This window comes from Acrocarpospora macrocephala, from assembly GCF_009687865.1.
GTDB lineage: Bacteria > Actinomycetota > Actinomycetes > Streptosporangiales > Streptosporangiaceae > Acrocarpospora > Acrocarpospora macrocephala.
Genome location: NZ_BLAE01000012.1, coordinates 117,845 through 175,515, shown reverse-complemented (window position 1 = coordinate 175,515; position 57,671 = coordinate 117,845). Strand labels below are relative to the sequence as shown.

At 67.1% G+C, this 57,671-nt stretch carries 53 protein-coding genes (2 of these 53 running past the window's edge); 26 read left to right on the top strand and 27 right to left on the bottom strand.

Annotated elements, in window-relative coordinates:
- Nucleotides 1-14: the end of a glycosyltransferase gene (locus Amac_RS12305; RefSeq protein ID WP_155354476.1), read on the top strand. The gene continues 1,060 nt to the left of window position 1, outside the view; only the last 14 of its 1,074 coding nucleotides appear in the window; the start codon falls outside the window, past its left edge; it ends in the stop codon at nt 12-14.
- Between the two features lie 200 nt (nt 15-214).
- Here the strand turns inward: Amac_RS12305 and Amac_RS53600 are convergent, their stop codons facing one another.
- Both Amac_RS53600 and Amac_RS12300 read right to left on the bottom strand, forming a co-directional pair.
- Nucleotides 215-376 carry a hypothetical protein gene (locus Amac_RS53600; protein ID WP_170321787.1) on the bottom strand — a complete coding sequence of 54 codons (162 nt, stop codon included), beginning with the start codon at nt 374-376 and terminating at the stop codon, nt 215-217.
- Nucleotides 377-595: 219 nt separating this feature from the next.
- Nucleotides 596-1,969 (bottom strand): hypothetical protein, encoded by a 1,374-nt coding sequence (locus Amac_RS12300; RefSeq protein ID WP_174900161.1) that lies wholly within the window; start codon nt 1,967-1,969, stop codon nt 596-598.
- Nucleotides 1,970-2,138: 169 nt separating this feature from the next.
- Between Amac_RS12300 and Amac_RS12295 the strand changes: the two genes are divergently transcribed.
- The gene (locus tag Amac_RS12295; protein WP_170322452.1) at nt 2,139-3,302 is read left to right on the top strand and encodes a mannosyltransferase family protein; all 1,164 of its coding nucleotides are present in this window, start codon (nt 2,139-2,141) and stop codon (nt 3,300-3,302) included.
- Here Amac_RS12295 and Amac_RS12290 read toward each other — a convergent pair.
- Nucleotides 3,277-3,810 carry a gamma carbonic anhydrase family protein gene (locus tag Amac_RS12290; protein ID WP_246268268.1) on the bottom strand — a complete coding sequence of 178 codons (534 nt, stop codon included), beginning with the start codon at nt 3,808-3,810 and terminating at the stop codon, nt 3,277-3,279. The two genes, Amac_RS12295 and Amac_RS12290, sit on opposite strands and share 26 nt — an antisense overlap.
- A gap of 155 nt (nt 3,811-3,965) precedes the next feature.
- Here Amac_RS12290 and Amac_RS12285 point away from each other — a divergent pair, with 155 nt between their 5' ends.
- Nucleotides 3,966-5,018 carry a hypothetical protein gene (locus Amac_RS12285; RefSeq protein WP_155354473.1) on the top strand — a complete coding sequence of 351 codons (1,053 nt, stop codon included), beginning with the start codon at nt 3,966-3,968 and terminating at the stop codon, nt 5,016-5,018.
- Nucleotides 5,019-5,214: 196 nt separating this feature from the next.
- Here Amac_RS12285 and Amac_RS12280 read toward each other — a convergent pair whose 3' ends face one another.
- From Amac_RS12280 to Amac_RS12270, 3 genes are all read right to left on the bottom strand, one after another.
- Nucleotides 5,215-5,433 (bottom strand): hypothetical protein, encoded by a 219-nt coding sequence (locus Amac_RS12280; RefSeq protein ID WP_155348809.1) that lies wholly within the window; start codon nt 5,431-5,433, stop codon nt 5,215-5,217.
- Between the two features lie 167 nt (nt 5,434-5,600).
- Entirely contained in the window at nt 5,601-6,353 is a 753-nt protein-coding gene (locus Amac_RS12275) for a GntR family transcriptional regulator (RefSeq protein WP_155348808.1), read from the bottom strand.
- A 151-nt stretch (nt 6,354-6,504) separates the two neighbouring features.
- Nucleotides 6,505-7,056: a VanZ family protein gene (locus tag Amac_RS12270; RefSeq protein ID WP_155354472.1), complete on the bottom strand. Its 552-nt coding sequence runs from the start codon at nt 7,054-7,056 to the stop codon at nt 6,505-6,507.
- A 361-nt stretch (nt 7,057-7,417) separates the two neighbouring features.
- On the opposite strand from Amac_RS12270, the gene kynU reads away from it, so the two are divergent.
- Nucleotides 7,418-8,635 (top strand): kynureninase, encoded by a 1,218-nt coding sequence (gene kynU / locus Amac_RS12265; protein WP_155354471.1) that lies wholly within the window; start codon nt 7,418-7,420, stop codon nt 8,633-8,635.
- On the opposite strand, the gene Amac_RS12260 is transcribed toward kynU, so the two are convergent.
- Nucleotides 8,636-8,995, bottom strand: coding sequence for a ClpX C4-type zinc finger protein (locus tag Amac_RS12260; RefSeq protein ID WP_155354470.1), 360 nt, complete (start codon nt 8,993-8,995; stop codon nt 8,636-8,638).
- Between the two features lie 419 nt (nt 8,996-9,414).
- Here Amac_RS12260 and Amac_RS12255 point away from each other — a divergent pair, with 419 nt between their 5' ends.
- Nucleotides 9,415-9,699 carry a YiaA/YiaB family inner membrane protein gene (locus tag Amac_RS12255; protein WP_155348804.1) on the top strand — a complete coding sequence of 95 codons (285 nt, stop codon included), beginning with the start codon at nt 9,415-9,417 and terminating at the stop codon, nt 9,697-9,699.
- Between the two features lie 56 nt (nt 9,700-9,755).
- On the opposite strand, the gene Amac_RS12250 is transcribed toward Amac_RS12255, so the two are convergent.
- The 7 genes from Amac_RS12250 to Amac_RS12220 all read right to left on the bottom strand — a co-directional run bounded on the left by Amac_RS12250 (nt 9,756) and on the right by Amac_RS12220 (nt 17,726).
- Nucleotides 9,756-10,787 (bottom strand): polysaccharide deacetylase family protein, encoded by a 1,032-nt coding sequence (locus tag Amac_RS12250; protein WP_155354469.1) that lies wholly within the window; start codon nt 10,785-10,787, stop codon nt 9,756-9,758.
- Nucleotides 10,788-11,289: 502 nt separating this feature from the next.
- Complete coding sequence (locus Amac_RS12245) at nt 11,290-12,108, bottom strand: class I SAM-dependent methyltransferase (protein ID WP_155354468.1); 819 nt, start codon at nt 12,106-12,108, stop codon at nt 11,290-11,292.
- A 250-nt stretch (nt 12,109-12,358) separates the two neighbouring features.
- The gene (locus Amac_RS12240) at nt 12,359-12,604 is read right to left on the bottom strand and encodes a hypothetical protein (protein ID WP_155354467.1); all 246 of its coding nucleotides are present in this window, start codon (nt 12,602-12,604) and stop codon (nt 12,359-12,361) included.
- 62 nt (nt 12,605-12,666) lie between these two features.
- On the bottom strand, nt 12,667-13,182 hold the full coding sequence (locus Amac_RS12235) for a hypothetical protein (RefSeq protein ID WP_155354466.1): 516 nt from the start codon (nt 13,180-13,182) through the stop codon (nt 12,667-12,669).
- 86 nt (nt 13,183-13,268) lie between these two features.
- The gene (locus Amac_RS12230; protein WP_155354465.1) at nt 13,269-15,269 is read right to left on the bottom strand and encodes a DUF6571 family protein; all 2,001 of its coding nucleotides are present in this window, start codon (nt 15,267-15,269) and stop codon (nt 13,269-13,271) included.
- Between the two features lie 276 nt (nt 15,270-15,545).
- Complete coding sequence (locus tag Amac_RS12225) at nt 15,546-16,703, bottom strand: NAD-dependent formate dehydrogenase (protein WP_155354464.1); 1,158 nt, start codon at nt 16,701-16,703, stop codon at nt 15,546-15,548.
- 99 nt (nt 16,704-16,802) lie between these two features.
- A complete protein-coding gene (locus Amac_RS12220) occupies nt 16,803-17,726 on the bottom strand; it encodes a LysR family transcriptional regulator (RefSeq protein ID WP_155348796.1) in 924 nt (307 codons plus the stop codon).
- A 134-nt stretch (nt 17,727-17,860) separates the two neighbouring features.
- Between Amac_RS12220 and Amac_RS12215 the strand changes: the two genes are divergently transcribed.
- From Amac_RS12215 to Amac_RS12200, 4 genes are read left to right on the top strand one after another with little or no spacing between them, the layout of a single operon-like run.
- Nucleotides 17,861-18,259, top strand: coding sequence for a TOBE domain-containing protein (locus tag Amac_RS12215; protein WP_155354463.1), 399 nt, complete (start codon nt 17,861-17,863; stop codon nt 18,257-18,259).
- A gap of 16 nt (nt 18,260-18,275) precedes the next feature.
- On the top strand, nt 18,276-19,067 hold the full coding sequence (gene modA / locus Amac_RS12210; RefSeq protein WP_218041033.1) for a molybdate ABC transporter substrate-binding protein: 792 nt from the start codon (nt 18,276-18,278) through the stop codon (nt 19,065-19,067).
- 22 nt (nt 19,068-19,089) lie between these two features.
- A complete protein-coding gene (locus tag Amac_RS12205; protein WP_155354462.1) occupies nt 19,090-19,896 on the top strand; it encodes an ABC transporter permease in 807 nt (268 codons plus the stop codon).
- Nucleotides 19,878-20,924 (top strand): ABC transporter ATP-binding protein, encoded by a 1,047-nt coding sequence (locus tag Amac_RS12200; RefSeq protein ID WP_155354461.1) that lies wholly within the window; start codon nt 19,878-19,880, stop codon nt 20,922-20,924. Before Amac_RS12205 ends, Amac_RS12200 begins: the two co-directional genes overlap by 19 nt.
- Nucleotides 20,925-20,986: 62 nt before the next feature.
- Here Amac_RS12200 and Amac_RS12195 read toward each other — a convergent pair whose 3' ends face one another.
- Nucleotides 20,987-24,244, bottom strand: a complete 3,258-nt coding sequence (locus Amac_RS12195; RefSeq protein ID WP_170322451.1) for a galactose-binding domain-containing protein — start codon at nt 24,242-24,244, stop codon at nt 20,987-20,989.
- Between the two features lie 31 nt (nt 24,245-24,275).
- The gene (locus tag Amac_RS12190; RefSeq protein WP_218041032.1) at nt 24,276-26,303 is read right to left on the bottom strand and encodes a ThuA domain-containing protein; all 2,028 of its coding nucleotides are present in this window, start codon (nt 26,301-26,303) and stop codon (nt 24,276-24,278) included.
- A 329-nt stretch (nt 26,304-26,632) separates the two neighbouring features.
- Here Amac_RS12190 and Amac_RS12185 point away from each other — a divergent pair, with 329 nt between their 5' ends.
- The gene (locus Amac_RS12185; RefSeq protein ID WP_155354459.1) at nt 26,633-27,820 is read left to right on the top strand and encodes a multidrug effflux MFS transporter; all 1,188 of its coding nucleotides are present in this window, start codon (nt 26,633-26,635) and stop codon (nt 27,818-27,820) included.
- On the opposite strand, the gene Amac_RS12180 is transcribed toward Amac_RS12185, so the two are convergent.
- Nucleotides 27,812-28,831, bottom strand: coding sequence for a LacI family DNA-binding transcriptional regulator (locus Amac_RS12180; protein ID WP_155354458.1), 1,020 nt, complete (start codon nt 28,829-28,831; stop codon nt 27,812-27,814). The genes Amac_RS12185 and Amac_RS12180 overlap by 9 nt on opposite strands.
- Nucleotides 28,832-28,875: 44 nt before the next feature.
- Entirely contained in the window at nt 28,876-31,146 is a 2,271-nt protein-coding gene (locus Amac_RS12175; RefSeq protein ID WP_155354457.1) for an alpha-amylase family glycosyl hydrolase, read from the bottom strand.
- 213 nt (nt 31,147-31,359) lie between these two features.
- Here Amac_RS12175 and Amac_RS12170 point away from each other — a divergent pair, with 213 nt between their 5' ends.
- The 6 genes from Amac_RS12170 to Amac_RS12145 all read left to right on the top strand — a co-directional run bounded on the left by Amac_RS12170 (nt 31,360) and on the right by Amac_RS12145 (nt 39,350).
- Nucleotides 31,360-32,658, top strand: a complete 1,299-nt coding sequence (locus Amac_RS12170) for a sugar ABC transporter substrate-binding protein (RefSeq protein ID WP_155354456.1) — start codon at nt 31,360-31,362, stop codon at nt 32,656-32,658.
- Nucleotides 32,659-32,662: 4 nt separating this feature from the next.
- Complete coding sequence (locus Amac_RS12165; RefSeq protein ID WP_155354455.1) at nt 32,663-34,246, top strand: ABC transporter permease subunit; 1,584 nt, start codon at nt 32,663-32,665, stop codon at nt 34,244-34,246.
- Nucleotides 34,243-35,094, top strand: coding sequence for a sugar ABC transporter permease (locus tag Amac_RS12160; RefSeq protein WP_155354454.1), 852 nt, complete (start codon nt 34,243-34,245; stop codon nt 35,092-35,094). Before Amac_RS12165 ends, Amac_RS12160 begins: the two co-directional genes overlap by 4 nt.
- Nucleotides 35,091-36,881, top strand: coding sequence for a glycoside hydrolase family 13 protein (locus tag Amac_RS12155; RefSeq protein WP_155354453.1), 1,791 nt, complete (start codon nt 35,091-35,093; stop codon nt 36,879-36,881). The genes Amac_RS12160 and Amac_RS12155 overlap by 4 nt, the downstream gene beginning before the upstream one ends.
- A gap of 199 nt (nt 36,882-37,080) precedes the next feature.
- Nucleotides 37,081-38,307 carry an oxygenase MpaB family protein gene (locus tag Amac_RS57275; RefSeq protein WP_155354452.1) on the top strand — a complete coding sequence of 409 codons (1,227 nt, stop codon included), beginning with the start codon at nt 37,081-37,083 and terminating at the stop codon, nt 38,305-38,307.
- Between the two features lie 149 nt (nt 38,308-38,456).
- Nucleotides 38,457-39,350, top strand: coding sequence for a helix-turn-helix domain-containing protein (locus Amac_RS12145; protein ID WP_155354451.1), 894 nt, complete (start codon nt 38,457-38,459; stop codon nt 39,348-39,350).
- Nucleotides 39,351-39,421: 71 nt separating this feature from the next.
- On the opposite strand, the gene Amac_RS12140 is transcribed toward Amac_RS12145, so the two are convergent.
- Nucleotides 39,422-39,625, bottom strand: coding sequence for a DUF397 domain-containing protein (locus Amac_RS12140; RefSeq protein WP_155354450.1), 204 nt, complete (start codon nt 39,623-39,625; stop codon nt 39,422-39,424).
- 103 nt (nt 39,626-39,728) lie between these two features.
- Here Amac_RS12140 and Amac_RS12135 point away from each other — a divergent pair, with 103 nt between their 5' ends.
- Genes Amac_RS12135 through Amac_RS12120 form a run of 4 tightly spaced genes read left to right on the top strand, consistent with a single transcriptional unit; the run spans nt 39,729 to nt 44,508 of the window.
- Nucleotides 39,729-40,760 (top strand): AfsR/SARP family transcriptional regulator, encoded by a 1,032-nt coding sequence (locus Amac_RS12135; RefSeq protein WP_155354449.1) that lies wholly within the window; start codon nt 39,729-39,731, stop codon nt 40,758-40,760.
- A complete protein-coding gene (locus tag Amac_RS12130; RefSeq protein ID WP_155354448.1) occupies nt 40,757-42,949 on the top strand; it encodes a hypothetical protein in 2,193 nt (730 codons plus the stop codon). Before Amac_RS12135 ends, Amac_RS12130 begins: the two co-directional genes overlap by 4 nt.
- A gap of 5 nt (nt 42,950-42,954) precedes the next feature.
- Nucleotides 42,955-43,761 (top strand): hypothetical protein, encoded by an 807-nt coding sequence (locus tag Amac_RS12125; protein ID WP_155354447.1) that lies wholly within the window; start codon nt 42,955-42,957, stop codon nt 43,759-43,761.
- Nucleotides 43,762-43,770: 9 nt separating this feature from the next.
- Nucleotides 43,771-44,508, top strand: coding sequence for a hypothetical protein (locus Amac_RS12120; protein ID WP_155354446.1), 738 nt, complete (start codon nt 43,771-43,773; stop codon nt 44,506-44,508).
- Nucleotides 44,509-44,511: 3 nt separating this feature from the next.
- Here Amac_RS12120 and Amac_RS12115 read toward each other — a convergent pair whose 3' ends face one another.
- From Amac_RS12115 to Amac_RS12105, 3 genes are all read right to left on the bottom strand, one after another.
- Complete coding sequence (locus Amac_RS12115; protein WP_155354445.1) at nt 44,512-45,693, bottom strand: zinc-dependent alcohol dehydrogenase; 1,182 nt, start codon at nt 45,691-45,693, stop codon at nt 44,512-44,514.
- Nucleotides 45,694-45,721: 28 nt separating this feature from the next.
- A complete protein-coding gene (locus Amac_RS12110) occupies nt 45,722-46,279 on the bottom strand; it encodes a hemerythrin domain-containing protein (RefSeq protein ID WP_155354444.1) in 558 nt (185 codons plus the stop codon).
- 174 nt (nt 46,280-46,453) lie between these two features.
- A complete protein-coding gene (locus Amac_RS12105) occupies nt 46,454-47,332 on the bottom strand; it encodes a metallophosphoesterase family protein (protein WP_155354443.1) in 879 nt (292 codons plus the stop codon).
- Nucleotides 47,333-47,625: 293 nt separating this feature from the next.
- On the opposite strand from Amac_RS12105, the gene Amac_RS12100 reads away from it, so the two are divergent.
- The 3 genes from Amac_RS12100 to Amac_RS12090 all read left to right on the top strand — a co-directional run bounded on the left by Amac_RS12100 (nt 47,626) and on the right by Amac_RS12090 (nt 51,095).
- Nucleotides 47,626-49,791: a serine/threonine-protein kinase gene (locus Amac_RS12100; protein ID WP_155354442.1), complete on the top strand. Its 2,166-nt coding sequence runs from the start codon at nt 47,626-47,628 to the stop codon at nt 49,789-49,791.
- Nucleotides 49,792-50,080: 289 nt separating this feature from the next.
- On the top strand, nt 50,081-50,716 hold the full coding sequence (locus tag Amac_RS12095) for a hypothetical protein (RefSeq protein ID WP_155354441.1): 636 nt from the start codon (nt 50,081-50,083) through the stop codon (nt 50,714-50,716).
- Between the two features lie 19 nt (nt 50,717-50,735).
- Nucleotides 50,736-51,095: a hypothetical protein gene (locus Amac_RS12090; protein WP_155354440.1), complete on the top strand. Its 360-nt coding sequence runs from the start codon at nt 50,736-50,738 to the stop codon at nt 51,093-51,095.
- A 91-nt stretch (nt 51,096-51,186) separates the two neighbouring features.
- Here Amac_RS12090 and Amac_RS12085 read toward each other — a convergent pair whose 3' ends face one another.
- The 5 genes from Amac_RS12085 to Amac_RS12065 all read right to left on the bottom strand — a co-directional run bounded on the left by Amac_RS12085 (nt 51,187) and on the right by Amac_RS12065 (nt 55,590).
- Nucleotides 51,187-51,735, bottom strand: coding sequence for a hypothetical protein (locus Amac_RS12085; RefSeq protein ID WP_155354439.1), 549 nt, complete (start codon nt 51,733-51,735; stop codon nt 51,187-51,189).
- Nucleotides 51,732-53,411: a PHP domain-containing protein gene (locus Amac_RS12080; protein ID WP_155354438.1), complete on the bottom strand. Its 1,680-nt coding sequence runs from the start codon at nt 53,409-53,411 to the stop codon at nt 51,732-51,734. The genes Amac_RS12085 and Amac_RS12080 overlap by 4 nt, the downstream gene beginning before the upstream one ends.
- 194 nt (nt 53,412-53,605) lie before the next feature.
- Nucleotides 53,606-53,932, bottom strand: a complete 327-nt coding sequence (locus Amac_RS12075; protein ID WP_155354437.1) for a hypothetical protein — start codon at nt 53,930-53,932, stop codon at nt 53,606-53,608.
- 125 nt (nt 53,933-54,057) lie between these two features.
- Nucleotides 54,058-54,963: a small ribosomal subunit Rsm22 family protein gene (locus tag Amac_RS12070; RefSeq protein WP_281356275.1), complete on the bottom strand. Its 906-nt coding sequence runs from the start codon at nt 54,961-54,963 to the stop codon at nt 54,058-54,060.
- A 255-nt stretch (nt 54,964-55,218) separates the two neighbouring features.
- A complete protein-coding gene (locus tag Amac_RS12065) occupies nt 55,219-55,590 on the bottom strand; it encodes a nuclear transport factor 2 family protein (RefSeq protein WP_218041030.1) in 372 nt (123 codons plus the stop codon).
- 44 nt (nt 55,591-55,634) lie between these two features.
- Here Amac_RS12065 and Amac_RS12060 point away from each other — a divergent pair, with 44 nt between their 5' ends.
- From Amac_RS12060 to Amac_RS12050, 3 genes are all read left to right on the top strand, one after another.
- Nucleotides 55,635-56,027 (top strand): VOC family protein, encoded by a 393-nt coding sequence (locus tag Amac_RS12060; protein ID WP_174900162.1) that lies wholly within the window; start codon nt 55,635-55,637, stop codon nt 56,025-56,027.
- Between the two features lie 109 nt (nt 56,028-56,136).
- Nucleotides 56,137-57,342: an ROK family transcriptional regulator gene (locus tag Amac_RS12055; protein ID WP_155354436.1), complete on the top strand. Its 1,206-nt coding sequence runs from the start codon at nt 56,137-56,139 to the stop codon at nt 57,340-57,342.
- A 142-nt stretch (nt 57,343-57,484) separates the two neighbouring features.
- Nucleotides 57,485-57,671, top strand: partial view of a hemopexin repeat-containing protein gene (locus Amac_RS12050; RefSeq protein WP_155354435.1) — the start only. 12,812 nt of this gene lie beyond the right edge of the window; the window shows 187 of its 12,999 coding nt (coding positions 1-187); the start codon lies at nt 57,485-57,487; the stop codon falls past the right edge of the window.

Sequence of the window (57,671 nt, the reverse complement as noted above, 5' to 3'; positions counted from 1 at the left end):
GTTCCCGCGTGTGATACAAGCACGGACTAGTTCCCTGGCTTGGCCGCGCCTGTGTCTGGACTGAGGAACGCAGGTCGCGGAGCGGCCGGAGTGACGAGGGAAGACGCAGGCTGAAGGCGGCCAAGCCCGCCGATCCGGAGGATCGGCCATAAACACAGCCCAAAAAACTATCCCGGACCCCAAGTGGAGTCCGGGATCAGTTCCGTCAGTGACTTCAGCGGCTCGCCGAAGTCCGCAACCCGAGCGCGTTGTCGAGCTCCTCCAAGGTCAGTCGGTCATCCGTGTAGTTCACGGCCGCCAGCACCTCGGCGTAGAGCGCGATCTCGTCCAACGCGACACGGTCATGGACCCGAGAGTCCAGGTCGTCGTGCCCCACCGCGCTGTCCTTCCTTCCGCAGCCCACACCCACTTCGAGGTTACGTCCGTGTGTCTTGGCGCGACATGGCCCATCGGGACCATTCCTGACGCCGGGCGTCCCTCCACTGACCATTTCCCGGATTCTGAGATCACAATTCGGTGAATTCTCCGAGGTCACGGGGATGGTATTGCTAAAGGATGAAATATCCCTATTTGTGGGGTAAGAGTGACCTATCTGTTAGGTGGAGTAGAGCCAGTCGGAAGTGGTCTCAGTGACCCGTTTGCGCGGCGTGGTGGTGGGCTCCAGCGGCAAGTCGTCGCGGTTGTGGACGAGGCACTGGCCGACCGCGGCGGAGACCGGGAATCCGGTCGGCGGCGGGGTCGCTCCGGCCAGCTCACACCAGGCCAGACCGGTCGCGTAGGCCGCGCCGAGGAACGCCGCGGCGGTGGACCGGTCCGGGGGTGTCAGGCCTTCAGGGAGGCGCCCGTCGACCGGCCAGCACCCCCGCAGTGGATGCCCGGGCTCGGCCAGCGTGACGTACATCGCCTGCCTGATCCCGTCATCCATCCATGGATACAAATATGTCACCGCATCGGTAGTCACCGACGCCACGTCAGCGGCCAGCAAACTGGCCGCCACCGCCCGGGGATCGGCCCCCGAGTCCGCGGTGTACGCCAGCGCCTCCACCAGGTCGTAGAAGACATGCCGGAAATGATCGCCCGGCGACACCTCCGACAGCGCGGCCGGCGCCAGATTGGGCGGGCAGCGCAGCAGCCAGCTGTGCGCCACGGCCCCCGACTGCAGCGCGGTGTGGTCCAGCCAGGGCTGGTTCAGCACCTGCTCGATCATGGCGATCAGCGCGCTCGCCCGGGGCCGGAACCGGGCGTCGGCGCGCAGCGCCTTGGCCGTCCGCGCCATCAGGGCGGCCAGGCGCAACCCCGCGTCGGGGAACCCGGACCGGCAGCGCTCGGCGTACAGCTCGACCAGGTCGGCCAGACCGACCGGGGGCAGCCAGCGCACGAACTCGTCCCCGGGCAGCGGGCGCGCCAGGAACTCCCCGAACATCGACAGCATGACCTCGTTGCCGTCGAACGCGGGGGCGTACGCGCACCACATGACCGTGCCCCACACCGCCGCCACCGTGCTGGCCACCTCGTCGGCGAACACCTGCCGGAACGGGCCGCCGGTGAGCGGGAAGTCCTCCCGGCGCAGACCGCGATGGGTGATGATCAGGTCCCGGACGCGCTCGGTCACCTCGTTCGGCACGTCGGGCCCGACGAAGCCCTGGGTGGAGCCACGATCGACGGAGAAGTCAGGACCGGTGGGAACCACCCAGTAGGGGATGGGCACGGTGACCGGCCGGGTGGACGCGCGCACGGGCAGGCTGGCCGGGGGAGCCGACAGGTGCCACTGGCCGTCCGGATCCAGGCGATACCACCGGGCGTACGCGCCGAACAGCCAGCAGACGCCGTCCTGGGTCGCCAGGGCGCGGCGGGAGATGGCGTCGGCCCGGGTCCGCGTGGGCGTCAGCGGCCACCGTGGGTCGGCCACCATGGCACGCACATCGCGCTCCATGGCGGCGAAGCCGTCCCACTGCACCCCGTAATCCACGGTGCCATGGTAGAACTTCCGCCCCGCTTTTCCTGTTCCAATATCTGGACGAACCCTGGCCCAAGGCGTGAATCTTTCACCTCGCTGACCTGCGGGAACGCCGGGGACCTGGGATTCGTCGGCGTTACGGTCTTGGCATGGTCCGCCGCCATCTACTTCCATGTCCTTCGTGACCGAGACCCGGCAGGACATGGCCGTATCAGAATCTGAGACGGCGCCGCCGCGCCCGCTGCGCAGGTGGCTGGGTTCGGCCTCCGATCGGGCCGCGCTGCTGGTCTGGTTCTTCTGGCACGTCGGGACGTACATCTACATGGTCCTGGCCGCGCCCGGGCGGACCGAGGCGCCGATGCTGGACCGCCTCACGCCCTGGGACGCGGACAACTTCATCATCATCGCCGAGTGGGGTTACGACGGCTCGCCCGGGATGACCGACGCGCCCAAGCTGGCCGCGTTCTTCCCCGGGCTGCCCTTCGTGCTGCGGATCCTGCACTGGGTGATCGAGGACTGGAGCCTGGCCATCGTGCTGGTCTCGCTGGTGGCCAGCGCGGTGGTGGCCGTGGCGCTGTCGCGGCTCAGTGACAGCTACCGGGAGGGCACCGGCACCTGGACGGTCATCGCGTTCTTCCTGAGCCCGTTCGCGGTGTTCCTGCTCGCCGGCTACTCCGAGGCGCCCTTCCTGGCGCTGGCCATTCCCGCCTGGCTGCTGGCGCGGCGCGGGAAGTGGGAGCAGGCGATGGTGGTCGCGGCCCTGGCCTCCACTATCCGGATTTCTGGGCTTTTCCTGGCCCTGGGCCTCGCCGTGATGTTCCTGACCGCCGAGAACGGCTTGCGGGCCCGGGGCTGGCGCACGCTGCCGTGGCTGGTCGTGCCGGGGCTGCCGGTGGTGGCGTACATGGTGTTCCAGTGGTCGCGTACGGGCGACTGGATGGAATGGAAGAACGTCGAGGCCGAGTACTGGGGGAGGTACGCGGAATGGCCGTGGGACACCTTCGTCAACACCTGGAACCGGTCGCTGGAGGAGGGCGCGCTGCAGACCTCCTACCGGGAGGAGATCCTCGCCGCGGCCGTCCTGGTGGCGCTGATCGTCTGGCAGTTGGTGCGGCGGCGATGGGCGGAGTCCGCCTACCTCGTCCCGCAGGCGGTGGCGCTGCTGGCGATGTCCTCGTTCTACATGTCGGTGGGCAGGGCTTCCCTGCTGTGGTGGCCGCTGTACATCGCCGTCGGGCTGACCGGTGCGCGCCGACCGTGGGTCTTCATGCTGTACGTCGGCATAGCCGCACCGGTCATGGCCATCAATGTCGGAAATTTCACCACCGGGGCATGGGTCGGCTAGCGCGGTGCCTTTCTGCCTTCGCCATGTAGCGTGACGGGGTTTCGGCGAAGGACGCCCGGTCGGCCTCGGTGAGCTCCCGGATCACCCGGCCGGGCACGCCCGCCACCAGCACGCCCTCGGGGATCTTGGCGCCGGGCGGGACCAGCGCTCCGGCGGCCACCAGCGTTCCCGCGCCGACCCGCGCGCCGCCCAGCACGATCGCGCCGATGCCGATCAGCGCGCCCGACTCCACGTGCGCGCCGTGCACGGTCGCCTTGTGGCCCAGGCTCACCCGCTCCTCCAGGATCGCCGGTTCGCCCGGGTCGGCATGCAGGCAGCACAGGTCCTGGATGTTGCACTCGGCGCCCACCTCGATGCGCTCGTCGTCGCCGCGGAGCACCGAGCCGTACCAGATATTCGCGGACCTGCCGATCCGCACCTGGCCGACCACCACCACGCCGGGGGCGAGCCAGGCCGTTGGATCGATTGAAGGGGTGTCGTCATGGTCAAGAGCTGCGATAAAGGGCATGCCGTCCATGATTCCACGCGCCGTTACACGGCCGACACGGCCCGTGTCGGATATTTCCGCAAGCAGCTGGGGCGTTCAGGTTGCGATGCGGGTCGGATAGCAGGAAAGTCGTGTCCTGACGTGTCGTTCCGCCTTTCGACTCCCCAGGGCCCTCCATGACGAACCAGACCGATAATTTCCCCGACCTCATGAGCGACGACTCCTTCGAAGTCGTCATGCGTGGCTACAGCCGTCGCCAGGTCCACGACTACATGATCCGCAGCCGCAACCAGATCCGCGACCTCGAAGAACGCCTGGCCCGGACGATCGACCAGGCCGAGCAGAGCCGGCTGGAGCTGGCCGACGCGCGGCGCAAGCTCACGGAGTCCCCGCAGAACCCGGACGAGCTGGGCGAGCGGCTCAGCCAGATCCTCAAGCTGGCGCACGAGGAGGCCGCCGCCAACAAGGAGGCCTCCCAGAACGACGCCTCCAAGGTCAGGGACCAGGCCGCCGCCGAGGCCGAGCGGCTGGTGAGCGCCGCGCGCGAGCAGGCGGAGTCGATCAGGACCGCCGCCCAGGAGGAGGCCGAGCGCCGCATCCACGACGCGACCGCCTCAGCCGAGCGGCTGCTCTCCCAGGCCGGGGCCGAGGCGGAGGAGAAGGTGGCCACCGCCAGCGCCGAGGCCGAGGAGACCCTGCGGGACGCCCGCTCCGAGGCCGACCGCCGGGTGACCGCGGCCAAGCTGGAGTCCGAGCGCCTGGTGTCGGACGCGCAGTCGGTGTCCACCGCCACGCTCACCTCCGCGCAGCGCCGGGCCACCACGCTGGACGAGCACACCGGCCGCCGGGTGGTCTACCTCACCGACACCCACACCGAGGTGGTGCGCCGCCTCAACGAGATCGGCGTGGTCCTCGGGGACCTGCTGCAGCGCGAGTCCAGCGCGGGCCCGCTGATCGACGAGGCCTCGGTGCTGCCGCCCGCTCCTTCGGTGGAGGAGGGCTTCGAGGAGGACTTCTCGGGAGAGGGCTTCAACGACGAGGGCTTCAACGAGCCGGAGGAGGAGGCCGCGGCCAACGCCGTGCGGCCGGTGGGACCCGCGCCGGAGCAGGCCCCCGAGGCGGTCCGCCCGGAGCCGGCCCAGCCCGCCCGCGGGCTCGACGACATGCCCCAGGAGCCGGTCCGGGTGCGCCCGGCGGGCCACGACGAGACGCCGCCGTTCCGCGCCTAGCCCCGTGGTGGGAGGGAGACGCACGTCAACGAGCGCCCGCCGCTTCACGGTAAGCGGCGGGCGCTCTGGTTGGTGCCCGTGGAGGCGCCTTTTGGTTGGCACCAGCGGCAGCGCCTCCACGGGGGTATCGGGAACCCTTGAAAGCGGAAGCCCCCGCCCCCGATCGGGTCGGGGGCTTCCGCGCTCAAGGGTTGGGTCAAGGGTCCGCGGATTTGGCACGTTCCTCCTGTTCGTGCAGCTGCTCGCGTAACCCCTCCGGCTCGTCCGCGTCGATGGTCATCGCGCAGCCGGCTTCCCGCTGAGCGGAGGTGAGCGGGTGGTGCCGGGTGGCCCACCACCGCCCCGCGTCGCTCCGCCAGATTGTCCATTCCGGATATTCGCGGGCAATCTCGGCAAGATGCCGGTCAAAGGACATCCGCCCACCTTTCCCTCGCCGAGCCGCCCCGGGGTGTTTCTCCCGCGACCCATGCCGATCTGGGCCTGCGAGAACTTGACGTCTCACCCTCAAGGTGCGGGACTTCTCTAGAGAAATCAATGATCGGGATGGACAGGTCAACGTATCGCCGGACTTGTCTCCTTGACCTAGGCGTCGAAGTCGTACTGGAGTACATACGCTGCGGCGTCCATGGTCATCTCGTTGAGCTCGACCGGGATGCCGCCGGAGGTGTATGCCGTACGCGCCACGATGAGGATGGGGTTGCCGGCCGGAAGGCGGAGAAGTTCGGATTCGTTCGGGGCGGGCATGCGGGCCCGCACCTCCTCGGTGAAGTGGACCGGGGAGTAGCCGAGGTCGCCTAAGCGGGCGTACACACCGCCGGGCCCGGTGTCCGGGAGAGTGATCGCGGTGCCCTCGACGAGGTCGGCTGGAAAGTGGGACGCGGCGAGCTGGACGGGACGGCCGTCCACCGAATAGCGCCGCCGCCGGACCCAGACCTCGTCGGAGTCCAGCACCCGGCCCACGTCCTCGGTCGAGGCCAGCCGCTCGATGTGGACCTCGTCCACCGTGTACGCGCGACCTCGGGTGTCCGAATCCCAGATCGCCCGGCCCTGTCCCCACTGTTCGCGGGAGAGCCGTCGTGAACCATGTCGTCTGATTGGCCGAAACAGCCTCACGTAGACCCCCGAACCTCGGCGCGGCACTGCCAAGCCCTCATTGATCAAAACGGCCAGCGCCTGCCGTGCGGTGGCGCGCGCGATGCCGTACTCCGACATGAGTGCGTTCTCTCCCGGAAGCCGATCCCCGTCTCGGAGTTCGCCGGACAGGATCTGGCTACGCAGACTGTCGGCGATACGCCGATAAATCGGGGGCTCGTGCTGCGCCGGGGATTCCGTCACGTGTGATCACCCTCTGTCACCAACGGGGAGTTAGCGTCTCCAGAGAACTTGCCCCGTCTTGACCACGATCGCACAGAGTTGTTGGTAGGTCCCGTGCCTATTTTTAGCGGTTCGGGCGCATGTGACGATCTTGCGGGATTTATGCAGTCCGTTATTGTGGAACGGTCCCCTCCGGTATTGGGTGAGCCCACCAACGCTTAGTCATGATTGCGGCCAGAACGGCGCCCGTGGTGTTCAGCAGAACGTCGTCGATCGATGACACACGGTGGAGGCCTAAAGCATATTGAAGCGATTCCACGATGAGAGACGACCCCGCCGCGACGGCCGCCACCCGGGGCAGCCGGGCCAGTCCCGGGGAGCGGATCGGGAGCAGCGCGCCGAGCGCGGCGAACACCAGGAGGTTGCCTCCTACCTGGGCGATCAGAGTGCCAGTAAAGCCGCCGGCAAGGGTTGTCAGGTCCTTCAGCGGGATCAGGCTGAGGCTTCTGGCGGGCTCCTGGGCGCTACCCGGAGTGAGGATCATCCACAGCCAGGGGAGGGTTCCGGTAACGGAAAGGGCATCACTGAGGGGTGTCCGGAAGGGGTGTTCCATGCCCGAACTAGCGCGTTGTCTCCCGATCAAATAGGCGGTCAGAAGCGCGATGGGGAGCGCGAAAAGGCTGAAAAGAATGATATGTCCCCACATACGCCATGCCAGCAACATGACTGTGTCCTTTTGGCTCGCTGGGTGATCGTTCGTCGCGCGCGTACCCCGCCCCTGTTCGGGCGACGAAGTTATAGGAACATGGCCTTCTGGCAAGTGTCCGTACGGATCTTCGCCTGGTCGGAGCTGGGACGGTCGGGGACGGTCGGAACGACCGAGTCTGGAGAAGACGGACGCGGCTGGCGTGATCTCCGGTCGATGTCACTCTGCGTGGTCTCGACCGTTTCATGATCTGTGACGCTTTGTGGTCGTTTTGGCCGGACGGTTGAGCATGATCATCCGGCTTCTTCAGGTTTTTCTCATAATGGCCATGCCCTGTCGCACTGGTCGAGTCAGGAAACTTACGGGGATGATGGGGTACATGAGTATCACCCGCGCCGGCTGTGCCGCGCTCGACGCCGCTGATCCAATAAGCGACTTCCGCGACGAGTTCGTCCTGCCCGACGGGATCGTCTATCTCCTCGGCAACTCGCTGGGCGCGCTGCCCCGGCGGACCGCCGCCCGGGTCGCCCACGCGGTCACCGCCGAATGGGGGCAGGACCTGGGCGCCAGCTGGAACACCGCGGGCTGGTGGGACCTGCCGCAGACGACCGGCGACCGGATCGCCCCGCTCATCGGCGCGGGCCCCGGCGAGGTGCTGGCCGGGGACTCCACCTCGGTGACGATCTTCAAAGCGCTCGCGGCCGCCCTGGCCCTCCGCCCCGGCCGGCCGGTGATCGTCTCAGACGTGGAGAACTTCCCCTCCGATCAGTACGTCGTGCAGGGCGCCGCCCAGGCCTTCGACCGCGAGATCCGGGAGATCGGCCCGGACGCCGACCTGGCCAACGCCCTCGGCCCCGACGTGGCCGTCGTGTTGTTGTCCCACGTGAACTACCGTACGGGCGCGGTCAGGAACATGGCCGAGGTGACCGCGCTGGTCCAGGCGTCCGGGGCGCTCATGATCTGGGACCTCTGCCACAGCACGGGGGCGCTGCCGGTGGACATCACCGGGGCCGATTTCGCGCTCGGGTGCACGTACAAGTATCTGAACGGAGGCCCGGGCGCGCCCGCCTACATCTACGTCGCGCCCCGCCACCAGAAGGCCGCCCGCAACGTGATCTCCGGCTGGCATGGCCACGCCTCGCCGTTCGACTTCGAGCCCGGCTACGAGCCCGCCCCCGGCGTCCGCCGGTTCGCCGTCGGCAGCCCGCCGGTGCTCTCGTACGCGGCCCTGAACGCCTCCCTGGAGATCTGGGAGAAGGTGGACATGCGTTCTGTCCGGGCCAAGAGCGTGGCCCTCACCGAACTGTTCATCGAGCTCACCGAGCACCTCGGCCTGGAGCTGGCCACGCCACGCGACCCGGTCGAACGGGGCAGCCAGGTGAGCTACCGCCACCCGGACGGCTATCCGGTCATGCGCGCCCTGATCGACATGGGCGTGCACGGCGATTTCCGCGCACCCGACCTGATCCGCTTCGGCTTCGCCCCGCTCTACCTCCGCTACGTCGACGTCTACGACGCCGCCAACACCCTGGCCGAGGTCCTCAGCAAGGAACTCTGGCGCGAACCCCGCTACCAGAGGCGCCTCACCGTCACCTGATCAGTGCCGCTGGTCGTTGCGTGACTTGGCCTTCAGGTCCGCCACGATCTCCCCGGCCAGCGCCACACAGTCGGCGCAGATCCGCCCGGCCTCGCCGTGCACCATGTGCAGGCGCGGCCCCGGCGGTTTCCGGCAGAACGAGCACGCCGCCTCCCGCCGCGTCCGCCGTGCCGCGAACGGATGCGTGAAGGGCTTGGCGAACCGCTTCCGCGCCGCCTGTTTCGAAACTCCGAGCCGATCCCCGATCGCCGTCCACGACGTCCCCGCCGCCCGCGCGTCATGCACGGCCAGGTCGAGCAGAGCATCGGCGTCCCGGCTCAGCTCCTGGCTCAGAAGGCTCGCAGCGGCAAGGGTTTCCAACGGATCAGAGGGATTCGCGGCTCGCGCCCGCGCTTTCGCGAGTAACTCTGATGGCTCCATAAGACAACCTTAAGTTGTCAATTGTCCTATATCAAGTTGTGACCTAGGTCGAGCCTTCCGGACCGCCCGAGTCGTTCGCAAACGATCATCAGGCCTACTCCACACAAGCGCAACTGCCGTGGTCTTCGGGCGGCATCACCGTGCTCGGCGGCCGTCCCGGGATCGGCCCCGCACGGATGGCCAGGGTTGGGTTCGTCGTCCACCTACTCCGGGCTGAGCGTCGCCGACCATCTGCGGGGGCTGTCGCCGCCGCGCTGGTCAAATTCTGCTCGGTGGGGACCTGCGAGTAGTTGGTACTCACCAGTAACTTAGGTAGTTGAGCTCAGGTCCGGAGCGCCGGAAATGGTCAGGATTCTGCTATGACCAGACCAGTGCAAAGCAAGACAACCGCGGCCTTCTACCTGCAGTCCGTGATCTCGTTCGGGCTGGCGCTCACGGCTCTCGTGGTCGGCGTCGCCTACCTTCCCGTGGACGCCTGGATTCGGGGGTTCTTCGCCGTCGGGGTGTTCTACCTGGTGACCTCGTCCTTCACGCTGGCCAAGTGCATCCGCGACCGGCAGGAGGAGGCCGCGGTGGTGACGCGGGTGGATCAGGCTCGGCTGGACAAACTCCTCGCCGAGCACGACCCCTTCAAAACCGACTAATTAATGAGAAACCCGTCCCATAGCCAGGCGATTCACCGCTGCGGCCGTCTCTCTCACTAATAGGGCAGCGCCCGCTTGGCGAACTTCGACGACACCATCGGCTGCTGGAATTTCGGCACGGCGACCGAACGGGCGTCGCCGTCCGAGGTGTAGCGCTCGGTGGGGTTGGCCTGGAGCCAGTCCAGCCACGCCGTGGAGCAGAACTTCATGCAGTCGCCCTTCTTGTCCATCGACCTGATGCGGGGGATCCCGACAGGGTCGAACTCCTTGCTGTACGGGGAGTAGGCAGGCGTGTATCCGGCCAGGAAAACCCCGCCGTAGTCGTACGACACCGCGCCGTCCTTGCCCTTGAGCGCCCACGCCTTGGTGCGCGGCTGGTTGCCGTACGGCAAGGCGATGGTGACCGGGGCGGGCCCGTCCAGGGCGGTGATCAGCTGGTGGCCCGCGGCGACCTCGGCGGCGACCTGGTTCTGGGGCTTGCCCGAGAGACTGAGGTGGTCCTTGGTGTGGTTGCCGATGTCGAAGCCGTTGGTCTTCAGCCAGGTGATGATCTGCGCCTGCTCGATCTTGTCGGGTTTGCCGAACATGTCGCGGGTGACGTAGAACGTCCCGACCGGGCGGAAGCCGGGGTGTTTCGCGGCCACCTCCCGCATGATCGCCACAGCCGTGTTGGGCATGGGTGTGCCGTCGTTGGCCAGGGTGACCTGGGACGGGGAGGAGTCGTCGAACGTGAGCACGACGGCGTGTTTCCCGGCCGGGATGTCGATCTTGCCGGTGACGTACTCGGCGGCGGTGATCGGGACGTAGTTCTCCTTGGCCAGACGTTCCAGCTCGGTGCGGAACTGGAGTGGGGTGCGGTCGTCCTGGGTGCCGGGTTTCTCGACGATCCGGTGATACATCAACACCGGGATCTGGCCGAGCTCGTTGGCCTTCACGGCCTTGGCCCGGGCCGCGTTCATCGGCTTCCCGGCGGCGTTCTTGACCGGCGCTTTGGCGGGCGCTTTGGCGGGCTTCGTCTCTGTGCTTCCCCCGTGTGTTCCACATCCGGCCAGGACGGCCAGGCTTGCTATCAGTACTGCGATTTTCATCCGGATCCCCTCACCATGACGACATGTTTAACTACTCCCCGTGAAAAGCCGAGGAGAGTCGACATGGGGGTTAAAATCCGCATCTGGATCGGTCCGTCAGGGCATGGCCAGCTCATACCTTCATACAAGGCTTAACGTAAGCGTCTCGGCAGGGTGAGAGAGTGCTCCCTCGCCGCTGGCACGTCTCGCCGTCCGTACGGACCGGGGGAACGAGGTGCCGAAGCGGGCCTAGCGTGTGGTTACGCAATATGGCCACCGCTTCCGGAACAGGTCCGGTGGAATCGGGCGCACGATCAACACGCGCTCGCGTGAGCGGCCCACCCGGCAGCGCGAGCGGCCCGCCCGGCAGGGCAAACAGGGTGGGTGGGTGGGAGAACCACCGCACCACCGCTGTCGTGCGTGCGGGGGTCACAGCGTTGGCGGGGTCGGGCGGAGCCCGAGGGGAAACGAAGGGCTGGGTGGGTGGGAGAACTCCCGCTTCGTTAAGCGTGGATGACGGCGCTCAGAACGTGTAGCGCAGGAGACGTCCGGCGTCCCGGAGGCCGGGAATTCGTGCCATCACCCACATGCCGACGCGTGCGGCAGGCGGGAACTCCGCCAGTTCGGTCAATTCCGTGCTGCTCAGCGCTGTCACGCACGTCAGGCCCGGATGCCAAGCCTCCAGCTCGTACGGATCATCGATGGCCCAATACAGCCTGGCCCCGGCATTACGGATAGCTGGAATCCAGCGCTGCAATCGAATCCCCATGCTCCCGTAGGAGTCGAATAGCAACTCCCCCGAGGGGAATCTCGCGGTGAGTCGCTGGATGAGGGATTTACCCTGGTCTTTGCGGAGATACATGGACAAACCTTCAAAGACGACCGCAGTGGGCCTGTCGGCGGGCACTTCTGTCAGCCATTCGTCGTCGGTCACCGAGGTCGCGATCATGCGATAGTCACCGGAAGGGCGTAGAAGCAGGCGATCCCGCAGATCCAGGACCTCGGGATAGTCCACGTCGATCCATCGGGTGGCGGACGACCGATCCAACCGCTGCACCCTGGTGTCCAACCCGCACGCAAGATGCAGCACGGTCGCCTCCGGGTGCGCGGCGAGAAACTCTTTGGTCCAGCCGTCCAGCTGCCTGGCCCGCAGGGCAACCCCCGCCGCCGTCATCGCGTTGATTCCAGTCCGGCGAAAGTCGTACTCGATCCGCTCAACCGCCCGCGCCGCCTCCTGGTCATTCAGGATGGGGCGTTTGGCCCGGCTGTCGACTGCCCGGGCGTACAGGGTGGCCAGCATGGTCTCCGGCGAGCCGGTGAGAGTGATCTTCTCTCGGTCCATGCAGCCATTTTGTCATTGGGCCTTATAGAAGCAGGTCAGACGCCTGGAGCCAGTGGGTGTCCCACCATGGCGGCGCTAGTGGTAGAGCAGTTGCCCGATGTAGTGGACCAACTCACGGGAGACGTCGAGCATGGCTCGATAGGCGATCAACGTGGAGCCTTCCGGTCCAGGTTGATCTTGTGGCTAAGCCTTGGCTCCACGGCCTTTCTGGTGCAAGACGTTCGTCCGCGAAGGGGGACGGGATGCCAGGTCACGGCAGGTTGTAGCGAGCTCTGATGGTTCTGGCCTCATCCTCGGTTACCTGGCGGGGAGCTCGGGACAGGGAGTGGTGCAGGTCGGCGAGGATGCGATCGCCTGAGGTGCGGACTCGGGTGCGCAGGTGGGCGAGTTGCTCGCCGAACAGCTTGGCGGCGGGTCCGGTCCAGACTTTCCCCGATTGAAAGGCCTCGCATGGCCGCCCGAGGTCTCTTTCGGTCGCCTGGATCAACGATTCCACCGTCCGGAGAGTGTCCTGTAGCGCCACGTGAAGCGGATTGGGCACCATCTGCGCCACCTGGTTCAGCCTTTCTTCGCCGGGGAGGGCGACGGAGGAGCGGCCGCGATGATCAGTTCCGGGCCGATCAGCTTCATCAACGCCACCGCATCGGCCCCCGGGTCACGTCCTTGGGGTCCTCGGATGAGGATGATGATCAGCTGCGCTTTTTCGCGGACGAGCACCGCCTGTGCAGCGGTGTACCCTTCGTGGTCGGAGCCTTTACTGTTCTCAATCGGGAAGTAGTAACCATCCGCGTCCGCGACGATCCGCGGCAGGCGTTTCGCGCCAAGGCGAACTTCCTCATCAACGTCACGCTCCGGAGCCATAGGGATCAGCTTCACCTCCATGACCTTCCATTTCTCCCCAGCCGGCTCGTAGATCATGCACGACCCGTAACCGTATCCTTCCGAACCGGACAGGTTGAAATAGCCTTGGGTGAGCGGATTATGGAGCCCAGTCATCCGCTCCACGGCCTGCTTCGGTATGTGGTCACAGATATAAGGCGGGGCGGTCACGGTAGGCAATGGCGTCGTGTCCACTGCCTTGGTCTCCTGCCGACCGCACCCGGCGAGCGATATGAGCACGCATGTCAGGGCCGCTACGGCGGCAACAGGGTTCCGTTTTCTCATTGGAACTTGGCGAACCCTCCGGAGAAGCCGATGTCCAGGTCCCTTTTTATATCCAGCCATGTCCTGCTCGAATCGTTGTGATAGACCCACATGCGATACTCGTCATAGGCGACGGGGGTCCCGCCGGCGTTCGTGGCGGCCAGCATCTCCTGAAGGGTCATCAGCGTCTTCCCGTCATCCTTCAGGAAGTTGTTCGGTGCCGTCCGGGGATCCTGCCCGGGCTGGAGATCGCTGAGTGAGCCCCACGGATGGGTTTTGGCCGGTGGGTCAGCGGAACCAAACAGGCCATGGTTGAGCATCGCCTGGACGGCGAGTTGATGGATGAGGAATCGGCTTTCCTCCACGGACGTATTCGCCACCGCCACTGCCTCGTCTCTCGCGTTCCCCTTGGCGGCGTCTTCGATGAGTCCGGTCCACGCTCCAGTGACACCGGCGGTGATGGGCCAGCCCGCGGTCTGCGGAATCGCCAGCCCGGTGTTGACGAGCGCCATCAAGAGCTTCAGCAAGCGCTGCTGCGCCTCGTCCCGTTCCTGGCCTTCCCTGATGTCGGCTATCCCGGCGGCGCTTGTGATGAAGCCGAAGCCCTCGCCGACCGCACTCGCACTGATGTTGAACAACCGGACATTTCCGCTGGCCGCCGTCTCGCTGGCGCTGTGGTCGATTAACTTGTTCGCCCATATCGTCTCGGCGCCGACCACGGCCAGGAAAGCCTTTTCGTCATCCTGGAAGGCCCGCTCCATCACAATCCGCAAATCATTGGTCGTGAATCTGGAGCCCCAGCTCTCCCGCCCCGGTAGAAGAGGGTAATCGCCCTCGAACACGCCGAAGGTTTTGTCGGAACCGGCCGAAACGACTCGGCTGACGTCGGCGATGTAGCCGGCGAGGATGTTACCGACGGCGGTGGGAGTGATCTTGGGTGGTTCGCCTGCCCTGATCCGTTCGGATTCCAGATGAATGAGTTCGGACGTGAGTTTCGCCGACAGGTATCCACGTGAGGGGTGTTCCGCCGATCCGTCATGGTCGCGGAAGGTCAACGTGGCCGCTTCCAGGGCTGCGCTGAGCGCTTTTCCGTCGCCTACTCTGAGGCCGGTCATATAACGCTTCAGAGCTGTGGGATCTTGGGTGAAGAAATCCTGAGCCGCCGCTGGGTCCCGGGCCAGCGCGGTCATCACCCCCACCATGGAATCCCTGAACGCCCCCGGGGAAACCACCGCTGGTTCGTCCGACCGCAGCGGTTGATGGATCTTGGCGTCGATCTTTCTGGCCACATCCAAGAGGAAAGCGGCGTCGAAAGTGCCGTGCGCCAGCGCCCTGGAGAGCGCGTAGTGTCTGCCGGAAAGATCGGCGGTGAGTTCGTTTCGCCAGGCGGTGCTCAGCCGGGGGCTGGCGGTGGCCAGTGCCTTGCCCAGGGCCGCTTGCAGGCGCTGTGTCTTGGCGTCGTCGGCGGGGTCGGTGGTCTTCGCGAGTAGGTCATGAAATGTGCGCGTGCCGAGGGCGTACATCAAAGTGGTGGAGAAGACGGGGTCGGTGATTCGCTTCTCCAGTGCGGCGAGGGTCTTTTCGGTGATCTGCCCATCGCGCGTGGTCTCACCGAGAGCCATGGCTGCGGCGTAGACCTCGGGATCGTTGGCGGCCTTGTTGTACAGCCCTTCGTCGAAAGCGGTCAGTCCGCTCGTCGGGCCGGATCCCGGGCCCCAGTCCAGGCGGACGGCCTGGATGGTCTCGTTCCGCCTGCGGAGTTCGGGTCTCTTGCTGCTGATCCAGTTCTGCAGTTCGCGCAGGGCAGCTAAGCCGGATGTGTCCAGGTCCAGCCTGGTCAACGCCCGCCGGATGTGCAGTTCGTTCGCGCTCAGCGTGTTCCCCGCCCGGCCCAGGCCCTTTTCGAATTCGTCCATCAGCTTGGGGTCGATCCCCGGGAAATCCCAGTCGACTACGTTAGGCGGGGGGACCGGGGGCTGCTGTGGGCGCGGCGACGGCTTTGGTGAGGGCTGCGTCATCGGGCCTCCGACGCGATCGGATGCGCACGGGAACTTCAGACTACCTAGATCACACCTTCTTTCTGCTGGTTTTCGGGAGAGAGGCACGTTTACAGCGTCGACGACTGTGAGCCCTCCCTATTGGGTTTGTGGCGCAGACGGCCCGCCAAGGAATCGGTTCATTCATAAGTGTCGATTTGGCTGATGAAAAATTCGTCAGGGAGACGGCTCGGAGGGCCCCGGGCGGGGCCGCTTGAATGGGCTGCCCGACCGGGGCCGACGTTGACCGAAAATCGATTACTTCACCGAATAGGAGTGGGCGCCTGTGCCTGCCAGGTTTCCCTTGTCGACGATCAGGTATTCGTCGCGAATGGGGGTGCCGTCCAGCCAGCATTCGAGGATTTCGCGGGTGCCGGCGGCGTAGCGAGCCTGGGCGGACAGGGAGGAGCCGGAGATGTGTGGGGTCATGCCGTGGTGGGGCATGGTGCGCCACGGGTGGTCGGCGGGGGCCGGTTGCGGGAACCAGACGTCTCCGGCGTAACCGGCCAGTTGGCCGCTCTCCAGGGCGCGGACCACGGCGTCGCGGTCGGCGATCTTCGCGCGGGCGGTGTTGATCAGGTAGGCGCCGCGCTTCATGGTGCCGATCAGGGTGTCGTTGAACATGCCCTCGGTCTCCGGGTGCAGCGGGGCGTTGATGGTGACGACGTCGCAGAGCGGGACCATGGCCGCCGCGCTCTCGTGGAAGGTGAGGTTGAGCTCCTCCTCGACCTCGCGGGGCAGCCGGTAGCGGTCGGTGTAGTGCAGGTGCACGTCGAACGGATGCAACCGGCGCAGGACCGCGAGGCCGATTCGCCCGGCGGCCACGGTGCCGACGTGCATGCCCTCCAGGTCGTACGACCGGGACACGCAGTCCGCGATATTCCAGCCCCCCTTCAGCACGGTCTCGTACGACGGCAGATAATTACGCACCAGCGACAGAATCATCATGGCCACGTGCTCGGCCACCGAGATGCTGTTGCAGTAGGTGACCTCGGCGACGGTGATGTTGTGCGCGATGGCCGCGTCCAGGTCCACGTGGTCGGAACCGATCCCGGCGGTGATGGCCAGTTTCAACTTCGGCGCCCTGGCGATCCGTTCCGCCGTCAGGTACGCGGGCCAGAACGGCTGCGAGATGACCACATCGGCGTCGACGAGCTCCTGGTCGAACACCGAGCCGTCGCGGTCCTTGTCGGACGTGACGACGAGCGTGTGACCCTGACTCTCCAGGAACGACCGCAGACCGAGCTCACCGGAGACACTGCCGAGCAACTGGCCGGGGGTGAAGTCGATGCCCTTCGGGGTCGGGAGGGTCTGGCCGCCGGGGTAGTGGTCGATGTGCGGAAGGTCGTCGCGGGCGTACGCCGAGGGATAGCCGTCGACCGGGTCGTCGTACAGAACGCACAGGATTTTCGCCATGGGTTTGGCTCCTAAAGAGAATCGGGTCGTATTTCCCACCCTCCTCGTGCCGTAGATAAAGAGTCAAAATGAATTTATCTATTTGTTGATAGATATAAACTATCGCAGGTAATCGTGGAGCAGCCGGTCGAGAGTGCCGCGGATGTCGATGTGGGCGGTGACGTCGAGCAGGGCGCGGGCCAGGACCGGTTCGGGGGTACGGTCGGCGATCACCAGGCCGACCCGTGGGGCCTGGCGGGGGTTTTCGAGGGGGATCACGCGCATGCCGTCAGGGACGCCGAACATGTGCAGCCAGGCGTGGGCGATCACGCTGGACCAGCGGTGGGTGGCGACATGGGCGTACAAAGCGGAGACGGTGTCGGTTTCGACGGCGGGGACGGCGACGACGCCGGCCCATTCGAAGATGCCGTCGAGGATGCGGCGGTTGCGCATCTCGGGGGCGAGCAGGCAGAGCGGGAGGGCGGCCACCTCGGTCCAGCGCACGAAGGCGCGCCCGGCGAGTTCGGCGTCGTCGGGGGTGAGGAGCAGGTAGCGCTCCTCGTAGAGGGGCGTCGTGCGGACGTTGCCCAGCGGCTCCCCGTCCAGGTACGTCATGGCGACGTCCAGCTCGAAGTCCGCCAGGCGGCGGGTGATCTCGCGGGAGGAGAGGGACGCGAGGGACACGCGGGCGTGCGGGTGGCGTTCGCAGAACGGGGTGGTGAGCAGGGAGGCGGCCGTCAGGGCGGTGGGGATGGCGCCCATGCGCAGGGTGCCGGAGAGGCTGCTGCGCATCAGGGACAGATCCTGGCGAAGGGCGTCGGCTTCGGCCAGGATGCGGTGAGCCCACAGCAGGACACGCTCGCCTTCGGGCGTGAGGCCGTCGAACTTGCGACCCCGGCGGACGATGGGCACGTCCAGTTCGCGCTCGAGTTTGCGGATCGCGGCGGAGAGGGAGGGCTGGGAGACGTGGCAGGACGCCGCCGCCCGGGCGAAATGTCGCTCCCGGGCCAGCGCGACCAGATACTCCAGTTGGCGCAACAGCACGTCACAGCATGTCGTGTGATCGTGGGGTTGGTCCAGTGATATCTCACCTGCGAGGAGATCGAGGGATATCACGATGCTGTTGCGAGGCATGGCGGATGTATTGGCCAGAAAGTGCGAGGGTAAGGTGATATTTCGTGACGACGTTCCGAATCAGTGAGGCAGCCGGGCTGCTCGGAGTGAGCTCCGACACCGTGCGTCGCTGGGTGGACGCGGGGCGGCTCCCGGCGCGCCGGGATGACAACGGGCATCGCATCGTGGAGGGCTCGGACCTGGCCGCGTTCGCGCGAGCGCAGATCGAGACCGGAAACGGCTCGGGGCACTCGTCCGCGCGGAACCGGCTCCGGGGGATCGTGACCGAAGTGATCAAGGATGCGGTGATGGCCCAGGTGGAGATCGCCGCAGGCCCCTACCGGGTGGTGTCGCTGATGAGCCGCCAGGCCGCCGACGAACTGGGCCTCGCGCCCGGCGTCGTCGCGGTTGCCGTGATCAAGTCCACCAACGTCGTCGTGGAGATCCCCGATCAGAGTCAGTAGTCAGTAGGAGGACCCATTGTTCAGGCGCGTTTCCGGATTGCTCATCGCGGTCCTCTTAGCCGCATCCGCGTGCGGTACGAGCGATGACACGGCCGCTCCTGCGGCTTCCTCCGCACCGGCGGCCAGCGCTCCGGCCGCGACAGAGCTGACAGTGTTCGCCGCCGCGTCCCTGACCGAGACCTTCACCGAACTCGGCAAGACCTTCGAGGCTGCCCACCCGGGTACGACCGTGAAATTCAACTTCGGCTCCAGCGCCACCCTGGCCACCCAGATCACCCAGGGCGCGCCCGCCGACGTGTTCGCCGCCGCCAGCCCGGCGACGATGAAGACGGTCACCGACGCCGGTCTCGCCACCGGCCCGACCGTGTTCGTGAAGAACAAGCTGCAGATCGCCGTGCCGCCGGACAACCCCGCCAAGGTCGAATCCCTCAAGGACCTGACCGATCCCAAGGTCAAAGTCGCTCTCTGCGCCGAACAGGTCCCCTGCGGCGCCGCCGCGATCAAGGCCCTGGACGCCGCCGGCCTGAAGGTCACCCCCGTCACGCTGGAGCAGGACGTCAAGGCCACCCTCACCAAGGTCGAACTAGGCGAGGTCGACGCCGCCCTCGTCTACCAGACCGACGTCATCGCCTCCGCGGGCAAGGTCACCGGCATCGCCTTCCCCGAAGCCGACCAGGCCATCAACGATTACCCGATCGCGACCCTCACCAAGGCCCCCGCAGCCGACCTGGCCAAGCAGTTCGTCGACTTGGTCCTGTCCCAGCAGGGTAAGGATGTGCTGACCAAGGCGGGCTTCCAAGCCCCTTGATGATCGAAGGCGAATCAACCGGATGAACGACACCGATCGCTCGCCGGTAGCGGGCCGCTTGCCGTGGGTGCTCGTACTGCCCGCGGCAATCGGCCTGGTGTTCCTGGTTCTGCCGCTGGTCGGGCTGCTCGTCCGAGCGCCGTGGTCCACGCTCTGGGAGCGGCTCACTGAGCCCCAGGTACTGGAGGCGTTGCGGCTTTCGCTGGTGACGGCGACGCTGGCCACGGTGATCTGCATGGTGCTCGGGGTGCCGCTGGCCTGGTGCCTGGCCAGGTTGGCGTTTCCCGGGCGCCGGGTCGTACGGGCGCTGGTGACCGTGCCGCTCGTCCTGCCACCGGTGGTCGGGGGAGTCGCGCTGCTGCTGGCGCTGGGGCGGCGTGGGCTGGTGGGGCAGTGGCTGGACAGCACGTTCGGCATCACCTTGCCGTTCACGACGGCGGGTGTGGTGGTGGCTGAGGCGTTCGTGGCCATGCCGTTTCTGGTGATCAGCGTGGAGGGGGCGCTTCGAGCCGCCGATCTGCGCTTCGAGGAGGCCGCCGCGACGCTGGGCGCGACGCGCTGGGTGGTGTTCAGGCGGGTCACGCTGCCGCTGATCGCGCCGGGGATCGTGGCGGGCGCGGTGCTCTGCTGGGCGCGGGCGCTCGGCGAGTTCGGGGCGACGATCACCTTCGCCGGGAACTTCCCCGGGCAGACCCAGACCATGCCGCTGGCCGTCTACCTGGCCCTGGAAACCGAACCCGAGGCCGCGATCGTGCTCAGCCTGGTGCTGCTGGCGGTATCTGTGATCATCCTGGCCAGCCTGCGCGATCGATGGGTGAACAGTCCGTGACCCTGACCGCCCGGCTCCGTCTCACCCGCCCGAACTTCCGCCTCGATCTCGACCTCGAGGTGGCGCCTGGCGAGGTCGTCGCCCTGCTCGGCCCCAACGGCGCGGGCAAGACGACCGCGTTGCGCCTGCTGGCCGGGCTCACCCGCCTGACCGAAGGCCACATCACCCTGGACGGCCAGCCCTTGCACGACCTCGCCGCCGAGAAGCGCCCCATCGGCATGGTCTTCCAGGATTACCTGCTGTTTCCCCACCTGTCCGCGCTGGACAACGTCGCCTTCGGCCTCCGCTGCCACGGCACCGCCAAAGCCGAATCCCGCCGCCAGGCCGCCGCCTGGCTGGCCCGCGTCGGCCTCGAAGACCACGCCGGCGTACGCCCCAGACAGCTGTCCGGCGGCCAAGCCCAACGCGTCGCCCTGGCCAGAGCCCTGGTCATCCGCCCCCGCCTGCTCCTCCTCGACGAGCCATTGGCCGCCCTGGACGCCCACACCCGCCTGGAGATCCGCTCCCAGCTCCGCCGCCACCTCGCCGACTTCGACGGCGCGACGGTCCTCGTCACGCACGACCCTCTCGACGCCATGGTCCTGGCCGACCGCCTGGTCGTCATCGAACACGGAACCATCGTCCAGGAAGGCACCCCCACCGAGGTCGCCCGCCGCCCCCGCACCGACTACGTCGCCCGCCTGGTCGGCCTCAACCTTTATCGAGGCACCGCCACCGACCGCCAGATCAAAGTCGACGACATCCTCTTCACCGTCACAGAACGCCTCGAAGGCCCAGCCTTCCTCGCCTTCGCCCCCAGCGCCGTCGCCCTCTACCGCACCCGCCCCGACGGCAGCCCCCGCAACCTCTGGCAGGCCACGATCGACGGCATCGAACGCCACGGCGACAACATCCGCATCCACCTCAGCGGCCCGATCCCCGCCGCCGCCGACATCACCCCCGCCGCCGTCACCGCCCTCGACCTCACCCCCGGCCAAAACGTATGGGCCTCCGTCAAAGCAACGGAGACCCACGCGTATCCGGCCTAGGGGGCCTCCACGGCGCCGGGCTTGGGGGGAATGCGCGGTGCCGTGGAGGCCAGGGGGATGGTTTAGGTGCCGTAGACCTCGAATTCCCAGAGGGAGTAGCCGTACTGGGTGAGGGCGCGTTGGGTGCCGTTTATGCGGACATAGCGCCCAGATCCGGAGACCGTCAGGTCGTCGATGCCGCCGTCGCTGGTTGTGGTGGTGTAGACGTCGGTCCAGGTGGTGGCGTTGGGGGAGGTTTGGATCTGGTAGGCGCGGCCGTAGGCGGCTTCCCAGTTCAGGCGGACCCGGTTGATGCTCCGCGTGCTGCCGAGATCAACGTAGATCCATTGCGGGTCGGCGTAGAGGCTGCTCCACCGGGTGGCCGTGTTGCCGTCCACGGCGTTGGCGGCCACGTTCGCGCCCGCCTCCGTGCTGGAGGCCGTTACCGGGCGGCCCTGGGACAGCAGTGCGGAGCCGCCGGCAGGGGTGCCGTAGACGTTCAGGTCCCAGAGGGAGTAGCCGTACTGCGTGAGGGCGCGTTGGGTGCCGTTCACCCGGAGATAACGTCCGGTGCCGGAGACCGTCAGGTCGTCGACGCCGCCGTCTCCCGTTGTGGTGGAGAAGATGTTCGTCCAGGTTGTCCCGTTGGGAGAGGTCTGGACCTGGTACGCGCGACCGTAGGCGGCTTCCCAGTTGAGGCGGACCCGGTTGATCGCGTACGACGCGCCCAGGTCCACCTGGATCCACTGCGGATCGGCGTAGAGGCTGCTCCACCGGGTGGCCGAGTTGCCGTCGACCGCGTTGGCCGCCACGTTGGCGCCGGCTTCGGTGCTGGAGGCCGTGACCGGCTTGCCCTGGGCGAGGTCCGAGCCGGGGTTGCCGGTGCCGGGGACGCTCACGCCGGGACCGATGAAGGTGTAGCTGTCCACGTCGTAGAGCGTGCCGGTGCCGTTGAACACCAGGTACAGGTCGTGGGTGTTGTCGTCGGGCTTGGTGACGGGGCCGGTGACCTCGGTGTAGTTGTCCCAGCCGCCGGTGTTGCCGACGGTGAGCCTGGCGACTTCGGGGCCGGTTGGTGAGTCGTACCGGAAGGACAGGGTGCCGCCCGCGTTGGCGGAGCTCACCCGGGCCTTGACGCTGGTGATGCCCTTGAGGCTGACGGCATGGTGCCGTACCCACTCGCCGCCCTGGATGTCGCCGAGGCGCTTGCCGCCCTCGGCGGCGGCCTGGTCGACGACGCGGGGGCCGTTGAGCGTGACGTAGTGCTCGGCCTGCCACTGCTTGGGCCAGACGGTGATCTCGCGCTCGCCGGTGAGCGGGACCGTGCCGGTCGCGCCGCGGTCGGTGTAGCTGCCGCGCAGCACGAAGAACTGCACCGCGTCCAGACCGGCGTGGATCGGGCCGGTGTTGAACGAGGAGCCGCAGCCGGTGCCCTCGCCCTCCTCGTGGGCGTGTTCCTGGTGGCCGAGTGCGGCCCGGATGATGACGGAACCGCAGGCGATGGTGCCGTCCTGGGCGTCGGTGGCGCTGGCGGTGAGGTTGAGGTTCTCGCTCCAGCTGTACATGCCGCCCGCGGGGATGCCGTTGAGCGTCACGACCGGCCGGTTGTTGCCCACCACGATCGGGAGCACCACCGTGCCGGTACGGCCGCCGGGATCCCGCACGGTCAGCCTCGCCCGCTTGTCACCCACGGTGGTGTACGTGAACGACGGGTTGGCGGCCGTTGAATCGGTGGTGCCGTTGTTGTCGAAGTCCCACGCGTACGTGATGGTCTCGCCGTCGGGGTCGGAGCTGCCCGCGCTGGAGAAGGTGACCGCCAGCGGCGCCAGCCCGTTGTTGACGTTGGAGGTGGCCTGGGCGATCGGCGACCTTCCACCCTGGACGTAGTTGATCTTGTAGAGTCCGGCGTCGGCGGCGCCGGAGAAGTAGCCGCTGCCGTACTCCAGCAGGTAGAGCGAGCCGTCCGGCCCGAACTCCATGTCGATCGGGTGCACCAGGTTCATGCCCGCCAGCACCGGCTCGATGATGGTCGGGTTCCCGGTCGACGGGTTGCCGTTGTCGAACTGGACCTCCTTGATCCAGTTACGGCAGTACTCGGAGATCAGCCACTTGTTGTCGTAGTACTGCGGCCACTTCACGTCCGACACCAGGGTGGCGTCGTAGTGGTAGACCTCGGTGTGGTTCGGCGAGCCACAGCCGCCCGGGTTGTCCAGGGCCGGCCACTGCACGCTGCCGCCGTGCTGTTCCCACACGGTGGACGCCTTGGTGGGCGGCAGTTGCTGCTGCCCGGTGTTGCGCGGCGAGTTGTTGACCGGACCGGTGCTGCCGCCACACGGGAACCAGCCCCGCGGCGCGTTCGCCGCGAAGTCCCAGTCGTTGTAGGCCACGTTCGGCCCGCCGCAGTACGGCCAGCCGTAGTTGCCCGGCGCGGTCGCCCGGTTGAACTCGTCGTAGGCCGCCGGACCCCGGTTCGGGATGGTGGCCCCGGCGTCAGGCCCGACCTCGCCCCAGTACAGGGTGTTGTTGGCCTTCTTGTCGACCCAGATCCGGTACGGGTTCCGCACCCCCATGATGTAGATCTCCGGCTTGGTCTGCGCCGTGCCCTGCGGGAACAGGTTGCCCGCCGGGATCGTGTAGGTGCCGTTGTTCTCCGGGTGGATGCGGTTGATCTTGCCGCGCAGGTCGTTGGTGTTGCCCGACGTGCGCTGCGCGTCGTACTGCGGGTTGCGGCTGGTCCGCTCGTCGATGGGCGCCATGCCGGCCGAGTCGCCGCCGGAGTTGGTGTTGTCGCCCACCGCGAAGTACAGGTTGCCGTTGGTGTCCCAGCTCATCGACCCGGCTGAGTGGCAGCAGAGGTCACGCTCGGTCGGCCATTCGATGATCATGTCCTCGCTGGCGGGGTCGAGGACGTTGGTGGTCGGGTTGAAGGTGAATCGGGAGATGCGGTTGACCAGCGGCGTCACCTTCGGGGAGTAGAACAGGAACACCCAGCGGTTGGTGGCGAACTGGGGGTGCAGGGTGATGCCGATCAGGCCGTCCTCGAAGCGGGCGTCCAGCTGCACGGTCAGCGCGACCGTGGTGGTCTGGGTGGCCGGGTTGTAGAGGCGGACCTGGCCGCCGCCGGCGGAGGTGCCGCGGTTGATGTAGAGGACCTTGCCGTCGGGGAGCACGGACAGCTCGATCGGCTCGCCCATGGAGAGGCCGCCGTCCAGCTTGACCTTCTCGAAGCCGCTGGTCGGGGGTGGGGCTGCCGCCGCTGGGGGAGCGGCCAGTGCCGTACCGGCCAGGACGGGTAACAGGAGCGCGGATAAAGCGCGACGCAGGCGCGCGGAACCGAACACGAGAACTCCAGAGGATGTAGAGAGGGAGGTGTCAGGAGCCGTAGACGTCGAATTCCCAGAGGGAGTAGCCATACTGCGTGAGAGCCCGCTGAGTGCCATTTATCCGGACATATCGCCCGGTGCCGGTCACGTTGACGTCGTCCACGCCGCCGTCGCCGGTGGTCGTGGAGTAGATGTTCGTCCAGGTGGTGCCGTTGGGTGAGGTCTGGATCTGGTACGCGCGACCGTAGGCCGCCTCCCAGCTGAGCCGGACCCGGCTGATGGAGTAGCTCTGACCGAGATCCACGTAGATCCACTGCGGATCGGCGTAGGCGCTGCCCCAGCGAGTGGCCGTGTTGCCGTCCACCGCGTTGGCGCCGACGTGCGCGCTGCCGGGCTCGACGCTGGAGGTCGTGGTCGGACGGTTACGCGAAAGCAGGGTCGGCCCGGGGTTGCTCCCCGGCGTCCCGAACACATTCAGATCCCAGAGCGAGTAACCATAAGCCGTCAACGCCCTCTGAGTGCCATTTATCCGGACATATCGCCCGGTGCCGGTCACGTTGACGTCGTCCACGCCACCGTCGCCGGTGGTCGTGGAGTAGATGTTCGTCCAGGTGGTGCCATTCGGCGAGGTCTGGATCTGGTACGCGCGACCGAACGCCGCCTCCCAGTTCAGCCGGACCCTACTGATGTTGTAACTCTGACCGAGATCCACCTGAATCCACTGCGGATCGGCATACGCGCTACCCCACCGCGTGGCCGAGTTGCCATCGGTCGCGTTCGCGGCCACATGCGCGCTCCCGGTCTCCACGCTGGACGCGGTCGTCGGCTTGCCCTGCGCGATGTCGTTGCCCGGCTGCGGCGGCTGGGTGCCATCCCCCTTGATCCGGATATTCCGGTAATTGATGTCAGCGCCGTCGCCGTCGTTCTGCACGCCGATGTAGCCATTGGCGATGTTCCGCGTGCTCGTGTAGTCGTTGATCTTGACGCCGTTCAGCCAGATCTCCACCCGCTGCCCGTGCACCCCGATCTCGTACGCGTTCCACTGCCCCGGCGGATTGAGCGCCGCCGCCCGCGCCGCCGTGTCCGGCGCCTTGAAGCTGTACACGCTGCCCGTGGTCCGGCTCGGGTCGGCGTCCGTGGCGTCGATCTGAATCTCGTGACCGGTGTTCACCGGCCCCCAGGGGTCGTTGCCGGGATCGGTGAAGCCGATGAAGACGCCGCCGTTGTCATCGCCCGGCATCATCCAGTCGACCTTGAGCGAGTAGTTGCTGAAGGTGGACACCGGGTACCAGAGCAGGCCCATGCCGCCGAACGAGGTCAGCGTGCCGTTGGCCAGGGTGAACCCGCCGGGGCCCGCCATCCGCCACTGGCTGAAGGTGTTCTGGTTGCCGTCGAAGAGCTGGGTGTAGCCGACCTCGGGACGGCAGTCCGCCGGGACCGCCTTGGCCGCCACCCGGATGCCACCGAGCAGCATGGTCCGGAAGTTCGCGTCCGCGTAGCTCTCCTCGGTGTGGCCGAGCCCGGTGTACCAGGAACGCCCGCCCTGGTAGTCGTGGCACCAGGTGATCGGATGATCGCCCATCGACCCGCCCGAATACGACGATTCGTCCAGGCTGGCCAGCACCCGGACCGCCGAGCGCGGGTTGGCCCGGTAGTTGTACCACTCGTCGGTCCGCGTCCAGGTCGGCGCCAGGTGCGAGGTGGACAGGTTGGCCCGGTCCTCGACCTTGATGGTGGCCTGCTGGGTGGCCGGGTGGGACTGGAAGTAGGCGCCGACCAGCCCGCCGTACCAGGCCCAGTCGTATTCGGTGTCGGCCGCCGCGTGCACTCCGACATAGCCGCCACCGGCGGCGATGTAGGACTGGAACGCCGTCTGCTGGGTGGCGTTGAGCACGTCACCGGTGGTGGAGAGCCAGATCACCGCCTGGTACTGGGCCAGGTTGGCGGTGGTGAACGCGTTCGCGTCCTCGGTGGCCACCACGGTGAAGCCGTTGGCCGCGCCGAGCTGCTGGATGGCGGTGATGCCGTTGGGGATGGACGAGTGCCGGAACCCGGCGGTCTTGGAGAAGACCAGCACCCGGGTGAGCGGCGCCGCCGACGCGCTGCTCGGCAGCAGGGCAAGCCCTGCCGCTATGAGAACGAATGATAATAAAGCACGAAATAAGGCAGAAATCGGTCGTTGGGGCATCAGCATACGCCACTCCTTGAGTTGAAGAGGAGCGCGCCGCCGCACCTATGACGAACAGAATGGTTCTTGATCAACCGACTTATGATTTCTTCCGCCCGAAGGTTCACATGGGGCGAGCATAAGTGTCAATACATAAATTACTAATTGCCCCCTGAGCTGGGTGTCTCTGACGGGGTTCGTTACCCTTTGGCCACGTGCCCTCCGCTCCACCCCGTCCCGTGTCCCTGCTCCCCTCCCTCGCCTCCCTCACGGCGGCCGCTCCGCTCGCCATCGACATGTACGTCCCGGCCTTCCCCGACATGGTCCGCACCCTGGAAACCACCAGCTCCGGCGTGCAACTGTCGATGACCGCCTTCCTGGCCGGCCTCGTCCTCGGCCAGTTCCTGCTCGGCCCGATCAGCGACACCCTCGGCCGGCGCGGCCTGCTGCTCGGCGGCACCGCGCTGTTCGGCTTGTTCTCCCTGCTCTGCGCCCTCGCCCCGACCGTGCAGTTCCTGGTCGCCGCAAGATTTCTGCAAGGCGCGGCAGGCGCGTGCGGCGCCGTGCTGGCCCGTGCCGTGATCGTGGACTGGTATCGCGGGCCAGGCGTCGCCCGCTACTTCTCCACCCTGGCCATCATCACCGGCGTCGCCCCCGTGATCGCCCCGCTGCTCGGCGGCCTGATCCTGCTCGGCGCCCCCTGGCAGGCCGTCTTCCTGGTCCTCGCTCTGGTCGGCCTCGCCCAGTGCGCCACGGTCTGGTGGCGCGTGCCCGAATCGCTACCCCCCGACCGCCGCAACCCCGGCGGCCTCCGGGTCGCCTTCCACGCCATGGGCGGCCTGCTGCGCAACCGCTTCTTCGTCGGCTACGCCATCGCCCTGTCCTGCGCCGCCGCCGCCCTCTTCGTCTACGTGTCCGGTTCGTCGTTCGTCTTCCAGATCGTGTACGGCATGAGCCCCCTCGGCTACGGCGTCGTCTTCGCGGTCAACGCCCTCTGCATGACCGCCGCGGCCGCCCTGTTCGGCGCGTTATCCCGCCGGGTCCGCCTGAACACCCTGCTGATGACCGCCCTCGCGGTGTCCTTCACCGGGACCCTCGCGCACGTCGTCATCAACCTCACCACCGGCGGCAACGTGGCCGTGACCTGGACCTGCCTGATCCTCACCATCGCGGGCATGGGCACGGCCTTCCCCGCCATCATGACCATCGGCCAGGGCGTGGCCGGCCACTCGGCCGGCAGCGCGTCCGCCCTGCTCGGCGGCGGCCAGTTCCTGCTCGGCGCGATCGCCGCCCCCATCGTGGGCATGTTCGGCGAGAGCAGCGCCACCCCCATGGCCGTCATCATGCTGGTGGCCCTCACCTGCGCGGTCCTGGCGCTCGCCGTCCTGGCCCGCCCCTGGCGGGGCCACGGCGAACACTCAGGATGACGACGGCGCGGGCCCGGTCGAGGAGCGCGCCAGCAGTTCGGTACGGAACACGAACTCCCCCCGGGGCGGCGAGAGCGCGTGGATCTCGTCGATCAGCCCCCGGACCGCCGCCGTGCCCATGGCCTGCACCGGCTGCCGGAGCGTGGTGAGCGGGGGATCGGAGAACACGGTCACCGACGAGTCGTCGAAGCCGACCACCGACACATCGTGCGGCACGCTCAACCCCAGGCCACGCACCGCCCGTACGGCACCGAAAGCCATGATGTCCGACCCGCAGATGATCGCCGTCGCCCCCCGGTCGATGAGCCGCGACGCCGCGACCTGCCCACCCTCGACGGTGAACGTGGTGTGCTCCACCATGTCCGACAAATCCAGACTTAGGGTGGCTTTCGCGGCCTCCAGGAACCCGGCCACCTTCCTGATCACCGGCACATACCGCTCGGGCCCGATGGCCATGCCGATCCGGACGTGCCCCAGCGAGGCCAGGTGCTCGACCGCCAGATACATGGCCGACTTCTCGTCCACCGAGATGGACAGCACGTCGAGCCCCGGCAGGAACCCGTTGATCAGCACGATCGGCAGCCCCCGGTCGACCAGCCTCCGGTAGCGGGACGGGTCGGCGTGGGTGTCGGCGTGCATGCCGGAGACGAAGATGATGCCCGCGGTGTTGTGTTCCAACAACATTTCAACGTACTCATCCTCGCTGACGCCGCCCGGGGTCTGGGTGCACAGCACCGGCGTGTACCGCTGCTGCGCCAGCAGCGTGCCGATCACCTGAGCGAACGACGGGAAGATGGGATTTTCCAGTTCAGGCACCACCAAGCCCACCAGCCCCGCGCTCTTGCGCGGGGCCTCGGGCTTGAACGGGCGCTCGTAGCCGAGTGCTTCGACCGCGGCCAGGACCAGGTCCCGGGTGTCCTCCGCCACACCTGCCTTGGCGTTCAGGACCCGGCTGACAGTGGCCTCGCTGACACCGGCACGAGCGGCGACTTCCGTCAAGGTCACTTTCATGCTGAAAGTCTAACAGTCCTTGCAGCAGGAATTCATAAGGGCTTTCATGGCTGCCAGGTGTAGACGGTCGTGTCCGTCGACCCCTGCGTGTCGGCCGGCACCGCGAAACTCCGGTTCGAGCCGCCCTCCCAGATCGTCGATCCGCCGTTCTTCTTCAGGAACTTGAACTGGATCGTCGTCCCGGCCGGCACCGACACCGGCAGGAACCACTCCGGATAGTTCGGGTTGTGCATGGCCTCGGTCGACTTGGCGGCGTCCCACGAGCCCAGCTCCGGGATGTTGCCGACCACGTGGATGTTCTCCCCGGGGACCGTGGCGGTATTGATCTTGAAGATGACCTGGACCTGGTTGCCGGACAGCACCTCGTAGCGGAAGGTGTTGCTGACGTTGGCGCCCTTGGTCACGGTGATGTTCTGCACCCCGGCGACCGCGCCCGCGGGCACGGTGGTGGTGATCTGGCCGTCGGAGTTCGAGGTCACCGTGGCGGTGACCGTGCCGAACTTGACGGTCACCGCGCCGCCCAGGCCGGTGCCGTAGATGTAAACGGTGTTCCCGGCGCGCCCGGAGGTGGAGACGACATCGCCGATGCGCGGGATCGTGGTGCCCAGCGACGGGTTGTAGGACCAGACGTTCACCTCGCCGCCGGACAGCGTGAAGCTCGGGAGCTGCCCGCCCGCGACCGTGGTGGACGCGCCGCTGAGCAGGCCGGTCAGCTGGTCGGTGTAGGTTCCGGCCGGGATCGTGGTCGGCAGCGCGGGCACGACGAACGCCGAGTTCGGCTGCCGGTTCACCGAGACGATGACCTGCTTGTCGTAGAACTGCCGCTTGAAGACCAGCACGTCGTTGGTGCTGTACAGGATCTGCGTCTCGCCGTAGGCCACCGCGTCGTTGCTCTTGCGCAACGCCGCCAGCGCCTGGATCACCTGGTACGCCGTGGTGGTCTGGCTGAACGCGGGAGCGGCCGTCTGCAGGAACTGGCGGCCGGCCACGTCACTGGCGTTCACCGAGCTCATGTACTGCTCGGTTCCGTAGTAGATGTTCGGCGTGCCGCGCGCGGTGAGCAGCGTGGCCAGCGCCGCGTGGTACGGCTTGTCGTTCGGCTGGATGAAACGGAACCGGGTCACGTCGTGGTTGTCCAGGAACGTCACGGCCTGGTTCTCGTAGATGTAGTCGTTGCTGGTCTGGGTCAGCATCGAGCCGAAGTTCGCCATCGTCTCGGAGAAGTTGCCGAAGGCGTTGGTGGAGGCCCGGAAGTACTCGAAGTCCAGGTTGTTGACGCCGGTGCGGTCCGGGAACGTGCGGTACTCGTCGTATTTGGGGTCGGGGCGGCCGATGAAGAACTCGCCGAAGTGCGCCATCGGGCCCTGCGGCGCGGAGTCGATCGCGTCCTTCAGGCCCTTGGTGAAGGCGGGGTTCATGTGCAGGGTGGCGTCGTGGCGGAAGCCGTCCACGCCTTCGGCCTTCCAGAACAGCGCGGCCTTCTCCAGGTGCTTGACCACGTTCGCGTTCTCCTGGGAGAAGTCGGCGAGCGAGCCCAGTTCCTTGTGCCGGTAACCGAACCTGCTGGAGTCGGCGCCGCGGTCGCCGAGGCCGTGGAACCAGCCGTTGACGTCGGCGTGCGGGTTGGCGAGCAGGTTCTCGGTGATCCCGTCGCTGTTGTTGTCGATCGGCTCGCCCGCGGCGTTGAAGACGTAGTTGCCCAGGCCGTCCTTGTCCGGCTCGTAGAGCTTGCCGTCCTCGGCGGCGTTGCCCAGGGTGGGGTTCTGCCAGCGGCTGGTGTGGTTGGTCACGAAGTCGATGACCAGCTTGATGCCCTCGGCGTGCAGCGCGTCCCGCAGCGAGCGGAACTCCGCCAGGGTGCCGAAGTGCTTGTTGGTGGCGAAGTAGTTGCGCACGTGGTAGCCGTGGAAGCTGGTCCACCGGTCGATGCCGCCGCCGGGCTGGTGGTCTTCGATGACCGTGTCCCGGTTGCGGTAGGGGGCCGAGATCCAGACGGCGGAGATGCCCATGTTCTTGAGGTACGGGATCTTGGCGATGATGCCGTCCCAGTCCCCGCCCTGGTAGAGCTTGAGGTCGCTGCCGTTGCCGACGTTGTTGTTGTCCGGGTCGTCGAACAGGGTGGGGTCGAATCCGGCGGGCTTGTTGTTGCCCGTGTCACCGTCGTAGAACCGGTCGGTGATGATCTGGTAGACGACGTCTTTGGGGGTCAATGGTCCGATGGGGGCTCCGGCGGCCAAGGCGGGGGCCTGGGCCGGGAGCAGGGCGAGAAGTACCGCTCCCGCCGCGATCGTGGCGAGCTTGCGTAAGGCGGCCATCTGCGTTCTCCAGAACACTTGACGGTGGGTCAACCCGACTGGTGGTCAGGCTGAGCGCGACGGTATCAAGCCGATTGCAACATGTCAGTAACTGTCTAGAAACTTGCCGAAATCCGTGGTTAGCTTTCGCAAGACGGCAGCGCAAGTGTTGCCTAGATTTCGCAAGAAGGGCGGCGCTCAGGCCGCCTGAGAATCTCCCCCCTAGGAGCCACCATGCGTTTGAGCAAGGTCTCAACGTTGGCCGCGGGTGTCACCCTCCTGCTCACCGCCGGTTGCGGGGGAGGCGGCGAGACCGCCGCTCCCTCGGCCGCGGCCACCCCTTCAGGCCCGGCGCCGGGCGCCACCACGATCGTCGAGCCCACCGACGGCCCGGTGAAGCGGGCCCAGGCGGACCTGGTGATCTGGGCTGACGACACCCGCTCGCCGATCATTCAGAAGATCGCGCAGAAGTTCGCGACCGAGAAGGGCGTGCAGGTCGCGGTCCAGCAGCTGGAGTTCGGCGACATCCGCGACAACCTGGTCACCGCCGGTCAGGCCGGCGAGGGCCCCGACGTCGTCATCGGCGCGCACGACTGGCTGGGCAAGCTGGTCACCAACGGCGCCGTCGCGCCGATCCAGCTCGGCGACAAGACCTCCCAGTTCAAGGAAGTCGCCCTGAAGGCGCTCTCGTACGACGGCCAGCTCTACGGCCTGCCGTACGCGATCGAGAACATCGCGCTGTTCCGCAACACCGCGCTGGCGCCCGAGGCGCCCAAGGACTGGAACGCGCTGATGGACAACGCGCTCAAGCTGGTCAAGGAGAAGAAGGCCACCGTGCCGCTGGGCCTGCAGGTCGGTCCTGAGGGTGACCCCTACCACTTCTACCCGGTGCACACCTCCTTCGGCGGCGGCATCTTCGCCACCAAGCCGGACGGCAGCTACGACCCATCCCAGCTGACCATCGACGACGCGGGCGGCCTGGCGTTCGCCAAGGCGCTGGAGTCGTGGAGCAAGAAGAAGCTGCTCTCCGCCGACCTGACGCTGGACATCGCCAAGGAAGCGTTCAACACCGGCAAGTCGCCCTACATGATCACCGGGCCGTGGAGCACGGAGGACGCCCAGAAGGCGGGCATCGACCTGGCGATCGACCCGATCCCGTCCGCGGGTGGCAAGCCGGCCGCGCCGTTCGTCGGCGTGCAGGGCTTCATGATCTCCGCGAACGCGAAGAACAAGCTCGTCGCCAACGACTTCGTGGTCAACTACCTCGGCACCCCCGAGGTCATGAAGGAGCTGTACGACACCGGCAAGCGCCCCCCGGCCATGATCTCGGTGTACGACCAGGTGAAGAGCGACCCGATCATCGCCGGTTTCGGGGCCGCCGGCGACATCGGCCAGCCGCTCCCCAGCATCCCGGCCATGGACGCGGTCTGGACCGAGTACGGCCACGCCGAGCGCGACATCCTGCTCGGCAAGGGCGACCCGGAGAAGCTGATGAAGCAGGCCGCGGAGAAGATCCGCGCGAAGATCGGCTGATCTTGTGGGATTGACCACCAAGGGCGGTGAGCGCGTCGGCGCTCACCGCCCGCGTCTGGCCGAGGGCGGGTCCACCTCCACCGCGGCGCTGATCGGCAAGATCGCGCTGCTCGGCGCCATCAACGCCCTGGCCGTCTACGGCCTGCTGACGGCCTTCGCCGTCGGCGACTGGGGAATCTTCGGCTTCGTCGCGATCGCCACCGTGGTCGCCGACTACGTGTACTTCAGCAAGCGGGTCGAGGCGGGCAAGTACCTGGTGCCAGGCCTGCTGTTCCTACTGGTCTTCCAGGTCTACATCGTCGTCCACACCGCGGCGGCGGCGTTCACCAACGTGGGCGACGGCCACAACCTGGAGAAACCGCGCGCGCTTGAGCACATTCTCGCGGTTTCGGAGAAGCGTGTTCCGGACAGCCCGCTCTACAAGGTCGCGGTGGTCACCGGGAGCGATGGCACGCTGGAGCTGCTCGCCACCGACCCGGCCGGCCAGGTCACCGTGGGCGGTGAGCCGGTGACCGAGGGGATCACGCGGGATTCCTCCGGTAAGGCCACGGCGGTGGAGGGGTATCGCACGCTGGAGTTGCGTGACCTGACCACGCGCCAGGAGGAGGTGCTGGATCTGCGGGTGCCGCTCGGCGCGCAGGGCGCGTTGCGTACCCAGGACGGGGTCACCGGGTTCCTGGCCCGGCCGACGCTGCGGCATGATCCTGCCGCCGACACGCTGACCGATGTGGAGAGCGGCAAGGTCTACACGGCTTCCCATTCGGGGTATTACGAGGCCGCCGACGGGAGCACCCTCACGCCGGGCTGGACGGAGAACGTCGGGTTCGACAACTTCGCGCGGGTGCTGACCGACACGCGGTTGCGCGGGCCGTTCGTCTCGGTGTTCATCTGGACGTTCGTGTTCGCGGCGCTGTCGGTGCTGTTCAACTTCGCGATCGGGTTGCTGCTGGCGCTGGCGTTGAACAAGACCGGGATGAAGGGGCGCAATCTTTATCGGTCGTTGCTGGTGTTGCCGTATGCGGTGCCGTCGTTCCTGAGCGCGCTGGTGTGGACGGGCATGCTCAATCAGACGTTCGGGTTTGTGAACCAGACGTTGCTCGGTGGGGCCGACGTGCCCTGGCTGAATGATCCGTGGCTGGCCAAGGGCAGCGTGTTGCTGGTCAATCTGTGGCTGGGGTTCCCGTACATGTTCCTGATCTGCACTGGGGCGTTGCAGGCGATTCCAGCCGAGCTCAACGAGGCGGCGAAGATCGACGGCGCGAGTGCGTGGCAGCATTTCCGGCGGGTCACGTTGCCGTTGTTGCTGGTGTCGACGGCGCCGTTGCTGGTGGCCGCGTTCGCGTTCAACTTCAACAACTTCACGGTGATCTACTTCGTCACCGGGGGTGGGCCCAACCTGCCGGAGGCGCCGATCACGCTGGGCAGCACGGATCTGCTGATCTCGATGGTGTACAAGATCGCGTTTGGCGGGGCCGGGCGGGAGTGGGGGTTCGCCTCCGCGATGTCCGCGATGATCTTCGTTATCGTGGCGGGTATCTCGGCCTTCGGGCTGCGGCGGACGCGCTCGCTTGAGGAGACGTACTCATGAGGCGCTGGCTGGCCGACACCGGATGGCGGCATCTGGTCGGGTTCTTCATGCTGGCGTTCGCGCTGTTTCCGCTGGTCTTCGTGATCAGCGCGTCGCTCAATCCGCGCGGGACCCTGACCGCTTCGGCGACGTTGTTCGATGGGGCGTCGCTGGACAACTACCTCAAGTTGTTCACCTCGCCGACTTTGCCGTATACGCGGTGGTTCGCCAACACCATGATCATCGCGGGGGCGACGGCGGTGCTGACCGTGCTGCTCGCGGCCAGCGCGGCCTATGCCTTCTCCCGGTTCCGGTTCCGGGGGCGGCGGCTCGGATTGCTGGGACTGCTGCTCGTGCAGATGTTTCCGCAGGTGCTCGGGGCGGTCGCGATCTTCCTGCTGATGGCGCGGATCAAGGGCGTTTTCCCTGGTATCGGGCTGGGCACCCAGTGGGGGCTGGTCATGGTCTACCTGGGTGGGGCGATGGGGGTGAACACCTTCCTGATCAAGGGGTTCTTCGACTCCATTCCTCGCGAGCTGGACGACGCCGCCAAGGTGGACGGCGCAAGCCACGCGCGGGTGTTCTTCACCATCATCCTGCGGCTTGGCGCGCCCGTGCTCGCCGTCATCGGGCTGCTGGCGTTCATCAACACCGTCAACGAGTTCCTGGTCGCGAGCGTGATCCTGCAGTCGCCGTCGGAGCACACGCTCGCCGTCGGCCTCTACACGTTGATCTCCGAACGACTCTCCGCCAACTGGGGCGTCTTCGCCGCCGGGGCGCTCATCGGGGCGATCCCCAGCGTGCTGCTCTTCCGTTTCCTGCAGCGTTATATCGTTTCCGGTCTTCTCAGGGGGTCTGTAAAGGGATGAAAGTCGCGCTCGTGCCGCACCATGATGGTTCGGCCCTGCACGTGCCGGAACAACGTCCTTCACTCGGCGACATCGTTCCTGTCTATGTACGCCTTCCGCACGACTATCCGGTCGAAGCCGTCTATGCGCGCTCGGTTTACGACGGCGAACCGCGGTACGCGCAGGCGGTCGTCGATCACCAGGACGCGCTGGAGGTCTGGTGGCGGGCCGACCTGCTGGTGCACAACCCGGACACGCGTTACCGGTTTCTGCTGGATCGGGGGGATGGCGGGCACATCTGGCTGCACGCGGGTGGGCTGAGTGACCATGACCCGACCGATGCCACCGATTTCCGGTTGACCACGTTCGGCGGCCCGCCCGCCTGGGTGGACGATGCGGTGATTTATCAGATATTTCCGGATCGGTTTGCTCGGTCGGGGCAGGTGGATCTGCCCGCGCCCGAGTGGGCGTTGCCCGCGCAGTGGAACGACAAGGTCATCGACCGGGGGCCGCAGGCGGGGATCCAGTTCTATGGCGGCGACCTCTACGGGATCGCGGACCGGCTGGACTATCTGGTCAAGCTGGGAGTGGACGTCGTCTATCTGACGCCGTTCTTTCCGGCCGCGTCCAACCATCGGTACAACGCGACCTCGTTCGACCAGGTGGATCCGCATCTGGGTGGGGACGCCGCGCTGGCCGCGCTCACGGCCGCCGCGCATCAGCGGGGGATGCGGGTCATCGGGGACCTGACCACGAACCACTCCGGCGACACGCACGAGTGGTTCCGGCGGGCGATGACCGATCCGTCCTCGCCGGAGGCGTCGTACTACTACCTGACCGGCGACGGCGGGTACGTCTCCTGGTTCGACGTGCCTTCGCTGCCGAAGCTCAACTGGAGTTCGCCGGAATTGCGGGAGCGCATTCTGGCGGTGGCTTCGCGGTGGCTGCGGCAGCCGTACGGGCTGGACGGGTGGCGGATCGACGTCGCCAACATGACCGGGCGGCAGGGCGCGGAAGATCACTACCACGAGGCCGCGCGGGCGTTGCGCGGGGTCGTCGATGGGGAGAAGTTCCTGTTCGCGGAGCATTTTCACGATTACACGGCTGATCTGCCCGGTGACGGCTGGCAGGGCGTCATGAATTACGCCGGTTTCGCCAAGCCGGTGTGGTCATGGCTGACGCCGTACCAGCGGGGGCCGATCATCCCCGGCATCCCGCTGCCGCTGCGGGCGCTGCCCGGCGAGCGGACCGCGCGGACGATGCGCGCGTTCGCGGCCGGCGTGCCGTGGTCGGCCACCAACGCCAACGTCACCCTGCTCAGCTCGCATGACAGCCCGCGCATCCGCACCTTCCTCGGCACCGCCGAGCGCGTGGCCGTCGCCGCCGGGTTGCTGTTCACCTATCCCGGTACGCCCATGATGTTCATGGGCGACGAAATCGGCATCGAAGGCGCCAACGGCGAAGACGCCCGCGTCCCGATGCCCTGGGACGACCCCGTACGTTTCGCCGAACCGACCTACGACGTCTACCGCGAACTGATCGCCCTCCGCCGAGCCCACCCCGCCCTCCGCAACGGCGGCCTCCGCTGGCTCCATGCAGGCCCAGACGTCCTCCTCTACCTACGCGAATCCCCCGAGGAACGCCTCCTCATCCTGGCCTCCCGCGCCCCCCACACCCCACTCCAGCTACCCGCCGCTCTCGTCCGCGACATCCCCCACAACGTCTACGGCGGAGCCCACGCCACCCTGACCGACGAAACCCTCACCCTCCCCGCCGACGGCCCAACCTTCCAGGTCTGGTCCCTCTAACCCCCGGCCCGGATCCGGCACGCCTTCCTGCAGCAAGCCGATCCGGACCGGGACACCACCCGCGGCCCGCCCGGCCCCACCCCGGGCGGGCCGCTTCCATGCGGCGGGAAGTCTTGCCGCGCTGAAGATCAACAGTTGACGATCATGGGGGTATATCGGGTGCGCTGACAGCCACCGATCCGGGGAGCTCGATTTTCCAATGCAGGCGACCACCCTCACCCGACGCCGCATGATGTTCCTCGGCGCGACCTCCGGGCTCGGTCTGGCGACCCTCGGCCGCTGGCCCGCGCACGCCGCGGCCCCCTGGCCCACCCAGCGAGGGGACGAGCACTCAGATCGTTTCATCGGCGAGATGCTCCACGTCGGCGACCCGCTCGCCGACGCGGTGGTGGCCGAACTCGTGCTGCTCGGCTCGGACGGCAAGAAACTCCTCCAGAGCGGCATCGCGCAGGGTCTGAAATCCCTCGTCGACCCGCCGCCCGCGCTCGCCGCGTTCCTCCGGGCCAACGAGACGATTCCCCCGTGGGTCACCCCCTCGACGTACACGGGTGGATCCCGGACATTCATGTCCATCCCGCTGCCTGCGCACGCGCTCACCCTGGCGCTAGGCGCCCTGACCCACACCTACAGCTCGCCCGCCATCGCCGCCGTCCTGATCGGCACCGGCGAGCTCATCAACAGCACCCAGCGCCGCCTCCTGGAGACCACCGACTGGCTGCTTCGCTGTATGCAGCCCGGTGCGCTTCGCGTCGGAGGTCGTGGCTACGTCGCCACCCTGCAGGTGCGCATGCTGCACGCCCAAGCCCGCGCCAGAACCCTCGCCAACGGCTGGAACGTCGCCGCCTTCGGCACGCCCATCAGCCAGGTCGACCTGGCCCGCACCTGGCTCGACTTCCTGCCCATCTCGTACGGCTGCCTCTCCCGCCTCGGCTACGACCTGACTTCCAGCGAAATTTCCGACCTCTACCGGACGTGGTGGTACATCGCCCACCTGCTCGGCATCGACCCCCGCTTCTACCGGCGGATCACCGACCACACCACCGCCCGCCAACTCCTCACCGTCGTCGATGCCACCAACCAGCCCCCCGACGCCAACTCCCGCGCCCTCGTCACCGAATCCGTCCGCGCCACCTCCGGCCTCTTCTCCCTGGCCACCGTGCTCCCACCCATCAGCACAGAAACCGTCAACGCCACCTTCCGCCACATCAACGGCGACCCCATCGCCGACCTGTACGCCATCCGCCGCACCCCCGCCCAGGCCCTCATCCCCCCAACCGCCCTGGCCACCCGCAACACCCGAACCCTGGCCCGCGCCATCCCCCTCACCTGGAACACCCAGATCAAATTCAACGAAAGCCTCACCGAAACCTTCCTCAACCTCCTCCCCACCTCCGCTTACGCAAGCGGCGGCTACGCCCACAAATAGATCAGCGCGAATCGTATCGAATCAGTCACATCTCTTCCGGGTAAGCAGCCCGGGACCCCATCCGGCGTCTACATTAACTGCGTGTCACGGGGGCTGATTCAGCCTGGGTCAGTTTGAATCAGCGCGCATGGTAATGGGGAGACAGCGACGTGGCCGATGTGTCGGAAGGCGAGGGGAGCGATTCTCGCGCGCGCCGCTTGCGGCTCGCGGCCACGTTGCGCCGCCTGCGGGACCTGTCCGGCCTGTCCGGTCGTGAGCTCGCCCACCGGGTCCAGATCAGCCAGTCCAAGGTGTCGCGGATCGAATCGGGAGTGACGATGCCCTCCCTGCCGGAAGTCCAGCGCTGGGCGGAGGCCGTCGACGCGCCCCTGGACACCCGCGAACGGCTGGCCGACCTGACCCAGGCCGCCGTCTACGAAAGCCACGCCTGGCGTACCGCGCTCCAGGGCAAGCCGCATCTGCAGGACGACTTCCAGGAGCGGGAGTCCGCCGTCCGCCTGGTGCGCAACTTCCAGTGCGCGGTCATCCCCGGGTTGCTCCAGACGGCGGCGTACGCGCGCGCGGTGTTCGCGATGTCGGTCTTGCCGTACGAGAAGGAGGACCTGGCCGCCGCGACGGCGAGCCGCCTGTTCCGGCAGGAGGCCCTCTACGAGGGCGACCGGCGCTTCGAGTTCCTGATCACCGAGGCGGCGCTGCGCTGGCGGCCGGGCTCGCCGGCCCAGCTGCTCGCGCAGTGGGACCGCCTCGCGTCCGTGAGCACGCTGGACAACGTCTCCATCGGGCTGATCCCGCATGACCGCCGACCGACCGTCCTGCCGCTGCACGGCTTCGTCATCTACGGTCCGGTGTACGGCGGCGACGACGACACCGCGGAAACCTTCGTGGAGGTGGAGACCAACCACGCCAGGCTCACCATCCCCGACTTCGATATCACGCTGTACGAGAAGCAATGGTCGCTGCTCACCGAGATGGCGATCTTTGACGATGCCGCACGAGAGTTCCTCACCGAACTCGCCACCGAGGTACGCACCGAGATGAGCTAGCCATGCTCGGGCCAGCCCCGCCCCCACGAGAAGGGCCGCGACCCCTTGGCCGCGGCCCCCGTTCTCGCCCCTCAGGCGAAGGTTCCCTCGCGGACCTCGAACTGCCCGTTCCGCACCCCCGCGCAGAACGCCCGCCACTCGCCGGGCGTGAAGTAGAGGACGGCCCCGTGCGGATTCTTCGAATCGCGAACCGCGATCGTGTTCAGCACCGCGACCTCCACACACTCCCCGACGGACCCGCTGAAGGTGCTCTTGCGCCAGCTCTTGCTCTCCATGATGTTCCCCTTCCACGGCCGGTCCTTCCGGCCGTGGCACCAGCATCGACGCCGTGGTTAGCCGAAAGGCTCGCGGAAACCTCGCCTTGGATGGTGGATTCGTATGACAGACCTCAACAAAAGTCCCCTGCTTGACGTTTCGCTCCTCGGACGGGTCAAGGTTCACGTCCGCGGCGAACCGGTTGACCTGCCCCCCAAGTCCCAGCTGCTGCTGGCGTCCCTGATCGAGCTCCGGGGTGGCGCGCTGTCCGCCGCGCAGCTGACGGAACGGCTCGGCGAGGAAGGCCGAAGGAAGGGGCAGGCCGAACCGGACAATCCGATCAGCCTGTTCTACAGCCACATGGACAAGCTGCGCACGAAGCTGCGCGTCGCGCATCCGGATGCGGGGGCTCTGATCCCGGACAACCACAAGCGGGAGGGGTATCGCCTGCTGGTCGGCCCCGAGGTGGCGGTCGACGCCTACCGGTTCGAGGATCTGGTGAAACTCGCCCAGGCCGCCACGGACAAGGGCGAGTTCGTCCGGATCGCCGAGCAAGCCCTGCGGCAGTGGGGCGAGATCCCCCAAGGGCTGCGCGGGGGTGAACCGCTGGCGGGACTGAACGGTCTGTGGGCAGCCGGGTACCGAGGCTCGCTCCAGCAGAGCTACCAGAACACCCTGATCGCCTGGCTGGAGGCCCGGACCGAGATGGGCCACCACGTGGAGCTGCTGCCCGCGCTCACCCAGCTTTCCAGCGAACCGGTGCCGAACGAGATCGTCACCGGCCTGTACATGCTCTCGCTCAGCCGGGCCGGTGGCGCCGGTGACGCGATCCGCGCGTTCGAGCAGATCGAGGACCGCCTGACCGACCTCGGCCTGGTCGCCGCGCCCGAACTCCATCGCCTCAACCGTCAGCTCAAGGCCCAAGGCGCCACCATCACCCTGGTCGATCAGTCAAAGGAGCGTTCCATGACCGAAAACGAATCCGAACAGCCTGCCGAGACGATCCAGCCGAAGATCGAGAAAGTGGACGTGCTCGCCACCGGGGAGCACGGCACCGCCATCAGGAACCAGTGGAACGTGCCCGGAACACACGCGCGGATCAACTACAGCGAAGGCTCCATGGAGGTCACCGAGACGCAGGCGGACGAGCAGTGAACGAGATCGACCCGCCCCCGAAGGAGCCGGACTCCGATGAGCCGGGGTCCGATAAGCCGGACTCCGATGAGCCGCCGCGGCTTCAGGCGGAGAAGGGCGAACCCGCGCGGCCGCACGAGCAACTGGCGGAGGAGATCCGCGAGCGCCTGCTTCGCCTGGAAGGCCTGTCCCGGCTCTATCCGGAATCCGTCGGAGCGGCGGCCTTCGGCGACGGCACCGCGATCAAGAACCAGTTCAACGTGCCCCAGGGTGGGCGGATCTATCACGCGGACGGCGACATCACCATCGGCTCGCCCGGCTACGAGCAGCGACCCGAGCCGATCCCGCTGACCGAGGACGAGCTCGCCCGCCTCGACCCGGAATACCTCGTCGTCACCGAAACCCTCACCACCCTGGCCGAGGCCATGCAACCCGGCCGGGTCCACGGGCTGGCCGGGCCGCTGGGCTCGGGCCGCACCACGCTCGCCCTGGCCGCGCTCGCCCGATTCGGAACCCGGCCCCGCGTCGTCACCCTGCCCGGCGTCACCGACCCCCGGCGGCTCCGCCTCGCCGACGTGAAAACCGAGACCGGCTACCTGATCGACGCCAGCGACGCCGACTGGACCAGGAGCAAGAACCAGGCGGTCTTCCAGCACCTGACCCACCTGGCCACCCAGGCCAAGTCCGCCTTCGTGGTGCTCCTGAGCGAGCGCGCCCACCTCACCCCCGACCAGCGCTCGACCTACGTGGTGAGCCACGTCCCGCCCCACGCGATCCGCGTGTTCGAGCGCTGCCTGGCGTACGGGCTGCGCGACCAGAGCCGCTTCGAGGCCGACAGGCAGGCCAGGCGGCTGGCCGAGCACCAGCGCATCCGGGAGGAGCTCGACAGCGATACCCGGCCGCGGGAGGCGTACGCGCTGGCCATGTCGGTCCTGAATCGGCTGCGCCAGGGCCGGGACCTGGACGAGGTGATCAACGAGGTCTGCGACGAGCGGCCGTCCCGGCTGCGCGAGCGCGCCCAGAGCCTGCTCGCCCCCGGCCCGGCCGCGTCGGCGACGCAGGCCAAGGAGTCCATCTACCGCCGGAGTTTCGTGCTGGCCCTCGCCGTGCTGGACGGCAAGTCCATGGTCACGATCACCTCGGCCGCGCTCCGGCTGGCCGAGAAGGTGGACGTCGAGCGGGAAGGGGCTCCGTCCGCGGAATCCACCTGGTCACCGTTCGACGAGACCCTGTCCGGCTGGCTCGAGTACGCCCACGCCGAGGACGACCACCAGGACGAGGGCACCGAGCGCCGCATCCGGCTGCGGGTGCCCGCGCTGATCCCGATGATCCTCGACGTGGCCTGGCACAACCATCCGACCTTGCGCGAGCCGCTCACCGACTGGCTGTCCGACCTCACCGAGGACGAGGACACCCAGGTCAGGATCGCGGCCGCGCAGGCCATCGGCAAGCTCGCCGGCTACGACTACACGGCGATCGACGAGGAGTTCATCCAGCCGTGGGTGCGCGCTTACCGCGTGGCCGGTCACCGGCTGGCCGCGTGGGCGCTGGAGGCCGCCGCCCAGGAGGCCAGGTTCGCCCCCCGGGTGCGGAAGCGGCTGCAAGTGTGGGCTCGTGGCACCCTGCCGCAGCGGTCGGTGGCCGTGCGCGCCTACGCCACCTCGCTCGGGCTCCTGGACATCGGCGACACGCTGTCCGGCCTGCGCGGAATCGCCGCCACCGCCCGCGCCGACCTGCGCACCGAGGCCGCCCGCGCGATGGCGGAACTCTCGCTCGGCGGGGCGCACCGCGAGATCGTCCGGGAACTGGCCGACTGGGCCAGGGCCGGGAACACCGGCCTGCGCACGGCCGCCGTCGAGGCCATGCTCCGCCTGGCCGTGGCCACCCGCGACCATGAGCCGCACCGGCCGCTGCTCCTCGGCATGCTCGTCGAGGGCGAGGCCCGGGTGCGCGCCGAGATCGCGCAGCTGTGGCGCAACGCGCTCGCCGACCAGGGCGGCCGGGCCTGGCCCGCCTTCAGCGCGTGGGCGCGGCACGCCGACACCGATCCGGGACTGGCTCCGCTCCTGGGCGACTTCGTCGCCGGACTCGGCGCCGACCCGCGGTTGCGCCGGGCGCTGCGCTTCTACCTCAGCTGGTGGCGGGACCGGGTGATCTCCACGGCCACCGCGAACACCTTCCTCGCCTACCTCGATCGGAGAAGTCCCTGATGTCCATGACACGCCCTGAAAGGACGGGATGGACCAGCGTCATCCGATCCTGGTTCCGGTCCACCCCCATTCTGGAATCGACCTCCACCCACGTGATCGATCCGCCGTTCGCCTTCGAGACGCCCGCGTTCAACGACAGCTTCCACTTCCCGGTGACGGTCCGGCTCCAGTGGCGCGCGACCGGCAACTGCCCGGCCGGCACGCTGTCCAGCGAGGTCAACCTCTGCCGCGAGCGGTTCCGCTACTTCGTGGAGGACACCATCCGCTTCTACGCCCGCAGGTTCGAGCCGCATCGGGCGGCGGACGCGGAGGCCCTGGTCAACGAGAAGCTGAGGGGCGTCCGGGTCGTCGACCACGGGGTCCAGCTGGAGTGCACCGCGGTGATCCGGCTCCTGCCGCCGCTGCCGGTGGTCCAGCAGCAGCAACAGTTCCTGCACCAGCGGCTGGAACGCGAGGCCGAGCATGAGGCGACCAAGCGGCAGATCGAGGCGATGACCGACCTGCGCCGGCGCTGGCGGGAGTTCCTGTCCGAGGGCCTGGACGACTGGATCACCCCGCACGCGGTCCGCCTCGCCGAGACCCCGACCGGGATCGCCGACGTGACCGACACCATGCTCGGCGAGCGGCGCAGCGAGGCCGAGGCGTTCCTCGGCATGGTCAAGCGGGTGGTCGACGCGCAGCAGGCCGCCAACGTCTTCGACTTCGTCGCGAGCAGCGAGACAGTCATGCGCAACACGCTGAAGATGATGGGACTCCCCGTGCCCGATCTTGTTCCCGGGTCGGTGTTCAGCGACCCGGACGATGCCAGTTAGGAGGATGTTGTGGCGATTGCACAAACCACCGGCTGGCTGTGCGGGCAGTGTGGCAACGACGCGGGCGAGCAGACCACCTGCCCCCACTGCGACGCGGTGCTGCTCGCGGCCGAGTTGCCCGTGTTGCGGCGGCGGATTGCCCCGGCCGTTCCCTTCCTGGCGGTTCTCACGCTGATGGGAGTCCTCGTCGCCGTGATCTTGCTGAACGGCGACGAGACCCCCGTCACGACCGGTTCGCTGGCGAGCGAGATCAGCGAGACTCCCGTGCCGCCGTCGTCGCCGTCGCCTTCGTCGATGTCACCCACTCCGCCGGACTTGTCCGTTGAGCAGGCCACGGCGATCGACGACCTGCTCACCAACAGCCAGGCCAGCCGGCTGGATCTGGGTGCGGCGATCGCCGGGGTGACCAGGTGCCAGTCCAGCGCGATCGACGTCATCTCCGACATCACCGAGGCGCGCCGTGCCCAGCTGGAGTCGGCCCTGGACCTGCGGGTCGATTTCCTGTCCGAAGGCACGGCGCTCAAGGGGCATCTCGTCAGCGCGCTCGACTCCTCGTACAAGGCCGATGCCGCCTACCAGGCGGCGGCTGAGGAATTCCTCGCCGCCGGGTGTTCGGGCAGTCCCGCCTTCGGCGCAGGCAACTGGAACTCCGAGCGGGCAACCACGCACAAGACGCGATTCGTGGCGATCTGGAATCCGATCGCGTCAGGCTTCGGCCTGCCCACCCGGAAGGTGGGCGAGATCTGAGCCTTACGGCTTGAGCATGATCTTGATGGCTCCGTCCTGCTTCTTCTGGAACATCTCGTAGGCGTGCGGGGCCTGGTCCAGGGGCAGCTGATGGGTGGTGAAGTCCATCACGCCCAGCGGGTCGGTCTCGTCGTTGACGAGCGGGAGCAGGGCGTCGGTCCAGCGCCGGACGTGGGCCTGGCCCATCCGTACGGTGATGCCCTTGTCGAACATCCGGAGCATGGGCAGCGGGTCGGCGGTGCCGGCGTACAGGCCGGAGATGGACAGGGTGCCGCCGCGGCGGACGATGTCGATGCCCATGGTGAGGGCGGCGAGGCGGTCGATGCCCGCGTTGGTCATCAGGGTGGCGGCGAGCTTGTCCGGGAGCAGGCCGGTGATCGTCTGGGCGAACTTGGCGGCCGGCGAGCCGTGGGCTTCCATGCCGACGGCGTCGATGACGGCGTCGGTGCCCCGGCCGCCGGTGAACTCGCGCACGGCGTCGGCGACATGGTGGGTCTCGCTGGCGTCGATCATCTCGGCGCCATGGCGGCGGGCCATGGCCAGGCGTTCCATCACGCCGTCCACGGCGATGACGCGGTAGCCGAGGTGGCGGGCGATCCTGGCCGACATCTGGCCGATCGGGCCGAGGCCGAGGACGGTGACGCTGCCGCCGTCCGGGATGTTGGCGTACTGCACCGCCTGCCAGGCGGTGGGCAGGACGTCGGAGAGGTAGAGGTAACGCTCGTCGGGAGGGCCGTCGGGCACCTTGATCGGGCCGAACTGGGCCTGCGGGACGCGCAGATATTCGGCCTGGCCGCCGGGGACCTGGCCGTAGAGCTTGGTGTAGCCGAACAGGGCGGCGCCGGTGCCGTACTCGGGGCTCGCGGTGGTCTCGCACTGGGCGTACAGGCGGTTGTCGCACATCACGCAGTGCCCGCACGAGATGTTGAACGGGATGACCACCCGGTCGCCGGGCCTGAGGTTGGTGACCTCGGAGCCGACCTCTTCCACGATGCCCATGGCCTCGTGGCCGAGGATGTCGCCTTCGGCCAGGAACGGGCCGAGCACCTCGTAGAGGTGCAGGTCGGAGCCGCAGATCCCGGTTGAGGTGATCTTGATGACCGCGTCGTTGGGTTCCTTGATCGCCGGGTCCGGGACTTCGTCGACGCGGACGTCGCGCTTTCCGTGCCAGGTGAGAGCCTTCACGTCTCCTCCTCGGGTAGCTCTGATGTGCTCAGGACTTGCCCATCGCGGCCCGGATGGCGTCTCGGGTGCGGTCCATGATCGCGGTCGGCGGGCCAAACAGCACGTTCTTGGTGGCGGACTCGACGCCCGGGTGAGGGCGGGTCGGGGCCAGGGCCTCGGCGGCCTTCACGCCCGCGGTCATCGCGCGCAGCTGCGGGCCGCTGGCCTTCTCGCGCAGCTTGGCGAACTCGAACTTCTCCTCGGCTTCGGCGTGGGCGAGCACGTCGGTGCGGAGCTCGTCGAAGTATTTGAGGAAGTCGGGGTGGTCGGTGCCCATGTCGTCGAGGCGGCTCAGCAGCTCCTTCGCCGAGTTCTCCTCCTGGAGCCGCTGGTCCACCACCTTGTCGCCGCCGACGATGGCTTTGCGGGCGTACGGGTGGACGAGTTCCTCCTCGGCGGTTTCGTGGATGGCGAGCAGGCGGACGAGATGGTGGAAGACATCCTGCTGGCCGGGGCCCTTGGTGGTGACGACTTCCTCGAACAGCTCCCGGATCTCGTCGTGCTGGCGCATGAGGAACGTGATGACGTCCATGTCTGTGTCCTTCATGACCCTTCTTCCTAATTCGCTACTTTCGCTGCTTTCGCGTTATTTGCGGTTAAGGGTCACGCATGCCCAGGTATGTCGGGTCGAACCGGGTGGGCACGCTCCCACGCCCGAATTGGGTACGCGTTTGGGGAAGTTTGGGGGAGAGCGCAACGTCCGGTGGGTGTGGCTTGGGGATCAACTAGAGGTCGCGACGAGCTTGGCCAGGTCGAGGTCGTCGCCGCTGATCTCGGCCAGCCAGGGGTCGTGGATGTAGTCGAACGTGCCGGTGTCGGTGTCGAGCAGGGCGATGCTGCCGGGGGCGACCTGTTGCTGGGGGTTGACCGGGTTGGGGTCCCAACGGGTGATCTTGGGTGGGACCAGTTGGGCTAGGGCGTACGAGATGGTCCGGCCGTAGTGGCGGTGGCCGTTCTCGTGGTGGTAGTGGCCGCTGACGTGCAGGCGGGGTTGTAAATGCTCGATGAGTTTGGTCAGTTTCGCGGATCCCTGGACATGGCCGTGGACGTTGCGCGACATGCCGTATGGGCCTTCGTGGGTGATCAGGATGTCCACGCTGCCCGGTTCGGCGGTGAGGAAGTGCGCGTAGGCGTCGGGGTCGAAGTCCATCTTGCCGGGCATGTCGACCATGCCGAGGAAGCCGACCCGCTGACCAGCGAGGTCCAGGATCTGGCCGCAGGCGACATGGTGGTAGGCGGCGAGCGGATCCACGGGGGTCACGTCGGTGGCGGACGCCTGGTGCAGGGTGGCGAGCCACTCGTGGTCTTCGTGGTTGCCGCTCACGAACAGGAATGGCGGGAGTCCCGCGAGCGCGAGCCGTACTCCCTCGGCGAGGTGGGGTGAGGGGTCGAGCAGGCGGAAGAAATCGCCCTGGGCCGGGGAGTTCGCGCCGAAGCGGCGGCTGGGTTCGTCCCAGCGTTCGGGCGAGGGGAACGCGCCCAGGTCGCCGACCTGGATCAACGCGTCGAGGGTGATTCCCCGCCGGTTCTGGAGCATGACCGCCGCGCCCAGCGCGTGCAGCACATAGCCATGGACATCACCAAAGAATGCGACCTTCATCGCATGTCCTCCAACGGTCGAGGACCCGGCGACGCAGGAGTGGCGCAACGATACGGCGTCAGCCACCGGTTCACGCCCGGTGACTCACGTCCAACCGCTCCACCGCTCCTCGGCGGCCAGGCCTGATCTTCTTGACACTTTCGATCAGTCTACGCCTTGATGTACGGACGAGAAATTCCGCGCCAATCGGAGGTGAATTAACGGGTAATGGAGGATTCGGTGACTGACTGTCGCGGGATGGTCGGCGCGTATTATTGGGTGGCCGATCGAGCGGTTTATTGAAGAGGTGGCTCTTGCCCAGTGCCGAACCCCGTGACCTGGGTGACTATCGGCTGACCAGCCGGATCGGGAGCGGCGGGCAGGGCGAAGTCCATCGGGCCACCGCGCCGTCGGGGGCCGAGGTCGCGGTCAAGATATTGCATGCGACGCTTTCCGAGGACGACGGCGCGCGCCGCCGATTCTTCCGGGAAGTGGAACTCGCGCGGCGGGTGGCACCTTTCTGCACGGCGCGGGTCCTGGATGTGGGCGTCCATGACAATCAGCCGTACATTGTCAGCGAATTCGTGCCCGGGGCGTCATTGCATCATGTCGTACGGCAGGAGGGGCCGCGCACGGGCGGAGGGCTTGAGCGGCTTGCCGTGGCCACCGCGACCGCGCTGGCCGCTATTCATCGGGCCGGGGTCGTGCATCGGGACTTCAAGCCGAGCAATGTCATCATGGGCCCGGAAGGGCCGGTGGTCATCGACTTCGGCATCTCTCGGGCGCTTGACCACACGGTCACGCATACGGGGTCAATGGGGACGCCCGGCTACATGGCGCCCGAACAGGTCGCGTCCGGCGAGGTGGGTCCGGCCGCCGACGTCTTCAGCTGGGGCGCCACGATGGTGTACGCGGCGAGCGGCCGTCCGGCCTTCCAGGGCGACTCGGTCCCGGTGGTCCTGCACGCCCTCCTGTACGGCACCCCAGACACCTCCGGCGTCCCCGACAGCCTGCGCCCATTGATCACGAAATGTCTGGATAAATCCCCCGAGAACCGGCCTACGGCGGCCGACCTCGTCAGAACTTTGACTGGCGACGACACTCCTGTCCCTTCCGCTGCGCCTCTCCCGAGCATCGCTCCGGTCGCGGGTGCTGCTTCTTTCCCGGGTGCCGCTCCGGCCGCGGGCACCGCACCTCTCGTCAGTGCCCCGTCCGATATTTCATCTTTTTCGACAGCGAACCTTCCCACGGATCGATCTTCCGCCACGGATCGGCCTTTCGCGGATCTCCCCGCTACGCGCCTTGCGTCCATGGATCCTGCGTCCACAGATCTCGCGTCTCCGTATTCGTCCGGGCAGCCCGCGAATGGCCTCCTGTACACCCAGCCGGTCCGCAAATCCCGGCGCACGCCGATCCTGCTCGTCTTGGGCAGCATTCTCGTGGCCGCCGCCGTGCTGATAGCCGTCACCCAGTGGCCGCGGAACAACACCCCCACAAACCAATCCCGCACCAGCACCACCCTCGAACCCTCCACATTCGGCACCCTCGTCGGAGACCCCATCCGCGTTCACACCGACGACGTCCGCTCGATCGCGATCGGCCAGCTCGACGGCCCCATCTCCGTGAGCGGCTCCGACGACAACACCGCCCGCGTCGTCGACCTGATCCAAGGAGTGGAACTCACCCCCACCCTCACCGGCCACACCAAATGGGTCCGCTCCGTCGCCATCGGCACCCTGAACAACGAACCGATCGCGCTCACTGGCAGCGACGACGGCACCGCCCTGGTCTGGAATCTCAACACCCGCCGGCGCACCGGCTCACCCATCGCCGGAAACCCCGGCGGCATCAAAGCCGTCGCCCTAGGCGACCTCGATGGCACCCCCATCGCCATCACCGCCGGAGTCGACAAAACCGCCCGAATCTGGAACCTCCGCACCCGCGAACAGATTGGCGCCCCCCTCACCGGCCACACCGACACCGTCTGGTCCGTCGCCCTGACCACGCTCAACAACACCCCGATCGCGGTCACCACCAGCGACGACAGCACGGTACGTCTCTGGGATCTCCGTACCAGCAAACAGATCGGCGCCCCCATAACCGGACATCAAGGATGGGTACGCTCCGTCGCCGTAGCCGACCTAGACGGCAAGCCCATCGCCCTCACCGGCGGCGAAGACAACACCGCCAGAATCTGGGACCTCACCACCCAAACCCAACTCGGCGCCCCCCTCACCGGCCACACGAGCTGGATCTGGTCCGTAGCCCTCACCAAAATCGGCGACAAACTCATCGCCCTCACCGGCAGCGAAGACAACACCGCCCGCGCCTGGGACCTCACCACCCGAAAGCTACTCGGCCCCCCACTAACCGGCCACACCGACTGCATCTGGTCCGTCACCTTCGCCGAACTCAACGGCAAACCCATCGCCGTCACCGGCAGCAAAGACGAAACAATCAGACTCTGGAACCTCGCCTAGAACACTTTCAGAATGCCGCTGCCGCCGCACTTGGCGCCGGTTACTTGAGACCGTCTCCGCGTCACGGCAAAACTGGACGTCCCAAATCTTTAGAGTGTGGTGGTTGAGGCACTTCCGCACCGTACATTAGCGTGGACAGGGCCCAGCCCAGACGGAGCGAAATTCAGGCTCACGATCCGGAAACCTAAAGTGTGGTCGGCAAGATTGGGACATGGCTCGACCTATTGAGCAAGTGGGCCCACGCCGCCGCATTGGGTTAGTCCTTCGTACAGGCGAGCTGGTGAGATTCATGTTGGAAACAACCAGCAAACTAAGACATGCAAAAAAGGCGGCTATAACGGCCGTTTTCGCCGCCACGATGGCATCGGTTCTGCCATGTGATGCGGCCTCGCTTGATCATGCGGTGATCGGGAATACCTCGGGTGCCGCAGGGGAGTTCTCCCCTACCTCGGATCGCTCCGCGAAGCGCATGACACCGGACTTCGAGCAGGCCATGGCGGTCGACGCCATGCTGACCGGCATGAGCCGCACGCGTTCTGAACTCGGCCCTGCGCTGGATCAGATACGGAGCTGTGGAGCGCCTCAGGCTGGGATGACAACTCTCAGCAATGTTGCGGAATCTCGGCGCAACCAACTCGACAGTGTCCGGACCCTTCAAGTAGATGCACTTCCCGGAGGGGTCCTCGTTCGATCTGCTTTGGAGGATGCGTTGACTATGTCACTCAATGCTGACGAAGCCTTTATCGAGTGGGCGCGACACCGATCAACCGACGGCTGCTCCGCGAGCCTGACAGAGGATTCCGCCTACCAAAGCGGCCTTTCCTTCTCCGAACATGCCACCCAGGCGAAACAGAGATTCGTGGACCTATGGAATCCAGTCGCCCAACAGTACGGTCTCTCGCAGCGGACAGCGGATGATATCTGACCATGAAGGAGGAATCGACATGCGTGACGTTCGCGCAACAATTGGCTGCGCCATAGTCGTCACTGCCGCGCTGTGGCCGGTCAGCAGTTCGGAGGCTTCAACCGACTCTACGTCGGCCAAGGTCATCACCTCGATGACGGCGGCTCCGGGCACCGATCCACCGTCGCCGTACCAAGAGGGCTACGCGGAAGGCACACGCAACGGCATGGCGGCCGCTGAGCAGGATGCTTGGCAACGTTGCCAGTTCGACGTGAACAAGGGGTACGCCCTGGCTTATGCGGATAAGGAGGGTGCTTGGTGGGTGGGATACAGAGCAGGCTACGGCTCTGGATACTCCCAGGGATACGAGACCTCTTCTAAGAAACACTGCGTCCCATGAGGTCGGCGTGGCGCTCGTAGGGACGGTGAAGATCCACGAACGCCGTCACGACAGAACCAACGATAGATCACCAAACAAGGCACGGTCTTAGTTAGTGGCCCCCGCAGCATGCTTGGACATCAAGAATCTCAAACGGCACCAGCCCTACCGTGCCATCCGGCAACAATCCCGGCGTCGTGGCGAGGGTCAGCACTCCGGCCTTTCGCTCCGGCCGCAGATATCCGCGCGTGTCCAGCACGACCTCCGGCGCGGCCGGGGACGGCGACGCCAGCACCGAGACCTGCTCGATGGCTGACCGCTCGACCAACTCGGCCACCGTCAGCACGCCACTGACTCCAGCGGATCCGGCGAAGACCACGGCTCGCCCGCCTCCGGCCTCGAACTCGGCCACCGCCTGCGACGCTCCCGCCGCCAGTTCTTCCGGCCCGGTACGCCGGTCGCCCCACGCAACGCCGTACTCCGCCAAATCGGGCTGGACATCAGGTTCCACGACGAGGGTGACCGCCACATGGGGGCGGCCGGTGCGCACGAAGTGCGTACAGGCCAGGGCCGGCGGGCCGAGCATCGTCACCAGGTCGTGGATCAGATGCTCGGCCGCCGCGACGTCGGGGGTGCCCGCGTCGATTCCCAGGATGGTCATCCGCGTGGACGCACCCAGAGCGGGTTGCTGTAGAACCACAGGTCAAGCCACGGATCGGCGTCGCCGAGCACGTCCATCTGGGGTCCGGCCGGGTCGACGCCCGCGCCGAGCAGGCCGACTGCGGAACGTTTGCCGTCCGTGCCGCGCACCCGAAGGTAGATCGGCCGATCGACCGGCCCGATCCCGTACACGAACCGGACGGATCCCTTCGCCCCCGCTGTGACCTCGAAGGACTTGACGACCTTCGTGCTCGGCGTGGTGAACACGTCGGGATCGGCGGCCGGTCCGGTGACGTCGCCCTGGATGACGTCCACCCGGGCCAGCACCGGCACGAACTGCGCCCAGTTCGGCTCGGCGGCCAGATCGATCTCGATGACCAGCTCGACCGGCGTGCCCTTGCGGACCACCAGCGTGTCGCCGAGGGTGATGCCCGAATCCCGGCTCCCGGCGACGCGGGCGCGCACGTTCAGGCCCCCGATGAGGTTGCCGTGGTCGACCCAGACCCGGCCCGCGCGCAGGCCGCGCATGACGGCGGCGTAAGAGAAGTCCTCGGCGCCGACGTTGGTGCGGCTGTAGAAGCCGGGCCAGAAGTCACCCGCGGTGACCTGCGTGGGCTGCCCGTAGACGGGGTCGTTGTAACGCCCGTTGGCCTCGAAGTCGCTGTTCGGGCCGCGCTGCGCGGTGTCCCCGTACACCTGGTGCGAGTCCGAGTTCGCGCTGATCCACCACGGTTTGCCCTCAGCGAGCAAGCTGTCCCAGAGTCCGCCGACGGTGGACGTCATCCAGTCGAAACCGCCGAACGTACGGTAGCTCTCGACCGGATACGCCGGGAATGAGGCCGCGCTCGGGCTGCCGCTGTAGAAGCCACGCCCGCTGCCCGGCCCGAGCGGCGCCTTGATCCCCGCGGCCTGGTGGCCGGGCGCGCCCTCGAAACCGACCGCAATCGACGGGTCCGAGTCCCGCCAGGCGCGGATCTCGTGCGGCGAGTCGACGCCCCGCCGCGCCGGGTGGTTGGCGAAGAACAGCGCGTCCGGAATACGCCGCCGCCGCACCTGCTCACCCAGGAACGCGATCCCCGCCACCGCCAGCGCCTCATTGGCCGGCGTGCTGTCGTTGGCGTTCTTGACCGAACCGTCGTAGGAGTTCTCGAACTCCTTCAGCACCGCGACCTCGTTGCGGCCCGGGTGCACGAAAACGGTGGCATGCTCAGCCGCCGGAATGTTCCACTCGAGCCCCTGAAAAATCAGCACATCCTCGTACGCCTCACGCGCCTGGACGATGTCCGGATTCACCTTCTCCACACCGATCCTGGCGTGCGCCGCGCCACCATGGTCGGTGATGACCATCCAGTCGAGCCCGTACGCGTTGGCGTGCCGCACGTGGTCGACCACGCGGTAGAGCGCGTCACTGCTGTGCTGGGTGTGAATGTGGTGATCGCCCGCCAGCCACTGGTACCCGTGCCGCGGCTCCCGCCCCGGATGCCGAGGCGTCGCAGCCGCGGCCGGACTCGCCACCGCCCCCGCCGCCATCGCCGCCGCACCGAGCAACCCCGCCCGCCGCATCAGCGACCGCCGGTTCAACTCACCCGGCTCCAGTTCCCGCTCCGGCACGGACAGGTCGCCCGCATGATCGTGATGGTGCTCGTGCTGCTCATGATGGTGGTGACTGTGGCCCATCGTCGCCTCCGTATCCGTCTGGTACGGAACAGACCATGGGCCACCCGTGAGAACACCCGGTGACACCGATCAATCCAACGAGTGAAGCGTCACCACCCGATCCACCCGATTCCCGGACCCCACCCCCCCCGGCTCCACAGCCGTGCACGACCTCGCGGCGATCCGATGCCGATCGGCTTGTGATCTTCTGTGGGTCACCGCCTCCGCGTCCATGCTGCTGGTCTAGCCGCGCTCGTGGGATGCGATTGCCCGGGGGCTGCCTGTAGGTGCGCCTCGTCGGTCCGGGACGGGGCCGAGAGTTGGTGGCCTTTCCCGGCATTGGCCACCGCAAGCCGGGCCGCGATCGCGGTGTCGATCTGATCGATCGCCTGCGCCAGGATCACGATCTCCGCCATCGCCGTCTCAACATCGCACGCCACCAGCGACCCATCGCCGTCGGCGGCGGCGATCAGCACGGCCTGGTGCACCAGTTTCCGCACCAACTCCCCTGACAGCCCCGGATCGGGGTGATCCTCACTCATCTGGGACACCTCCTGTCGTTAATCGGCTGGACAACCTCCGCCAGGATATAGCTCGCACGTTCGATTAGCGACTCGGTGTAGTCGTTCATGTGCGGATTGTCGGCAATGTGGTGTTGATTCCCTAATCAGGAGTGATTCGGCGCCGTCGCCGGTGGCCATTGGTTTCCCCAGGAGATGTCGCGGGCGTGGTGGTAGAGGTCGCGCTGGCGTTTGGAGACGATGGCGTCGGTCAGGCCGGGTTCGTCTGTGCACAGGCGCATGGAGACCATTCCCTTGCGTTGGGTGGGATGGCGTAGGACCCGGTTGGTCGCCCGGGGCCAGGGGTGGCGGGAGGCGGCGACATAGGAGAACTTCTCGTCTTCGAAGCTGAGGGTGCCTACCTTGATCTGCCGGTGCAGGGCGGTGCGGTTCAGCCGTACCGAGAAATGGCACCAGTCCCGGCCGCGGGGGATGGGGCAGGCGTGGTCATGCGGGCAGGGAGCCACCACCGACAGACCATGATTTATCAGCACATCGCGGGCGGCGAGGATCCTGCCGTATCCCGCCGGAGTGCCAGGCTCGATCAACACGACCATCTCAGCGTCCGCGGCCAACGACCCGACGACGCTCTCCTGCACAGCGGCGGGCAACTCACCCAGCACGTACGACATGGTGACCAGATCCGCCGCAGGTTTATCCACAGCCTTGTGGATAACTCCCCGCCTCCACTGACCTCTACGCACAGCCGAACTCTCCGACCGTTTCGCCAGCCATTCACCCATGGCGATCGCCTTGGGCGACTGCTCCAGAACCGTCACCTTCTCAAGCGACTCCCAGACCCGCGCCGCCGCCCACACCGAAGCCCCGGTCCCACCCCCGACATCCACATGGGTACGCGGCAAGAACCCCGGCGCCAACTCCGCCGTATGCCGCAAAGCCGCCGACACCGCCGCAAACGTCGCAGGCATCCGATACCCGGCATACGCCGCAACATCGATCTCCGAGTCGAGGATGACATCAGCGGGAGCAACCCCATCCCGATACTGCCTCATCAAATCCTGCACGGACCGCGCCATATCAGCGGGAGCGAATCTCCTGAGCGCGGCATCGAGGGCGTCGTCGAGATCGCCCGGCAGACTAGCCGTGACGGCCATAACGTAGTGCTCCAAGTTCCAGTCCATCAGCACCTGGCGCCATGCGCCAATTCAGTGTAGAGCGCAGCACCCACCCGTTCGAGAAGACCTTGCCAGGTCAAGCCTTGGCCGCGCCCCACAAGCGCTATTAGTTCGAAGCGCGTGGCAACCCGCTCATTGTTCGACGGTCTGGACGTCCATGCGCTCGATGAGGCCGTTCCGGATGGTGTAGACGTGCTGGACCATCTGGTCGGCCAGGGTTTCGCCCGCGTGGTTTCGGACCACCTGATGTACGTCGGTGATGATGCGGCCGTCGGGGTCGAGCGTGAATCCTTGGGGTTCGACGTGGGGGTCGATCGTGTCGAACTGGCGGAGCCAGTAGGTGCGGACCTGGGCGGGGCCGTGGAGGCGGGTGCCCTCGATCATGTCGGGCCAGTCGACATCGGGGCTCATGGTGGCCAGCAGTTCGTCGATGTTTCGGCTGTTGAACGCGGTGTACATGCGTTGGAGCAATTCGGTGGGGTCAACCCAGTCGTTACTGGTCACGGGAGGTCTCCGGGGGGCCGTGCGGGGTGGCTAGGGTGGCTGTGGTGTTCATCGAATTGCTGACCATCATCGTCGAGGACTATGACCGGGCGATCGAGTTTTTCACCAAGATCCTGGGGTTCGATCTCGTTGAAGATTCGCCTTCGCTGACCAACGATGGGCGTCCCAAGCGGTGGGTTACTGTGCGGCCTCCGGGTGGGGGTGCGGGGATTCTGCTGGCTCGTGCGGATGGGGAGCGGCAGGTGGCGGCGATCGGGGATCAGGTTGCTGGTCGGGTGGGGTTCTTTCTGCGGGTGGATGATTTCGATGCCGCTTATGAGCGGATGGCCGCCGCGGGGGTGGAGTTCGTCACGTCGCCGCGGGCGGAGCCGTACGGAAGGGTTGTCGTGTTCCTTGACATCGCCGGCAATCGGTGGGATCTCCTGGGCCCCGTGTGACGGTGGGGATGGCTTCGTCCGTTGAGTAAGCGCCGCCGTGATTGGTGTGTGCTCTCACTTGATTGCAAGATGGTGAGAGCACAACACCCATATGCGGCAGGATCTTGCGATGCTGAAATCCGGACGGTCCCAGGAGGAGAGTCGTCGGAGCAACCTCGGCGAGTTGCTGAGGCATGTGCACTTGGAGGGGTCGCTCTCCCGTTCGGCGCTGGCGGAGCGGATGGGGCTGAACCGGAGCACGATCATGGCGTTGACGGCGGAGCTCACCGGCGCGGGGCTGGTTCGGGAGGAGCTGCCCAGGGACACCGGGAGGGCCGGGCGGCCGTCGCTTGTGGTTCGGCCGGAGACCGACCGGTTTTATGTGCTGGCCTTTGATGTGCGGGTGGACCGGCTGGTCGCCGCCCGGGTGGGGCTGGGCGGCAAGGTCCTGGACCGGCGGGAGGCGGTGCGCCAGCGGGCGGGGGCTGACCTGGACGATGTCGTCGGGGTGCTTGCGGGGTTCGCGCGTGAGCTGTGCGGGCAGGCGGATTCGGTGTGTGTCGGGATCGGTGCGGCTTACTGCGGCATGATCCGGCCTGGTGATGGCATGGTGCGGTTCGGGCCGGATATGGGCTGGGTGGATCAAGCGTTCGGCACCGAGCTTGGGCAGCGGCTGGGGCTCGGGTTGCCGGTGGCGGTGGGCAATGAAGCTCATCTGGGGGCGCTGGCCGAGCATGAACGCGGGGTGGGTGTCGGCTACCAGAATCTGATCTATCTGCACGGGGACGTCGGGGTAGGCGGCGGGATCATCGTCGGTGGCAAGCTGCTCGACGGGGACGGCGGGTACGGCTGTGAGCTCGGCCACATGATCGTGAACCCGTACGACGGGAGGCCGTGCGGCTGTGGCTCGCGGGGGTGCCTGGAGGCTGAGGTGGGGGAGCGGGCGCTGCTGGACGCCGCCGGGCGGTCGGCCGAGCTGGTTGGCCACGATGGCATCCGCGCCGTGGTTGACGCCGCTGAGGAGGGGGACGAAGCGGCCAGGGAGGCGCTGCGCCGGATCGGGGACTGGCTCGGTATCGGAGTGGCGAACCTGATCAACCTCTTCAACCCGGGCATGGTCATCTTCGGCGGGATGTTGCCGGACATCTATCGGGGGTCGGCGGCTCAGGTGCACAGCCGGGTGGCGGCCAACGTGCTGGTCATCTCCCGCGAAGCGGTGCAACTACGCACGGCGGGTCTCGGCGACGACGCCACCCTGATCGGCGCGGCCGAACTGGCCTTCGCCGAACTCCTGGCCAGCCCGCTGGACGCGCTCGCCCACAGCGCCCTTCGGTAGCTCACCACCAAACCCGCCCGGCCCAGATTCGTAGCCGGAAATGGATTGGTACTTGTCACCTTTTCAGTAGGTAGTTCTCACACGCCGGATCGGCGACCATGGGTCGGCCGATCGGGGGCATTTACTGAGGGGACAGTGCCGCGTGCGAAGCGATGCCTCATTACCCAGTTACGAAAGACTCTTCGGAGAACTCGACTTCAGGGAAGGGGATGAGGCGCGGTCGGTCTACTCGCCGGCCGCCTACCTCAATGACCTGCTCAAACTGCTGCAGGAGACGTTCGACGACACCTCGCTGCTGCGGCGCAGGCCCGATCTTGGGCGCATCCCTC

Coding starts and splice junctions, on each gene's coding strand:
- kynU (WP_155354471.1), top strand. CDS start 7,418: ATGAGTATCACCCGCGCCGGCTGTGCCGCGCTCGACGCCGCTGATCCA.
- Amac_RS12135 (WP_155354449.1), top strand. CDS start 39,729: ATGACAGACCTCAACAAAAGTCCCCTGCTTGACGTTTCGCTCCTCGGA.
- Amac_RS12090 (WP_155354440.1), top strand. CDS start 50,736: ATGCGTGACGTTCGCGCAACAATTGGCTGCGCCATAGTCGTCACTGCC.
- Amac_RS12085 (WP_155354439.1), bottom strand. CDS start 51,735: ATGACCATCCTGGGAATCGACGCGGGCACCCCCGACGTCGCGGCGGCC.
- Amac_RS12125 (WP_155354447.1), top strand. CDS start 42,955: ATGACACGCCCTGAAAGGACGGGATGGACCAGCGTCATCCGATCCTGG.
- Amac_RS12160 (WP_155354454.1), top strand. CDS start 34,243: ATGAGGCGCTGGCTGGCCGACACCGGATGGCGGCATCTGGTCGGGTTC.
- Amac_RS12290 (WP_246268268.1), bottom strand. CDS start 3,810: ATGCCCTTTATCGCAGCTCTTGACCATGACGACACCCCTTCAATCGAT.
- Amac_RS12105 (WP_155354443.1), bottom strand. CDS start 47,332: ATGAAGGTCGCATTCTTTGGTGATGTCCATGGCTATGTGCTGCACGCG.
- Amac_RS12255 (WP_155348804.1), top strand. CDS start 9,415: ATGACCAGACCAGTGCAAAGCAAGACAACCGCGGCCTTCTACCTGCAG.
- Amac_RS12180 (WP_155354458.1), bottom strand. CDS start 28,831: ATGAAAGTGACCTTGACGGAAGTCGCCGCTCGTGCCGGTGTCAGCGAG.
- Amac_RS12280 (WP_155348809.1), bottom strand. CDS start 5,433: ATGTCCTTTGACCGGCATCTTGCCGAGATTGCCCGCGAATATCCGGAA.
- Amac_RS12080 (WP_155354438.1), bottom strand. CDS start 53,411: ATGGGCCACAGTCACCACCATCATGAGCAGCACGAGCACCATCACGAT.
- Amac_RS12175 (WP_155354457.1), bottom strand. CDS start 31,146: ATGGCCGCCTTACGCAAGCTCGCCACGATCGCGGCGGGAGCGGTACTT.
- Amac_RS12095 (WP_155354441.1), top strand. CDS start 50,081: ATGTTGGAAACAACCAGCAAACTAAGACATGCAAAAAAGGCGGCTATA.
- Amac_RS12205 (WP_155354462.1), top strand. CDS start 19,090: ATGAACGACACCGATCGCTCGCCGGTAGCGGGCCGCTTGCCGTGGGTG.
- Amac_RS12055 (WP_155354436.1), top strand. CDS start 56,137: ATGCTGAAATCCGGACGGTCCCAGGAGGAGAGTCGTCGGAGCAACCTC.
- Amac_RS12285 (WP_155354473.1), top strand. CDS start 3,966: ATGACGAACCAGACCGATAATTTCCCCGACCTCATGAGCGACGACTCC.
- Amac_RS57275 (WP_155354452.1), top strand. CDS start 37,081: ATGCAGGCGACCACCCTCACCCGACGCCGCATGATGTTCCTCGGCGCG.
- Amac_RS12075 (WP_155354437.1), bottom strand. CDS start 53,932: ATGAGTGAGGATCACCCCGATCCGGGGCTGTCAGGGGAGTTGGTGCGG.
- Amac_RS12070 (WP_281356275.1), bottom strand. CDS start 54,963: ATGAGGCAGTATCGGGATGGGGTTGCTCCCGCTGATGTCATCCTCGAC.
- Amac_RS12270 (WP_155354472.1), bottom strand. CDS start 7,056: ATGTTGCTGGCATGGCGTATGTGGGGACATATCATTCTTTTCAGCCTT.
- Amac_RS12140 (WP_155354450.1), bottom strand. CDS start 39,625: ATGGAGAGCAAGAGCTGGCGCAAGAGCACCTTCAGCGGGTCCGTCGGG.
- Amac_RS12245 (WP_155354468.1), bottom strand. CDS start 12,108: ATGGACCGAGAGAAGATCACTCTCACCGGCTCGCCGGAGACCATGCTG.
- Amac_RS12110 (WP_155354444.1), bottom strand. CDS start 46,279: ATGAAGGACACAGACATGGACGTCATCACGTTCCTCATGCGCCAGCAC.
- Amac_RS12230 (WP_155354465.1), bottom strand. CDS start 15,269: ATGACGCAGCCCTCACCAAAGCCGTCGCCGCGCCCACAGCAGCCCCCG.
- Amac_RS12200 (WP_155354461.1), top strand. CDS start 19,878: ATGGGTGAACAGTCCGTGACCCTGACCGCCCGGCTCCGTCTCACCCGC.
- Amac_RS12155 (WP_155354453.1), top strand. CDS start 35,091: ATGAAAGTCGCGCTCGTGCCGCACCATGATGGTTCGGCCCTGCACGTG.
- Amac_RS12250 (WP_155354469.1), bottom strand. CDS start 10,787: ATGAAAATCGCAGTACTGATAGCAAGCCTGGCCGTCCTGGCCGGATGT.
- Amac_RS12225 (WP_155354464.1), bottom strand. CDS start 16,703: ATGGCGAAAATCCTGTGCGTTCTGTACGACGACCCGGTCGACGGCTAT.
- Amac_RS12170 (WP_155354456.1), top strand. CDS start 31,360: ATGCGTTTGAGCAAGGTCTCAACGTTGGCCGCGGGTGTCACCCTCCTG.